This is a genomic window from Carboxylicivirga taeanensis (genome assembly GCF_051851475.1).
GTDB classification, from domain to species: Bacteria; Bacteroidota; Bacteroidia; order Bacteroidales; family Marinilabiliaceae; genus Carboxylicivirga; species Carboxylicivirga taeanensis.
Genome location: NZ_JBPUSJ010000006.1, coordinates 57672 through 115342, shown reverse-complemented (window position 1 = coordinate 115342; position 57671 = coordinate 57672). Strand labels below are relative to the sequence as shown.

The following is a 57671-nucleotide window of genomic DNA, read 5'->3' as shown; positions in this document are numbered from 1 at the left end:
CAAACAGGGCCGCAACTATTTTTATACAGGAGCTGCTGCCAAAACAATGGCTGACTTCATTCATGAACAAGGCGGCCATTTGAGCATGAAGGATTTGGCGAATCACCGATCTGAATGGGTAAAACCGGTATCCATCAATTATAGAGGCTACGATATTTGGGAACTTCCGCCAAATGGACAAGGTATTGCGGCTTTGCAAATGCTTAATATTATCAAAGCCTATAACTTTAAGCCAGATGAGTTTGCTTCAGCCAGACATCTCCATATTGTAACAGAGGCAAAAAAAATGGCATTTGAGGACAGAGCGCAATATTATGCCGATATGGATGCCCAAAACGTACCGGTTAAAGAGCTCATTTCTGAGGAATACGCCAATAAAAGAAGGGCCTTAATCGACTCCTTTAAAGCGGGAGCCTATTCAGCTGGTAAAATAAGCGAAGGCGAAACAATCTATCTGACCGTAGCGGATCAATGGGGAAACATGGTTTCACTTATTCAGAGCAATTACCGCGGAATGGGTTCCGGAATGGTCCCACCTAAATTGGGATTTATGCTTCAAAACAGAGGCGAGCTTTTTTCCTTAAACCCTGAACATGCAAATGCTCTAGCTCCCGGCAAAAGACCATTCCACACCATTATTCCTGCCTTTGTGACAAAAAACAACCAGCCTGTGATGAGTTTTGGCGTCATGGGCGGTGACTTTCAGCCTCAAGGACATGTTCAAATCCTCATGAACATTATTGATTTCGGAATGAACATTCAGGAAGCAGGTGATGCACCTCGTTTCAGTCATAGAGGCTCCTCAGATCCAACGGGCAACGAAGCCTTAAACAAAGGTCAAATCACGATAGAAAGTGGTATTCCAACCTCCACAATTATGCAACTAACAAAAATGGGACATTCTGTGGGCTATGCACCAGGCGTTTATGGTGGCTACCAAGCTATCTGGTTCGACCAGCAACGGAAAATATATATTGGCGCCTCTGAAAGTCGAAAAGACGGCATGGCAGCAGGCTATTAAGTCAACTGGAAACTAAAACATCGGATAACAGCCCTGGCTGATAGTTTTGGTTTTCAATTGTACTGTATCAAAGAAGCGGCCTTCAATAAACAAGCCATCAACACCTTTTCAGATTTACTATCAGCACTAATGCAGTAAGTTAAATCCAGCAAAATACTGTAACAACGAATTTAGGCATTACATAGCATCACAACCAACTAATGAAATGTAGAAACGAACCACAACTCATAAGGTGATTAATAAAATATCAATTTTGGAATAATTTAGTCATTCCTATGATTAATCATATTTCTTTTAATAAGCGATTTGAACATTTGCATTTATGGCGAATAAACTTACTTCAAACCATAAAAGTCAACCATTTATCAAAAAAAATTTAGCACCTGTTTCTTTTTAAGTAATTTAAATTTCCATTAACCGGAAAGTGGCATGAATTGGAGGAGACTATTCACTAGAAAAAGGTCGGTTTTAGATCGTTTTAAAAAGATTGAACCCACCATATACGACATCATTACGCCTGTCAATAGAAATATTGGCCACAAGTTTTTTGAGACACTTGCTCAGCAACTGAGTCAGCTCATTCGAGCAGATTACATCATTATTGGCAGGTACTCAGCACTGGATAACAGTGTGGAATCAATCATATTTTCCGATGGCGTAAAAAGCATGGCAAATGTAACCTACAGTCTCGAAAACACACCCTGCAATGATGTCATTGGAAAAACCACCTGTCGCATCAACTCAGGAGCATGGGAAAAATTCCCGCAAGACAGTTTTTTGGCTCATCAAAAAATTGAAGGGTATATAGGTATTCCCCTTTTCAACTCTGGCTACCAGCCCAATGGTATTTTTATTGCTCTATATAAGGAGCCCATCAAACAAGCTGAGCTTATCGAATCCTTAGTCTATTTATTCACGCCTCGAATGAGCAGTGAAATAGAACACCTCAAGGCAAAAGAAGAACTCAACCTCAGAAATAAAGAGCTGGAAATAACGCACCTTGAGCTAAGAAGAAAAAATGCCGAATTGGACATTTCGCTAAAAAGACTTCATGAGGCTCAAAAAAAATCTGCTGAGAACGACCAACTAAAATCCACATTTCTGGCGAACCTGAGTCACGAGATACGAACGCCCATGAATGTTATTCTTGGTTTCTCAGAACTACTAAGGATGGAATCACTGAATAAACAAGAAAGGGATGAGTACATTGGCATTATCAACCTAAACGGTTTACAGCTACTTAAGGTAATGGATAATCTGATCGATATCTCCAAACTACAAACACGCCTGATCCAGGAAGGGCCAAAAATTTTCAGCCTCAACCAGCTCATGGAAAATATGCTTAAACACTACATGCGTGAAGTAAAACTTATGCATAAACCTTTAAAGCTATATTTAGAAAAAGGACTTGAGGATAACAACGATGAGATAGTTACTGATCAGCAAGGCCTGGTTAAAGTTTTGAATCACCTGCTAGACAACGCTGTTAAATTCACTAAAGAGGGCTGGATAAAATTTGGTTATACCACTATTAATGAAGACCTCCACTTCTTTGTGAAGGATACAGGAATTGGCATTCCGGAGGGCAAAGAAGAAGTAATTTTCGATATGTTCCGACAAGTGTCCACCTCGCATAACCGCGAGTTTGGTGGCAATGGCTTAGGTTTAGCTATTTCTCAAAAATACATCGACACCTTGGGGGGTGAAATATGGTTGGATAAGTCCTACCGCAATGGTGCTAATTTTTGCTTTACCATACCCTTTCAAAAGACACAGCGGCTGACCAACGAAGTTCCTAAAACGAGCCTAATGTAAGTTAAAAAGCTGCCATCAGCAGTCCAATATCTTTGTAAGGCATATTGAAACGGCGCCCAATATAGCTATTGGTTAAAATGCCTTTGTACAAATACATGCCATGACTTAATCCCACATCTTCTTTGATCAGATGATGCACTCCTCCAGCTTCTCCTAAGCGCAAAATGATTGGTGCGAAAATATTACTGAGAGCAATAGAGGATGTTCGCGAAACCAATGAAGCAATATTTGGTACGCAGTGATGAACGACTCCATGTTTGGTGAAAACAGGGCTTTCGAGGTCTGTGCAGCGGCTGGACTCAAAGCATCCGCCCTGATCCATACTCAGGTCAATAATAATCGAACCAGGCTTCATTTGCTCAACCTGCTCGCGAGTAACCATGAAGGAGCGTCCGGCCTGCAGATACCGCAAACTGCCCATTACAGCATCGGCACTCTGCAAGGCTTTTGTTAAGGCCTGAGGATGCAATACCGATGTAAATATGCGCTGCCCAACGTTGCGCTCCAACTCGCGTAAGCTATGGTATGAATTATCAAACACCTTCACTGAGGCTCCTAATCCAATAGCGGCCTTGGCTGCATATTCACCGGCCGTTCCAGCTCCTAAAATAACCAACTCAGCAGGCGAAATACCAGTCACCCCACCAAGCAGAACGCCCTTTCCATTTTGTGCCTTACTAAGGTATTCGCTGGCAATCATCACCGAGGTTGTTCCTTCAATCTCACTCATACTACGGATTACCGGGTAACAACCATTGTCATCCTTAAGCAACTCGAATGAAATAGCATTAAGGCGTCTGTCGAGCATTTTCTGCAACGACGCCCTCGTTTGGTTATGTAGATTTAGTAAGGAAATTACCAGTTGGTTGGTGGCAAGCTGTTCAACCTCTTCACTTGTTAGTGCTGAAACTTTAAGTATTATATCAGCTTTGAGTACCTGTGCTTTCTCTTTCAGAATCTGCGCGCCACACTCAGCAAAGTCGTGATCAAAGTAGTGTGCTTTATCTCCTGCACCCGATTCAAACAAAACCGTATGACCATTGGCCACCAACAGTTCAACGCCTTGCGGTGTCAGGGCAATGCGATTCTCGAAGCGAGAGCTTTCTTTAGGTATGCCAATAGAAAGTTTCTTTTTTCGTCTGCCCACTTCAAGCATCTCTTCCTGGGGAAGCAAATTCCCTTGTCCCATTGGGAAATACGAGGTTTTATCGCCCATCATAGCCTTTAATTTTACCTTACTAACGAGCCATCAAGATAACAAAAAAAGACTAATATCGGAATGGGTTATACTTTCTGCACAGAGATCTTTCGTCGTCCGTCTGCTAACTCTTCCAGCCTTAGCTCCAGGCGCCCAGGAGGTAATAAGCTTGCTATTTTCTCCGGCCATTCAATCATACTATAGCATCCTGAATACAAGTAATCCTCATAGCCCATATCATAAGCTTCCTCTTCTTCTTTAAGCCGATAGAAATCAAAGTGATAAACCACCTCATCCTCCAGCGTGTGATACTCGTTTACAATTGCGAAGCTAGGGCTATTAACAGTATCTTCAACCTTTAACTCATCACATAATGCTTTAATAAAGGTTGTTTTTCCAACTCCCATAGGGCCATAAAAAGCAAGAACACGTTCGCTTTTATATTTTGATAAAAAATCGGTAGCAACCGCATTAATATTCTCCAGAGAATCAATGTAAAAAGTGTCCATCGTTGTTATAATTACTGTTTGGCAAAAATAATCGAAGTGTTTAAATAAGCAATAAAAGTAATACTTGTTTACACTGTAAAAATAGACTTAAAATTAACGCTTTTCATGCTCCAAGAAGTCAAGGGGACCAAATAATTTGAATCTATTTTTTAGCATATGGGCATATTAAGTTTACATTTCATCAAAAATTAACCACATTTATAATAGTAATATGCTCAATTATACCTGATTTACAAAAAGGTATAAAATGTTTGTCCGCTTTAGTTAAAGTAATATAACCATTAGAAAAAGACGAACCATAATTTCATATATTTGCTTTGTTCGCTGTACTATTTAAAACCGATATTACTCTATGAGCACATCATCTAATAAAAAAGGCTTTGGAACCGCACCTGTATTTTTCACAGCCATATCGACCATATTGGGGGCTATCCTGTTTTTACGTTTTGGCATGGCGGTTGGCAATCTGGGTTTCTATGGTGCATTAGGTATCATTATACTGGGCCATATGATAACGATACCAACAGCGCTGGCTATTTCTGAGATTGCCACAAACAAGCGGGTTGAAGGTGGTGGCGAATACTTTATCATTTCCCGTTCGTTTGGCTTAAACATTGGTGCGACCATTGGAATGGCCTTGTATTTTTCACAGGCAATAAGTGTAGCATTTTATGTGATTGCCTTTACTGAAGCTTTCGAACCCTTCTTCAACTGGATACTTTCAGCTTATGATATCGCTCTTCCCCGCCAGGTAATCAGTGTTCCAGCCATATTTATTTTGGCTTATATAGTTCTTCAAAAAGGCTCCGACATGGGAGTCAAAACGCTATATGTTGTGGTGGCTATTCTTTTTATTTCGCTCACCCTCTTTTTTTGGGGACAAACGTCCTTCTATGAAAGCGGCGATTATAGTCAGAATTTTGTATTTAACAATCACAACCAGTTTTTTATCTGGTTTGCCATTTGTTTTCCGGCTTTCACAGGCATGACAGCGGGAGTTGGCTTAAGTGGCGACTTGAAAAATCCCACAAAATCAATCCCCAGAGGAACCTTGTGGGGCACCATTTGTGGCATGCTCATCTATGTGTTTATCATCTATAAATTTTCGGTTTCTATGTCTCCGGAAGACATGAGCAGCAGTCAGCTCGCCATGGCTAACGTTGCTGTTTTTGGCGCTATAATTATTCCATTGGGCCTTGGTGCTTCCACCATTTCATCGGCCATTGGCTCTGTTTTAGTAGCTCCCCGCACTATTCAGGCACTGGCAGTAGATAAAAGCTTTCCCAGTAGCAAACTGAATAAATGGCTCGCCAAAGGGAAAGGAGCCGCCAACGAACCTTATAACGCCACACTGATAACAATCGCTATCGCCCTGATTTTTGTATTAATAGGCGAGGTAGATTTTGTGGCGCAAATCATTTCAATGTTTTTCATGATAACCTATGGTTCCTTGTGCCTTATTTCTTTTCTGAATCACTTTGGAGCCTCACCATCCTATCGGCCGCAGTTTAAATCGCACTGGGCCATATCGCTTATTGGTTTTCTTCTATCGATGTGGGTGATGTTCAAAATTGATGCTTTCTATACCATTCTGGCCTACATTGTGATTACGCTATTATATCTGTACTTAAATTATATCCACAAAGAACGTGGCGGCTTGCAAAAAATATTTCTTGGGGCACTTTTTCAATTAAGCAGACGCATACAGCTATACATGCAAAAGCACCGCAGTCATCAACCTGACGAAGAAGAATGGCGACCATCTGCCATTTGTATCTCAGCGAATTCTTTTAAGCACAGTAAGGTGTTTGACCTGATGAAGTGGATTTCCTATAAACATGGATTTGGCACCTACTTCCATTTCCTTAAGGGCTATTACTCCACTAACACCACCACTGAAGCCCGAAAGATTGTGGATCAGCTGATTGAGGAACACCACGACCAGGAAAGCAGCCTGTATGTCGACTGCATGATATCGCCCTCCTATACAACGGCTATTGCTCAGGCCATACAGAGTCCGAGTATCAGTGGCATGGAAAACAATATGATTGTTTTTGAATACCGCCGCACCGAAACAGAGGCAATCGAATCAATACTTGACAATATTAGTTTAACCAGAGCCGGTAATTACGACGTTTGTGTTTTTTCGGATGCCAACAAAAACACGCACTTTAAGAACGGTATTCACATCTGGATACGCCCAATAGATGTTTTAAATGCCAACCTGATGATCCTACTGGGCTTTATCATTTTATCGCATCCCGATTGGAAGAAGGGGTTTGTAAAGATATTCAGTATATGCGGCAAAGAAGATGCAGAAATAACCCGAAAGCAATTACAGGAACTGGTGCAGACCGGCCGACTTCCAATCACCCTATCCAACATTGAAATAATTGCTCAGGAGGAGAATACTTCTGTTAAAAGCCTGATTAAAGATAAATCATCCAATGCCGGACTGACCATCATTGGCTTCAGAGAAGAGCAGATAAAACACGCAGGTTCGGAGGTTTTCAAAGACTTTGAAAATATGGGAGATATATTGTTTGTAAATGCTAATCGCAAACAGACAATAGAATAGTCACCGGAGTATATATCTGAAAAAGAGCACCTCTGTTATTATGAACAGTGACTGGTTGCAAACAGTGACAAAGAAGTTTTAACGCTTTACAAGGCCGTTAAGTAATGCAAATGACCCTACTAGGCCATGCGGGCAGAAACATGACGACTGACTGGCATCCATAAAGTCGTCAGCAAAAAAAATGAGAAAGCACATTCGATTGTGCTTTCTCAGGTAAGCATTTATTTTTCGACAGCAATTACCTCTACGATCTGAGGCACTGATTTTTTAACAACCATCTCAACTCCTCCCTTAAGTGTTTGCACACTCAAAGGACAGCCGTCACACGAGCCTTCCAGTCGAACTTTAACGACCAAATCATCTGTAATCTCCACCAGGCTGATATCGCCACCATCTCCCTTTAAGTAGGGACGAATCTCTTCAAGTGCAGCTTCTACCTGTTGCGTGATCAATAATTTATCCTCTCCCATGCTAATCTATTATTTCTTCATTTCAACAATTTTCGTCTCCGGCATAGAGGCGTTTCTAATTTCCACGCGCTCCACCACTTTTCTGGCCAATTCAGCAAAAGCCAATCCCGTCATTGAGCTATCATCTAAGGCTGCCGGCTCTCCAGCATCTCCGCCCTCCCGGATACTTTGCACTAATGGGATCTGACCTAACAATGGAATCCCCATTTTATTGGCCAATTTACTTCCGCCATCTTTTCCAAAAATGTAATACTTATTATCAGGCAATTCGGCTGGTGTAAACCAAGCCATGTTTTCAACCAGGCCTAATACAGGCACCTGAATGTTCTTACTCTGAAACATGCTCACCCCTTTCACTGCATCTGCCAATGCCACATTTTGCGGCGTTGAAACAATTACTGCTCCCGTAATACTTATGGTTTGAACAATGGTCAGGTGTATATCACTGGTTCCTGGCGGCAAATCGATGAGTAAATAATCTAACTCCCCCCAGTTTCCGTCGTTAATGAGCTGGCGAATGGCATTTGTTGCCATGGCACCTCGCCAAATCAATGCGTCATCAGGATTAACAAAATAACCAATGCTAAGCATCTTTACGCCATACTTCTCTACGGGGATAATTCTATCCTTGCCATCAATTTTCTCTAATACCGGACGCGCCTCTTCGGTTTGAAACATAATGGGGACCGATGGACCAAAAATATCAGCATCCAATAAACCTACCGAATAACCGGCCTTTGCCAAAGCCACTGCCAGGTTAGAAGTAACCGTTGACTTACCAACACCGCCTTTACCCGATGCCACTGCCACTACATTCTTCACCTGCGGTAAGGCCTTTGTTTCTGCGGGCTTTTGACGTGGTTTTATTTTGACATAGATATTCCCTTCAATTTCAGCCGTCTCATCCACATAGGTTTTAATCGCCTGCACACACGCTTTCTTTAAGGACCCAACCATGGGATCGTTTGCTCTGTCAAACAGCAAACTAAAACTGATGCGTTTCCCGTCGATGCGTATATCATCTTCGACCATGCCTAACGACACAATATCTGTTCCCTTGCCCGGATGCACCACGTGTTTCAGTGCATCCATTATGAGATTAGGATAGTATTCCATCTTATCTTTATTTAAACCTTGTAAAAATTAGACTCAAAGGTATAAAAAAAAGAGAAACTCACTTTCTCTTCTCATTTGTATTATAGATGCTTTACAACAACTCTTTAAGCGGGTCCCAAAAAACAGCTGTGAAATTAACAATTTGACTATCCTCTACCACTACTCCCTCACTTTCCAATAGCTCCCTCATGGTTTCTCCGCCCGGAAAGTGGTGCTTCCCGGTTAGCAAACCCTGCCGGTTAACCACCCGATGAGCAGGTACAAAACGCGGCCAGCTGCTGCATTTATTCATCGCCCAACCAACCATACGAGCACTTCTTCTGCTTCCGAGATAGTTGGCGATGGCTCCATAAGTGGTAACTCTTCCGTAAGGTATTAGTTCAGCAACCTGGTAAACCCGTTCGAAAAAATCACCCTTGCTCATAACCTAATTTGAAATCAGTTACCTTTTCTTTTGGCGTCGGCATGTTTTATTAAGGACTCCTTAATTTTTACAACGCCCCGCCCACCACTGTGATACTCATCAAAGTCAATTTCAATTTCCGGTTCAACCCAGATTTCGCGGTCCTCCAAATGAAACTTCAAATATTTAATGGCTAATCCGTGATTCAGCCATTTAGACTCGTAGTGCGTCTGAATCGAAAGTATCTCATCATCGTAGCCCGAACCATATAAATCACATTCATCAACCTCCATCTTCAGCCTATTTTCCTTAACCATTTCAGCGGTATAGGTATATAGGAAATTGGAATCGGTTTTCAGATGAATCAGACCGCCAGGTTTTAAAAAGTGTTTGTACAACTGCAAAAAACGGGTCGATGACAGGCGCTTGTTCACTTTTTTCATTTGTGGATCGGGAAAGGTTAACCAAATTTCATCCACTTCATTGGCTGCAAAAAACGCAGTGATATATTCGATACGCGTTCGAAGAAAAGCTACATTTTTCAAGCCTTTATTTTTGGCATCAGTTGCTCCACGGTGCATACGCGCCCCTTTAATATCGATACCAATAAAATTTTTATTGGGAAACAGCTCGGCAAGCCCAACCGTATATTCACCTTTGCCACAACCAAGCTCCAAAACAATTGGGTTATCGTTCTTAAAGAAATTCTGGTTCCATTTTCCTTTGAGGTAAAACGATTCTCCTTTTAAGTCGCTATAATTGGCTTCAAACACATGATCATAAGTTGCCATTTCGGCAAACTTTTTCAACTTATTCTTTCCCACTCTTATTTATTCTTTAACAGCTTTGGCTTTTTCTATTCTCAATCCAATATTGTGTATTCCTTGTAAATCATCTTCCCGCATGCCTTGAACGACCCTGAACGTGTAAGGCCCAGTCTCGGCAAACTTAACCCCTAATTGATAAGGCACCTGCACATGGTACAAATCGCCCCATCCTGATCCTAACCAGCGACCGGCATCATCAGCCAGAATACAATCAAGACGGTTGTGCATAATTTGACCTGAGGGACTGGCTACTTCAACAAACAGCCACAGGTTACTATTGGGGTAGTTGGAGCGGTTACGGATGTTTACAAATACATTATAAGCTTGTTCAGTACTGGCAATATCCACTTTAAACACCGCCATCGAATCTACATTCCAGCCTCCCTCGGGGATAGTAACATACTGATCAAATACCGCAGTTCGATCACACGCCGTAAATGACATAAAGCCCAATATCAAAACCAATAAAAAATTACTCCTTTTTATTTTGCCCATTACCTCCTTGTTGCTTGCGTTGATTATTTGGTCTGAAACGTCGTTTCGATTTATTAAACGGCTTCTTGGCTCCTGCTGGTTGCGAGGCGCCTTGCTTATTGTCGCTTGTTTTTGCTTCCGGCTTTGCATCAGGTTTCTGCTGACCTCCGTTTTTCCGACGACTATTTCTTCTTCTCTTCTTCTTTTGCTCATCAAACCTGGTCAAACTTTCCTGACCGATCACATTGTCGTACGTTGGCTCAGCAACCAGCGGTTTCTGCACCTCATTGGCCAGGCGCTCAACCTTTTTCCCTTTGCGGTTCTGTCGAATCACTTCCTTCACCCGGTCGACCGACACGGTTACAATACCGGCCGGAATGTCCTTATCGGTACTGTACCACATGGTACGGGAGAAAATATCTGTTTTAAAATGGTAGTAATTGCCGTCAACAGTTTCCAGAACAATATTGGTTTTTGGAAAATCCTGCTGAGCATCAATATAGGCATCCAGCTCGTAATTAAGGCAACACTTAAGTTTACCACACTGGCCAGCTAATTTTTGTGGATTTAAAGAAATTTCCTGGTAGCGGGCCGCATTGGTAGTTACCGACACAAAATTGGTCATCCACGTCGAACAGCATAATTCCCTTCCACAAGGACCGATGCCACCGATTCGACCAGCCTCCTGACGGGCACCAATCTGGCGCATTTCAATGCGTACTCTAAAAGTTTCGGCCAGCACCTTAATGAGCTGACGAAAGTCAACCCGCTCATCTGCAATATAATAGAATATTGCCTTGGTTTTATCCCCTTGGTATTCTACATCGCCGATTTTCATATCCAGCTTAAGCCGCTCTGCAATGCGTCGCGACTCCAACATCGTTTCGTGCTCTAAAGCCCTTGCCTCATCCCACTTTTCAATATCAACTGGTTTGGCCTTACGGTAAACACGTTTGAATTCGAAAGTATCTAATTTGATGTTGTGCTTTTTCATCTGCAACAGCACCAATTCTCCTGTAAGGGTGACGGTGCCTATATCGTGACCTGGTGAAGCCTCCACAGCAACCACATCGCCTTTTTCGATTCGAAGCCCGTTACTATTTCTATAATAGCCTTTGCGTGTATTTTTAAATTGAATTTCAACAATATCAGTTGTATTCATATTGGCCGGCAGATCGTCCAACCAGTCATACACATTAAGTTTTCCGCAGCGGCTTGCACATCCGGAACACCCTTTTTTCTCTGTATCTTGTATAACTTCTTCCATAAAATAAATATAAAAGGCTCGCAGACCTTGTGAATTTGGGACCTATTGCTTTAACAGCATTATTACTTTTAGGCACAAATCCATTAATATAATACGTGCATTCCCATTTTGTTCAAGATGAGAATGTGCCAAACTAAATTCTTCGCTCAACTGAAGGATATTTCCATCGTTAATAAACGGGGAAAAACGCACGGAAAAATTCTCTTCTTCAGGTGATAAATATAACAACTCCTGTTCCTGGATATTCATCATGAAATTTTCCCTAATCAGGCGCAGAGCAAATTCGAAAAAATTCTTTTGTCGTTCTTTGGGCTGACGATTCATATCATCACACCAGTCAATCAAATCAAAAAGCTTGCGCCCATAGGCCAATCGCATCATACTTACAAACTTATCAAAAAAGTAAGTACGTTCGTCACTCTGCTCAATTATTTCCCGGGCAGCGACATAATTTCCCACCGACAGCTTAGCATAGCGCTCACACTCCTCGCGACTCAACTCATATTCTGACTCCAAAGCAGTAGCAATATCAGCGATGCTCAATGCAGGTATATTCAGCCGTTGCGCACGACTTTGAATGGTTCCCAAAACGTCGTTTGGGTTATCTGATACCAGAAGAAAAACAGTGCCAGCTGGTGGCTCTTCTAACAGTTTTAGCAGTTTGTTGGCCGCTGCCAAATGCATTTTCTCAGGCAGCCAGATAATCATCACCTTGTATTTTGCCTCAAAGGTTTTTAGGCTCAGTTTTTTTATAATTTCCTGACTTTCCTGGCTATAAATAAGCCCTTGCTTATCGGCATCCAAAAAGCTAAACCAATGATTTATATTGAAATAAGGCTGTGATAATACGAACTGACGCCATTCGGATATGTAAGAATCGCTGACCGGATTCTTGTGCTTTGCACTTTTGACGACCGGAAAAACAAAGTGTAAATCCGGATGAATGAGTTTGGCATATTTAATACATGATGCACATGTTCCACAAGAATCATCTTCCTGACGGTTTTGACAGTTTAGATACTGCGCAAAAGCCAGCGCCAAATTTAACTTTCCAACACCTTCGGGACCACAAAACAGTTGAGCATGACTAACACGATTTTCTTTCACCATGCTTAGCAAATGCTTTTTTATATGCTCGTGTCCAATAACCTGTTTAAACTTCATGAAGTTGTCTAAAATTCAAGTCTTCAAAGATAGCAATTTAGTTGGTTGTGAAAAACGCCTATACGCGCACCCATCAAATCAAAATAGTGAGTAATGCATGACTCAAATCATTCGAATTAGCCATGTAGTTTGAACTGAATGGAGTAAATTTGCAGAAAAAACAAGCATGTCGGTTTTTCTATTTGACAAAATTATTTTCGGCCCAGTAAAAAGTCGTCGACTGGGGGTTTCTTTAGGAGTGAACCTACTGCCCGTTAACCGTAAAGTCTGTTCTTTCGATTGCATTTACTGCGAATGTGGCCTAAACGGTCAATTAGGCGAACAGAGAGGACAACTCCCAACGCGCGAAACTGTTAAAACGGCACTCGACAAACAGCTAAAAAACATGCTTGATGAGCAAGTACTTCCAGATGTTATAACTTTTGCAGGCAATGGAGAGCCCACACTCCACCCTGAATTTAAAGGCGTTATTGAAGACACGATTGAATTGCGCAACACGTATTGTCCGGAAGCCAGAATAGCCGTTCTATCAAATGCGTCGAGACTGGATAAACCAGAGGTATTTGAGGCCTTACAGTTAGTTGATGATAATATCCAAAAGCTTGACTCAGGCCTGAAGGAGACCATCATAAAGTTGGATCAACCCAACTTTTCGTTCGACTTGGATGCCATAATTGAACAGCTCAGCAAATTCAATGGCAAGGTAATTATTCAAACCATGTTTCTGACCGGTGAAATTGACAACAAGAGCGTTGATAACACCAAAGAAGCTGACATTGAAGCCTGGCTGGATGCATTAGAAAAAATACAGCCCGGCAAAGTGATGATCTATACGATTGACCGGGATACACCCTACAGCTCATTGCGAAAAGTGTCGCTGGAAAAACTCAATCAGATTGCCCTTCGTGCGAAACAAAGAGGTTTTGAGGTATCCGTATCTGGCTAAAACTTAATAACTGCCAGTTGTTACTATATTTGTATAGTGACAAGCAAGAAACCATACCGTCGAATTTTAATCAGTCCTCTTAATTGGGGATTTGGACATGCTACCCGCCTCATACAGGTAGTAGATGCCCTGTTAAAAGAAGGACACTATGTATTGCTTGGTGGAGAGGCCCCGTCATTAGATATTTTAAGGCAAACATTTCCTGCACTTGAATGGATAGAATTACGAGGCTTTAATGTCCAATTATCTAAAGGCACACAACAGTGGTTTAAACTCTTGCAACAAATGCCTTCTTTTATTCATTCCATAAGGAACGAACATAAAGCAACGCAGGCGATTATTAAAAAGTACCACATTGATCTAATTATTTCAGACAACCGGTATGGCGTCTATTCCCGAAGCATTCCTTCAGTAATTATTACGCATCAAACAACTCCCTATTTAGGCAGGCACTTTGTTTTTTTAAGACCACTATCCAACCTATTGAGCAAGCTATGGTTAAAACGCTTTGACGAATGCTGGATACCCGACATCAAAGCAGACGTAAACCTATCGGGGCACCTTTCTCAAGTGGTCAAAGGACTGAGCACCCAATACCTTGGCTGGCTATCGCGTCTTGCACTGGTTAACGCTGGCGATTACCATGAAGAGGTTGATATCCTGGTGGTACTATCCGGTCCGGTTCAGCCGCGCAGCCAACTCGAACAACTACTGATCAGTCAACTCAAGAACAGTTCCCTCAAAACAGTTATTATAAGTGGCTGCCTACACAAAATGCCTTACTCTGCCGGCAACATTAGAATTTTGCCCCACTGCAGTGCTGAGCTGCAAAAGCATTTAATTATGCAAAGCAAATATATCGTTTGCCGCTCCGGGTATTCAACCTTGATGGATTTAGTGCATTGCCATCGAACAGCGCTGCTTATCCCTACCCCAGGTCAGTTTGAACAGGAGTACCTTGCTGAAAGAGCGTCGAAACACTGGGGATTTAGCTACACACCCCAACAAAAGCTTCAACAAGTATCAATTGAAGAATTATTATCCCTTCAAAAAATTACTAAAAAATCATTTACTGTTCACAACTTCGAACTCCCACTTTTACCTTCAGGCTGCAGCTAGTTGAACCAAGCTTTTAGTTCGTTCATCAGCGCTAATTAACATCTTGTCAATAAAAATGTAACTTTTCTTTTTGATGGGAGTATTATTAATCGAAAGCGACAGGAAAGATACTAGTACTGAAGAGTAAGGCACTAAATATCATTCTGCACTTTTACATAAACCCAGGTCTTTATTAGTTATATTGTTATTAAAGAAAGGCAACATGATAACGCTATTCATAATTATATTCGTACTTCTTGGTTTCGGACTATGGTTCTGGAAAAAAGGGATGACACTTTTAGCTGAGAGAAATGCTTCTAAAGAACTGGAAAAGGTGCTGTTTCCTGGGGGCAATACAGAAAAAGAAGCAACCCTATCATCGTTACAACAGATTACCAAAAATAAATACAGCAAGGAGCTCCTTTTAGACTACTTTTTAAAGATTAAGGGTCTTCAGGTTGTCAACATGTATGACCCTGTTAATTTTTGGATTCGCCGATTTTTGATGAGCCCAACCAAATTAAAGCTGAACTACTTCGAACAGGTCAAATTTTACCAAAGCTTTTTAAACTACCCGGAGAGCTCTACAAAAATATTTACAGGAACTGCAACAAAAAAATATATCACATCCGATACAAATGGGGGCTTCTACAAGAAGCGACAACTGGCTTAGCCAGTATCAATGAAGAGGTGTAAGTGGAAAATACTCATCACTTTGCCAGGAAAGAAAACGGGAAGCGACTGCTTCCCGTTTAATATTTAAAGCAAATGATGCTATTACTATTTTAATTCGAAAGACCCTGTGCCAATATTAAAGCCATCAACAAAAACATCGACCACATAAACGCCTTTAAGCAGTTCTCCGTCAGCTACCGGATAAAACACACAAACATACACATCCTCGCCACCATATTCAAACTCACGACTGGCTGAGAAATTAATTTCTTCTCCCTCATACTCAAAGAGATTATCAGCTGATGTCATCAACAAAGCCTCATCAGGACGAAGAATTCGGATGTAGACGGTTTTCATCCCAACCGTAGCAGTTACATTCTCTTCGATGGTACAGCACATCCTTATTTTCGAAATGCTTCTTATCTTTTTGGTATCATTTCCGCGAGAGTTCAAGCCGGTGAGCTCCATGTTTCGGGTTTCCAGCTGAGAAGCAATCTCCACCTTTTTATCTAGCTTTTCCTTTACCTTTTCGAGCTCTTTATACGATTGGGTAATTTTATCGTGTTCTTTTCTGTATTGAATATTTTCCTGCACCAACTCTTCATTACGTCTGTTTAAGGAGTCTATCTGAACCACAAAATTACGCATGACCCCACGAAGCGTGGACAATTCTTTTTTATACTCCCGTATCTTTTTGGCGTTGGTAGCCTTAATGGTTTTTATTTCCTCAATCAGATGGGTAATCTTTTCTCGTTCCTGTTCCAACTGCAAGTTTAAAGTATCATTATTGCTATGCAGCGAATCATAATCCAAAGCCAAAGACTGAAACTCTTCTGTTAATATTATTTTTTCCTCGGTCATTTCCTCAACCACAGCCTGATATTGTTGTTTATTTGAAATAAACAAATACAGCAACACGGCAATTACAAGCAGTGCCACGGCACCAATTACATACATCAACTTATTGGACGATGGTTTTTCTGTATTTTTCTCCATAACTAACAGTATTCTTTAAGCTCCAGGCACAAAGTTATTATTTTTTAACTGGTCTGCAATGAACCCTCTTAGCCTTAAACAATGTCAAAAACAGCGGGAGATGATCATTGTATAGCACATTAATGCATAATCTTTATAAATTTGTGACGAATAAAAAAGTATCTGTTTTGAAGAAAAGAATATTTCATCTGGCCATACTAGTTACTATCACCCAGCTATTTTGGTATTGTGCCAATGTCGGAATGCCTACAGGTGGTGCGAAAGACGAAACTCCACCAACAGTTGTTAGTTCAATACCTGAAGCAAATGCCCTTAATTATAAGAAGAAAACCATTTACGTTGAATTTGATGAGCTGATTCAACTTAAGGATTACCGCTCCAAATTTGTGGTATCGCCACCGGTGAACAAGCAACCCATTGTTGAAGCGCGTGGCAATCGTTTAATGGTTACTTTCGAAGAAGACTTGCAGCCAAACACTACTTATACGTTAGATTTTGCTGATGCAATTGTCGACAATAACGAAGGAAATATTCTGGAAAACTATTCATTCTCTTTTTCAACCGGTGAGTACATTGATTCGCTGCAGGTATCCGGAAATATTTACGATGCCGATGACCTATCGCCGTCGGAGGGCACGCTGGTATTTCTGCACAATAATCTCAACGATACGGCCATTCATAAGTTAGTGCCGGTACGCATGGCCAAAACCAACAAGCAAGGACGTTTCAGCATTCTCAATGTCAGCCCTGGCAGCTATCGTATTTATGCCCTTGACGATGCTAATCGCAACTATTTATTTGATCAACCGGGAGAAGCCATGGCTTGGTCGGACCTTATTGTAGAACCAGGTTTTGAGTACCGCCAGTTTGTAGACACCATTCGTATTGATTCGCTCGAAACTGATTCGTTGCATTATTACGAAAAACTGGTTTACACACCAGACAGCATCCAACTATTTAAGTTTCAGCACGACTATAAGGAACAATATCTTTTAAGTGAAGAACGCAAAGAACGCGCTAAACTAACCTATTATTTTAACCGTCCACTGGAAGAAAATGCACAGCTAGCATTAACCGGTCAGGACGAGTTGGATATCTTCATGATGGATCGCTCGCTCAATAATGACACCGTATCCTTCTGGCTGAAAGACAGTACCTATTACAATCAGGATTCTCTTTCGGTGGCACTCAGTTATCTGATGCGCGACTCCCTTGACCAGCCTTATACCAAAACAGATACCATTGCTATGTACTTTTTTGAGGTAAAGGAGAAGAAGAAAAAAAGAAAAAAGGATGCTGAACCCGAGCCAGTACCAACCATTAACCTGCGTAACATTAAAAACAGAATTGATGTATTTGGTCAGTTCCACTTTTCGTTGCCCGCTCCGGCCCTAAGGTTTAACACAAATGCCATCAAGCTCTACAATCATAAAGACACCATTCCTGAGCAGGAAACATTTGAACTCATCCAAAACAAACTGGCCATACTCGACTACACCATCAAAAACGATTGGGAGCCGGGCGTTAAATACGAAATGATTATCGACTCAGCAGCCATAGCCGATGTATACGGACTGGTGAATGACTCCATTAACCTCCAGTTTTCAGTAAAATCGCTGGACAGTTACGGGACCCTGTTTATTGACATTGCTAACCCACAAGAGAATTGGCTGGTACAGATACTCAACCGCAAAGAGATGGTTGTTCAGCAAACATACATCCGAAATAAAGCAGGAAAAATTGGCTTTCGCTACCTTAACCCAGGTGAGTACATGTTGCGCATTGTGGAAGACAGCAACATGAATGGACAATGGGACAGCGGCGACTACTACAACCGCATCCAGCCTGAACAACTGATGTATTTTCCAAAAAAACTAATTGTTAGAAAGAACTGGGAAGAATATTACGACAAATGGGACCCGACAGAATTTAACACCGATCAGTTCTCTCTTGAATTTCGTAAACCCAAGAAAAAAGAAGAATAATGTCAGTACTCCTTAACTTTGCCATGTTTCCAACCGACAAAGGCGACAGCGTTAGCCAGTACGTCAGTCAGATTATTAAGCACATCAAGCAAAGTGGCGTTAGCTATAAGTTAAACCCAATGGGCACAACCATTGAAACAGATACCATGGAGCAGGCTCTCAAAATTGTACAGGAAAGCTATGACTTACTTGAGCCTCTGTCTAAACGCGTGTACTGCTCCATTAACATTGATGCCCAAAAAGATAAAAGCAACCGCTTAGCCGGAAAGATCGCTTCCATTGAGGCAAAAATCGGAGAAGTTAACAAATAAGCACTGCCCCACTTTCGTAAAGGCACTGTTTTTGTTAATAGCCTGACTTTAATTTTATTTTATGCAGAAAATAGTTTCGGCAGTATTGCTGCTGCTCCTTAATGTCCAACTGAATGCCCAGTGCAATGATACTAACACAGCCTTTGGAGCGGGTGAATTAGTAAAATACCACGCCTATTACAATTGGGGCTTTATTTGGATTAATGCCGGACACGTTTCCTTTAGCGTCGACGCCACCTCTGTTAACTCATCACCCGCCTATCACCTAAAGGCCCATGGCGCCACCTATAGCTCCTACGACTTCCTGTTCAAGGTGCGCGACACCTTTGAAACCAAGGTGGATACACTGCACCTGGAACCTATAGAGTTTAAACGTATCACTAACGAAGGCAGCTATCATGCAAACTACCATTACACATTTGACAAACAACAACGCCTGATTAAAGCCTCAATACAAAAGGAAAAAGAACAACAGCGCGACACAGTGCTGCACTGGAAGAAATGCTCGTTCGACCTGCTGACCATGGTGTACAAAGCCCGCAACATCGATTATTCTAAATACCAGGTGAATGAAAAAATACCCATCAGCATGGTTGTTGATGGGGAGATACATGATATTTACATCCGCTACCTGGGGAAAGAAACTATTAAAAACAGAGATGGTAGAAAATTTAACTGTCTGAAGTTTTCACCACTACTGGTTGAAGGAACAATTTTCAAAAGCGGGGAAGACATGACGGTTTGGGTAACAGACGACGCGAACCGAATTCCCATTATTGTGGAAGCCAAAATTTTGATCGGTTCAGTAAAAGCCGTATTTGTGGATGCTATCAACACCCGCTATCCCTTGTCGGCTGAAGTCAAAAACTAAATCGCAACTTCCAATCATTAAGGGGCGCATTAACTACGGAGCACAGTTGCGTATACTGCTGCTTAAGCTCTTGTGGGGCATTAGCAACCACAAATGCATTCGCAAACCTATTGAGCATATCCAAATCATTATAATCATTCCCAACCACAGCCACCTTCGCCTCATCAATATTTTCCAATCGACAAACATCCAATATCCCATTGGCTTTTGACACTTCTTTATCAAAACACTCCATCCAAATGCTGCATCCATCAATGGGTGATGTAGCGCGCACCACCTTCACATCCTGCACCTGGGCTTCGATGGCTTGAAAAACCGACATATCAGGCATAAAGGCTAGTGTTTGTGTATAATCCATTTCAGGCACTAAGCCATTTATCAGCTCTGCATGCGCCTGATTAAATTGAAGGTAACGTTCAAAATCAGGATGTTTACCATCTCCTTCCGGGTGAAAAAACAGATGATTTTCCGGAATCGGATAATGCAGCGTATACTCAACATGGTGCTTTTGAAAAACAGCCACCAGCTGCTTCGCTCTTTGATAGCCCAAATGTCTGGTCTGCAATATTCGTTTTTCTTTCCAGCAATAGATACCCGCACCCGATGAAAACACTAGGTAGTCAATGGGAAAATCAGCCCACAGTACACTAAGGGCCGATTGTAAAGTACGTCCTGTAGCTACCACTCTAATAGCGCCTTCATCACCCAGCTGGTTGAGCACCTCTAAATCTGCTGAATTAAATGTGCCTTTATGCTCTAAAATGGTTCCATCCAAATCGGTGGCCAGTAAGTGTTTCATAGCTATTTTATTTGTTCAAGCTGAAATGGAGTTGCCTGATATACGTAGTAATTTAACCAGTTGGAATACAATAAACTGGCATGACTTCTCCATAATACCATGGGCTCTTTAGACGGGTCATCATCCGGAAAATAGTTATAAGGAACGTCAATATCCAGTCCCTTAGCTACATCGCGTTCATACTCTTCGCGAAGCGTTGTTGCATCGTATTCGGAGTGACCTGTCACAAATATTTGCCGCCGGTCTTTTGACATCACCATGTACACGCCGGCCTGCTCCGACTTTGACAGAATAAGTAAATCGGGATGCGCTGCTACCTCACTTTCCTTCACCTCGGTGTAACGCGAGTGCGGCGCATGGTATACATCATTAAATCCTCTCATTAAAGGCTCTTCGGGCTGCTCCACTGTATGTTCAAAAATACCAAACATCTTTTTTGCCAACGGAAACTTTTTAATGCCATAATGGTGAAATAATCCTGCCTGAGCCCCCCAACAAATATGGAAAGTACTGGTAACATTGGTTTTGCTCCAGTCCATTATCTCGGTTAGTTCAGACCAATAGTTTACCTCCTCAAAGTCAATCAGCTCCACGGGAGCTCCCGTTATAATCATCCCATCGTATTTTGATGAGCGCACCTCATCAAACACCTTATAAAAAGCAAATAAATGCTCACGGGGCGTATTTTTGGATACATGGCTCGATGTCATCAGAAAATCCACCTCAACCTGTAATGGACTATTAGAAAGTGCCCGTAGCAAATGAGTTTCCGTGGCAATTTTTAATGGCATTAAGTTAAGAATCAGTATTTTCAACGGCCTTATATCCTGATGAATCGCCCTTGTTTCTCCAATAACGAATACATTTTCGCTTTCCAGAACATGCCGCGCCGGCAATGCGTCTGGTATTTTAATTGGCATAATATGGTTGTATTGTGTGGTGGTTAATGTTTTGCCTGGTTCATCGTTTAACAATTCCAAAAAACAGAATATTCAAAATATTATCTATCTGCACTTTAAAATCATCAAAATTATCCATCGCCTGAAAAAGAGGACCTTCCAATCCTTTCAGTGCAATGGCAATGGCTACTGCAGCCATATGTACATTCTTCACCAAAAAGCTGTCATCTTTCTGTCCCTCTTCAAGCATTTTTGTCAGCAGGGCCGCTTCTTCCGCCTCACCTTTTCCTCTGAGTTTATCAAAGAAATCATAAACCCCCAAAGCATCATCTTTCAGAACCTTCATGTAATTCTCCAGCATATGAATGGTTTTCATCCTAGTAATTACATATTCTTTGAACTTATCTTTTGGGGGCAAATCCGAGTCAACTACTTTATTCAGTTCAGTAAAAAGTATATCCTTTTCCAACTCGATAACAGCCTGAAAGATTTCCTCCTTATTTTTAAAATAATAATAAAGAGAACTTTTACCCTTGCGCAGTGCATGGGCAATATCTTCCATAGTCGTTTTTTTGTAGCCAAACTTTGCAAACAGCTCTCTGGCCGCCTCAATTATTGCAACGCGCATTCCATCACTAGTCGTTTCAGATGGATAAGCAACTCCTATCGTCATCCCGTCTTATATTAATTAATTCTGGTTACAAAAATAAGAATACTTTTCCCTAATCAAAACACTAAAATACGCCATTCAAAAAGTTACACACCACAGATGACTATTATACAGCCTGTTATATTTACTCGAATTATTTAGTCGAATTGGCATCTGTTTCGGCCAATGCAAAATCAAGCTGTTTCTTTTCAAGATTGGCACTGGCAAGAACAACTTTTAGCTGATCGCCTAACTGGTAAGTTCGGTTATATTTTCTGCCTACCAGGCAATAGTTATCTTCATCAAAATGGTAGAAGTCATCATCCAAATCACGAATTGGAATCATGCCTTCGCACTTATTATCAATAATTTCGACATACAATCCCCACTCGGTTACACCTGAAATGACGCCATCGAATGCCTCACCAACATGGTCTTTCATAAACTCTACCTGCTTATACTTTATGGATGCCCTTTCAGCATCGGCGGCCCGTTGTTCCATGTCTGAACTATGCTCACATTTATCCTCATACTCCTCTTCGCTTACTGAACGACCGCCATCGAGGTAATGCTGAAGGAGGCGATGCACCATCATATCCGGATAGCGTCGAATAGGCGAAGTAAAGTGCGAATAAAATTTAAACGACAACCCGTAATGCCCAATATTATGGGTAGAGTAGATGGCCTTGGCCATTGTTCGGATAGCCAGTGTTTCAATCAGGTTCTGCTCCCCTTTTCCTTTTACCTCTTCCAGCAAACGATTAAGCGAAGCACTCACTGTTTCAATTCCTTTTGGCATGGCCTCATAACCAAAACGGCGCACAAAAGATGCGAAATTCTCAAACTTATCGGGATTTGGTACATCGTGAACCCTGTATACAAATGTTTTTGCCTTTGCTCTGTGTCCTTTATCCAACTCTTTGTTGCCAATCAATTGTGCTACTTTTTTATTGGCTAAAAGCATAAACTCTTCAATCAGCTTGTTGGCATCTTTTGATTCCTTAAAGAAAACACCTAAGGGCTTTCCTTTGTCATCCAGGTTAAACTTAACCTCTACTCTTTCAAAGTCCACCGACCCGTCCCTGAAACGCTGTTGACGCAAAGCTTTTGCCAGCTTATCGAGGGTCAGTACCTCATCAGCCAAGTCGCCTTTACCTGTTTCGATAATCTCCTGGGCTTCCTCGTAAGTAAAGCGGCGGTTGGAATAAATAACTGTTCGGCCAAACCAACTGTTTACAACGTTCGCCTGCTCGTCCATCTCAAACACAGCCGAGAAGCACAACTTTTCTTCATCGGGACGCAGTGAACAAATAAAGTTACTGAGTCGCTCAGGCAACATCGGTACCACCCTATCTACCAAATAAACAGAGGTGGCCCGCTCGTAGGCTTCCTTTTCGAGCAACGACTTTGTATCTACATAATGAGTTACATCGGCAATATGAACGCCCACTTCCCAGTTTCCATTATCGAGCTTTTGCAAAGAAAGGGCATCATCAAAATCTTTTGCATCAGCCGGGTCAATCGTAAACGTTGTCACCTCTCTAAAGTCGCGACGTTGTTTGATTTCTTCAGGACTTATTTCTGCGTTTATGGTTTCGGCCTCATCAATAACTTCCTGAGGGTAACGGTAAGGCAGATTAAACTCGGCCAAAATAGCGTGCATCTCCGTTTGGTTGTCACCCACATCTCCCAATACGTCCACCACTTCACCAATCGGGTTTTTGGCTCTTTGGGGCCATTCAACAATCCGCGCAATGGCTTTTTGCCCATCTTTAGCACCCTTCAATGCTTTTGGAGGAATAAAAATATCATGCGGCATCACCCGGTCGTCGACAACTAAGAAGGCATAACCTCTGGATATTTGCATGACCCCAACAAAGGTCTCACGCTTCCGTTTTAATATCTCAACAATCTCTCCTTCGGGCTGACGATTACGACGCCTCGCATGCATAAATACTTTTACATGATCGCCATGCAGCGCCTGGTTCATGTTATTGCGAGGAATAAAAATATCCCCGCCTTCATTTTCCTCATCAGGAACAACATAGGCCGAACCTGTAGCCGTCATGTCCACTTTACCAGTCAGTGTTGAACCTCTGCTGAGCAGCTTGTACTTCCCGGCTGCTACTTCCGTTAAATAACCTGACTCAAACAGTTCATTGAGGATGATTTGCACCTGTTGACGACCTGTTTTCTTTTTGACCTCCAGCAAGCCGGACACTTGCTTGTAATTAAATGTGCGTTTGGGATCATTAAAAAATAATCCTTGTATCAATTGTTTTAATTCTGTTTTTCTTGATGTCTTCTGTTTCTTCTTTCCCATAATTATTAATTTAAGTGTGGGGGGATAGTACCGGCAATATGTTAGGGATATACCGGCCTCGGGCTATTGTTAAACACCTTGTGGTAGTTTCAATCAAAGGTATGAAATTATTCGGTTTTCTATTTCTTTTGAACTTACGATAACCTTTTACTGTTTTTTCAGTATAAACAAAGGTCGATAATACGAATAAGTTTAACTACACAACACCCAATATAAAAACAAAATGCGACAAGCTATTACTATTATATGCTTGATTATAAGCAGCTCTGCCTTGACTCAAACCTACGAAGTATACAACGGAGATACCATCAACTACTCAGATATACAAAATCGCAAACAAGGCTTATGGATTCGATTTAACAATAATGGAGATAAACTACTCGAGCAAGGCAAATACATATCAGATCAGAAAGATGGCGCTTGGATTAGCTATTTTCCCAGTGGAAATATAAAACATAAAATCACCTATAAAAATGGCAAAGCCATCGGTCCTGCTCAATTTTACTACGACAATGGCATAATCTCAGAGGAAGGAGTTTGGCACATCGACCACTGGCAGGGGAATTATAAGTACTACAATAAAAATGGCCGCTTAGCCTACGATTGGCATTATGATAATGCAGGCAACCGAACCGGCACTCAAAAATACTATCATGAAAATGGCGTTCTGAAATACGATGGCGTATGGGCCAACGGAAAAGCAACTGGCACGCTAAAAATTTATGATGAAAAAGGAAAGCTGGTCACCGAACGTGTTTACCACAATGGTGAATTCATGGAAAACGTAGCTATTACCGAAAATATAACCACTGAAGAAGTAGCTCCACAACAATCTATAGAAATAAAAGAGTACAATACCTTTAATGGCACTGGCAACCATGTGGTGTACACGCGTCATGGCATGGTTGAAAAGCAAGGCTTCTTCCTGAACGGCAAAATTTTTACCGGCAAACACTGTTTTTACAACTCTGACAACCAACTAATAAAAGTTATCCATTATCAAAATGGCAAAGCGGTAAAGACGGAAGAGCGATAAAAGCACACATCTACTAATCATCTGCATCGCCATTCATCAGATTTTTGTAATTTAGCAGCTTGTTTAAACAATGATTAGGTTTCTGCAAGCATGGACAATAAATTAGTTATATACAACACTCTTTCGCGTAAAAAAGAAGAATTTAAGGCCATTAATCCCAAGCATGTTGGCTTGTACGTATGTGGTCCTACTGTATACGGCGACCCCCATTTAGGCCATACTCGCCCGGCAATTACTTTTGATATTTTATTCAGATACCTGAAGCACAGTGGCTACAAAGTTCGTTATGTACGTAACATTACAGATGTAGGCCATTTGGAAAGCGATGCCGATACTGGTGAGGATAAAATTGCCAAAAAAGCCCGATTGGAGGAGTTGGAGCCCATGGAAGTGGTTCAGTTTTATACCGACCGCTACCACTATTACATGGATCTGCTTAACGTGCAAAAGCCAAGCATTGAACCTCGGGCGTCCGGACATATTATCGAACAACTGCAGATAGTTGAGGATATTCTAAAAAAAGGGCTGGCCTACGAAAGCAATGGCTCGGTTTATTTCGATGTTGAAAAATACAACCAATCCAATCACTACGGACAACTTTCCGGCCGTAACATCGACGACCTGTTGAGTACAACGCGTGAGTTGGATGGGCAGACTGAAAAACGCAACAGCTTTGATTTTGCCCTCTGGAAAAAAGCCAGTCCCGAACACATAATGCGCTGGCCATCGCGCTTCAGCGACGGATTCCCAGGGTGGCACCTGGAGTGTTCTGCAATGAGTGCTAAATACCTGGGTACTGAATTTGATATTCACGGAGGTGGAATGGATTTATTGTTCCCTCATCACGAGTGCGAAATTGCCCAAAGTACCGTCACCAATGGCCACACACCAGCCCGTTATTGGATGCACAATAATATGATTACCATTGATGGCCAAAAAATGGGAAAATCGCTGGGTAACTTCATTACACTGGAACAAATGTTTTCAGGTGAGCATGAAAAACTGGCCCAGGCCTACAGTCCAATGACTGTTCGCTTTTTTATTTTACAAGCCCATTACCGCAGTACACTCGACTTTTCGAATGAAGCACTACAAGCATCCCAAAAAGGTTTAGAACGGCTGCTTGAAGCATGCGGCAAACTCGATAAGCTACAACCTTCAGATAGTTCATCGTTTCAGGTTGCTGAACTAAAAGACAAATGCTATGCTGCGCTGAACGATGACTTGAATACGCCTATCCTCATCGCGCATCTGTTCGATGCTGTAAAATACATCAACAGCATGCTGGCTGGAAAAGCAACACTCACCAGCGAAGATTTGGAAGTATTGAAGCAATTAATGAAGGAAATGGTGGTGAATATACTTGGATTGCCAGCAACTGCTGAAGGCGACAATCAGGCCAACGGTGAGCTACTGAGTGAAACCATCAATCTACTTCTCAATTTAAGGATAGATGCCAAAGCAAACAAAGATTGGGCAACAGCTGATAAAATCAGAAATGAATTACAAGCTTTAGGCGTTGAAATAAAGGACACCAAAGATGGCTTCGAGTGGAGCATAAAATAAATGCGAATGACACTAAAACATACAGCAGCAGGTTTGGCACTAATTTCCAGCCTGCTTTTTTTTAGCTGCAACAGCAAAAAAGACAAGAAGACAACAACTGTATCTGCAAGCACAACGCCACAAGTAGAAACACCCGTTTTCAACAGTGACTCGGCCTACCACTATGTGGCGCAACAGGTGGCGTTTGGTCCCCGTGTGCCAAACACAGCCGAACATGCAGCCTGTGCCAACTACCTGGCCAGTGAGCTAAAGCGCTTTGGTGCCGATGTCATCGTTCAGGAGGCGGATGTGATAGCGTTCGACAACACCGTACTCAAAGCAAAAAACATCATTGGGCAATACAACCCCGAAAAAAGCAATCGCATCCTGCTCTTTGCGCACTGGGACACTCGCCCGTTTGCCGACTACGATAAAGATGCAGCTAAGCGCAATACACCAATCGATGGCGCCAACGATGGAGGCAGCGGCGTTGGGGTACTTCTGGAAATAGCCCGTCAAATAGGACAGGCAGGACATCAGCTGGGGATCGATATCATCTTTTTCGATGCAGAAGACTACGGACGACCTGCCCACCTGGATGTACCTTACAAAGAAGACACTTGGTGCCTGGGCTCCCAATACTGGGGGAAAAATCCACACAAACAAAATTACACCGCCCGTTACGGCATACTGCTCGACATGGTGGGGGCACAAAATGCCCTTTTCTACAAAGAGCTCTATTCGCTCGATTTTGCGCCCGAAATCGTCGATCGCGTTTGGAATACAGCAGCCGATTTAGGGTATGGGCAATACTTTGTTTTCGAGCAGGGAGGCATGATAACTGATGATCATGTTTACGTCAACCAGCTAACCAATATTCCGTGCATAGATATCATACAGCACGATCCGACTTCACCAACCAGCTTTGGCAGCCACTGGCACACCCATGATGATAATATGGATAACATCGATAAAAATACCTTGAAAGCTGTTGGACAAACAGTACTGGAAGTGATTTACAACGAACGCTAGTTAGGAGGTAAAAGAAGAATAACTACTGACTTATCAAACATGGCAAATTTATTATCCTACCTTAATAAAGATGTAATTGAAGCAGGATGTGACGAAGCCGGACGGGGTTGTTTAGCGGGCCCTGTGGTCGCATCAGCCGTCATACTCCCCCAGGACTTTAAGCATGAATTGCTTAACGACTCTAAACAGCTGACCGAGAAACAGCGGGAAAAACTACGGCCAATTATCGAAAAGGAGGCGCTTGCCTGGGCTGTCGCATTTGTCGACCATCAGGAAATAGATGAAATAAATATTTTAAAAGCGTCGTATATGGCCATGCACCGCGCCATTGACCAATTAAAAATAAAACCACAACATTTACTGATTGATGGAAATCGCTTTATTCCTTATAAAGATATAAATCACAGCTGCATTGTTAAAGGTGATGGCAAATACCTGTCGATTGCTGCTGCCAGTGTGCTGGCTAAAACCCATCGCGATGAATACATGGAAGCAATGCACGAACAACACCCGCATTATGCCTGGAACAAAAATAAGGGCTACCCCACCAAGGCGCATCGGGCTGCCATTAAGGAGCATGGCATTTCATCCATCCACCGGCGCAGCTTCCGTTTGCTGGACGAGCAAATGCGGCTTTTTGAATAGCGCCCATTCTATTCTCAAACACAACCGCAGCTTATTGCTCTTTTGATAGAAGCATCTCAATTAAAGACGCGCCATGCATTTGTAACAAATAAAAACAACTCCTGTAAAGGAGATTAACAAAATAAAAAAAACCGGCACAAGGCCGGCTTTTTTATACATCATATAAAGTCAACTTAGAATACAATTGAAAAACCTCCGTTAAATACAACCCCACTTGCTTTAACCTTACTCTTATCATCCTCATCATCTGTCGCCGTAAGTGAAACATAACCTAAACCTAAATCAACTGAGATAAAATCATTAACAAAAATTGCAACTCCAGCCCCAAGATCCCAGGCTGAAAGCTTTTTTTTACTATCCCATCCATCGTCGTCCTCTTTATAGCTTCCGAACATAACATCACCTTGAATAAATGGTTTAATATTACTAGTCCCAAAATAGTAACGAACCATAGGACCAACCATGAACGAAGTCTCTTTATAGTCTTCAACTTTTTGACTTTCAAAATCAAGTGCAAGACCTAGAGATAAATTATCAATCACAAAGTAACTCACTGATGGTTTAATATTAAAGGTATTCATCTTCGAATCATCCCCCATATCTTCTCCATCATATTCTTGTTGATATTTCATCGAAGAAAATGATAAATCTGACGCACCACTGAAAACTACTTTACCCTTTTCTGTTTGAGCAAATGAAGCTGTTGCTAAAAAAGCCAACACAGCCATGACCATTAATTCTTTTTTCATATTCATTTAGTTAAGTGATTAAATATGAGTATGAAAATATGAATTTTCTTGATAACACAAACGTTTTGTTTATTATTTAACATTATTGATACTATTAATTGCTTTTTAGTGTTAATCTAATTTGCCAATTGAAGTCATCACCATCAACCAGGCAGATAGATTGAAAATCCAGCATTTCATTAAGCCTATTGACGACTACCTGCCCATAATTGCCAGAAAATTATATCTTTGGCTCCCAAAATTAGATGATAAATTAACGGACTCAATAAGTTGAAAAGGGTTTTATTGTTTATAAGTTTTTCATTTACAACTAATAGCAAGACTAAAAATCTGTAAGCAACTTAATGTCTTAAAAACACAATTTATGAGAAGAATAGCAGCGATTTGGCTTATTGCCTGTCTGGGTTTTGTGCAATTTGCAAAGGCAGATGAGGGAATGTGGTTACTGCCACTCATCAACAAGTTAAATATGGAAAAAATGCAGGAGATGGGCTTACAACTTTCTGCAGAAGAAATTTACAGCATCAATAACAGCAGTTTAAAAGATGCCATCGTTATTTTCGGGCGCGGATGTACTGGTGAGCTGATTTCCGATCAGGGACTCGTGCTGACCAACCACCACTGCGGGTATGGCAAAATTCAGGAGTTAAGCTCAGTGGAAAACAACTATTTAAAAGACGGTTTTTGGGCTAAAAGCTTCGATGAAGAGCTGCCAGCTCCGGGCTTATCAGTTACATTTTTAAAATACATGACTGACGTAACTGCCGATATAAACGCTGAACTAAAAGAGGGAATGACTGAAGCTGAGCGGGCCGCAAAAATTAAAGAAGTATCAGCTAAATTAATTGAAGAGGCACAAAAAGGCAACGCGTATCAAATTAGAGTACAGGACTATTTTGAAGGCAACCAGTTCTATCTGATTGCCTACGAAAAATTTGAGGATGTTCGTTTTGTTGGCGCACCACCATCATCAATTGGTAAGTTTGGTTTTGATACCGATAACTGGATGTGGCCGCGCCACACTGGCGACTTCAGCATGTTTAGAGTATACTGCGGACCAGATGGTAAACCTGCTAAATACTCAAAAAACAACAAACCATATAAGCCAGCTCATCACCTGCCTGTATCATTAAAAGGTGTACAAAAGGACGACTTCGCTATGACGGTTGGATTTCCGGGAAGCACAGAGCGTTACCTTACATCGTGGGGTATTACAGAGCGCATGGACATTATTAACCACGCCCGCATTAAACCTCGCGGCATTAAGCAAGACATTTGGCAAAAAGATATGCGCGCTAATGAAAAAGTTAATATTCAGTATGCGTCTAAATTTGCCGGCAGCTCTAACTACTGGAAAAACAGTATCGGCATGAACCGCGGTTTAGAAAACTTGAATGTACTCGGACAAAAGCGCGAGTTAGAAAAAGAGTTTACCAACTGGGTGAACGCCGATAAAGCCCGCCAAGCCAAATATGGCAATGTACTGAGTGAGCTTGAAAAAGCGTATGAACAACGCGCTCCATTTATGTCGGCTACCTCTTTCCTTGCCGAATGTCAATTACGAGGCGCTGAAGTTTTCTACTTTGCGCTTAATGCAAAAGGACTGGAGAAAGCTCTGGAAGAGGAAAATCAGGAGAAGATTAACGCAGCTGTTGAAGCCTTGAAAGAAGCCGGTAAAAGCTTCTACAAAAATTACTATGCTGAAACAGACCGCAAAGTAATTGGTGCCTTGCTAAAATTGTATAACGATGATATCGAAACAAAATACCATCCTTCATTTTACAACACCGTTAATAAGAAATTTAAAGGTGATTTCCAGAAGTTTGCAGACGAGCTGTACAACAAATCCATTTTTATGGATGAAGCCCGCTTCAATGCCTTCCTCGAAAAACCTTCGCTAAAGGTATTGCAAAAAGATCTCGCCTATCAGGCTGGTGTGTCCTCATTGGATAAGTACAAAGAGATTAAGCAAATGGAGCAAGAAAGTCTTATCAGCATCAATAAAAACAACCGCCTGTTTATTGCCGGCCTGATGGAGATGAAAGCCGATAAAGTATTTTATCCGGATGCTAACTTCACCATGCGTCTATCTTACGGAAAAGTGGGCGATTATGAACCCAAAGATGGGGTGGTTTACAAGCACTACACAACTGTTGAAGGCATTATGGAAAAGGAAGATCCAGATAACTTCGAATTTGTGGTACCGGCCAAACTGAAAGAGCTTTGGAAAAATAAAGACTATGGCCAGTATGCTGATGAAGCAGGCTACATGCCGGTTTGTTTCACAACAGACAATGACATTACCGGAGGAAATAGTGGAAGCCCGGTTATTAATGCAGAAGGTCACCTGTTTGGTCTGGCATTTGATGGCAACTGGGAAGCCATGAGTGGTGACATTGCCTTTGAAAACGAACTACAAAAATGTATCAATGTGGATATCCGCTACGTTTTATTTATCATTGATAAATATGCAGGTGCGACCAACCTCATTGATGAAATGACACTAATAAAATAACTCTCTGTAACTGAGAGACACAAAGGGCTGCCGAACCATAACGGCAGCCCTTTTTTGTTAAAATTATTTAAAACATAAGCAAGTCATAGTAATCCCACGTATAATCTTGTAGTTTCGTCCCACCCGAATAAAAAGCTAGCAAATTCAATGCGCATTACATTTATCACGATACTAACACTGCTGTTCTCATCTGCTCTTAAAGCTGATGAAGGCATGTGGCTTCCTTTCTTACTCAGCGACAATCAAATAGAAAACATGCAGCAAAAAGGGCTGCACATCCCATTTGAATCCGTTTACAGTCACTCACAACCATCATTAAAAGATGCCGTAGTTTCGTTGGATGATGGGGCCTGCACCGGCGAGTTTATTAGCTCCAAAGGCTTACTGCTTACCAACCACCACTGTGGCTATAACGAAATACAGCAGCACAGCAGCCTCGAACACAACTACCTGGAAGATGGTTTTTGGGCAAAATCATTATCGGAAGAGCTGCCAAACCCGGGAAAAACAGCTACTCTGCTGATTGAAGCGCACGATGTAAGCACTCGCATTGGCAAGGCTGTAGACACTCTCAATGGTTCTGAACGCCAACTGGCTGTTGACAGTCTAATTGAAGTCATTGAGCAAGAAGCTTATGAACGTACTAAGCTCAAGGCCCGGGTAAAGTCATTCTTTTATGGCAATACCTATATTTTGTTTCTGACTCAAACCTACAAAGATGTAAGACTCGTTGGGACTCCTCCCTCCTCTATTGGAAAATTTGGAGGCGACACAGATAACTGGATGTGGCCCAGACATACAGGAGATTTTAGTTTCTTTAGAGTATATTGTGCGCCCGATGGTTCGCCAGCTGAGTACTCCCCGAACAATATTCCCTTCACTCCCCGCAAGCATTTTCAAATAAGCACACAAGGTTATCAAAAAGGGGATTTCACGATGACCCTTGGCTACCCCGGACACACGCAACGTTACCTAAGCTCCTTTGGGGTTAAAGAGATTAAAGAAGTGGTTAATCCTGTTGTGGCCGAAGTAAGAGGCATCAAACAAGCAATATGGGACAAGGCCATGCAACGCTCCGAGGCAACAAATATCAAATACGCAGCAAAGTATTCATCCTCGAGCAATTACTGGAAGTATGCAATCGGACAAAATAAAGCCATGGAAAAGTTGGGTGTTATTGCCCAACGGAAAGATAAGGAGGCTTCCTTCAAGAACTGGATTGGGCAAGATTCGCTGCTTGAAGACAAATATGGTAAGCTACTGCCGGTGATTGAAGCCTCGTACATGCTTGGAAAAAAACTAACCCATGCCAAAACTGTTACCGAAGAAACCATGCTTCAGGGTACAGAGCTTGTAGGTTTTGCACTTGAAATCAGCACGCTCTTTATGGAGTTACAGGAACATCGGGAAAAGCCTACATTTAAACAACATAAAGCAGAAGTACTCAGTACTATTCATTCGCTCTATAAAGATTACGATGCCCATTTGGACCAACAAGTATTTGAAGTAATGTTGAAATATTACCTGAACAACATTCCGGAAAGCTTACGTCCTAACGCAGAATCTTTACTAGGTAAAAAATACATGGATGATCCCTCGGGCTATACCTCCGAATTATTTAAAACAACAGCATTCACCAATCCCCAAAAGGTACTCGCGCTATTTAAAACCAATGATGAAGAGACCCTTTTTGGCGATCCTGCAATTGCATTTTCCTACCAGGTACTGTCGCATGTTTACCAGATTATTGAGGTGCACGAGAAATTACTGATCCAATTTAAGGATTCGCAACGGCTATTGCTGCAAGGTTATATGTCGCAAGGCCATCAGCAATCCTTTTATCCAGATGCTAACAGTACCTTACGTCTATCCTATGGCTTTGTTGGTGATTATGAGCCTAAGGATGGGGTTAAGTACAAATACCTCACAACTCTTAAAGGCATTATTGAAAAGGAAAACAAGGAGCTTACTGACTTCAACGTACCAATACAGCTAAAAAGACTTTACCAAAACAAAGACTTTGGAGATTATCAGCTGCCCAATGGACAAATGCCTGTTTGCTTTCTTACCAATAATGATATTACAGGTGGGAACAGTGGCAGTCCGGTAATAAATGGCAAAGGGGAGCTGATTGGTCTTGCGTTTGATGGGAACTGGGAAGCCATGACGAGCGATCTGGCTTTTGAAACCGATCTGCAAAAATGTATTTGTGTCGATATCCGTTATGTGCTTTTGGTGGTCGATAAAATGGCACAAGCGCATAACCTAATAGAGGAAATGGACTTTGTTGAGCCCTAAGATACCAGTATATTTGCTGAGCAATAATTTTTAGTAACATGGCAAAAAACAAGTATTATGTGGTTTGGGTGGGCGCTCAACCAGGCATTTATAATAGCTGGCCCGATTGTCAGGCACAAATAAAAGGATACCCTGCCGCTAAATTTAAGGGATTTGCCAGTTTAAAGGAAGCACAAGAGGCCTTTAGCCGAAGTTACGGTGAATATATTAACAAACAGGCTGGAGCAAAACCGGTGAGCAAACCATCACTTCAAGCTACTAAATCAATCATCAAAAATAGTATTGCCGTAGATGCGGCCTGTAGTGGCAACCCCGGTGTAATGGAGTATCAAGGAGTTTACACCCACGATGGCAGGCAACTTTTTCATCAGAAATTCAGCCTGGGAACCAATAATATTGGTGAGTTTCTTGCCTTGGTGCATGGCATTTCCTACTTACAGAAGCACAATCTGAATCTACCTATCTACTCCGACTCCAAGATCGCTATTGGCTGGGTGATGAAAAAGCAGTGCAAATCAAAACTTGCCGAGACTCCTAAAACCAAAGACCTGTTTGAACTCGTCAGGCGAGCTGAAGAATGGTTGAAGAATAACCCAATTAAGGTGAAAATATTAAAATGGGATACTAAAAACTGGGGAGAAATACCTGCAGATTTTGGTCGTAAATAAACTACTACTCGCAGGGCATTATTAACTTCCAACCAATCTATAGTACGCTATTATATAGCAAACTATATCTTGATAAATGAAGATTCATTCACTAATCTTCTCAACAACTCTTCATCTTCCTTATTAGAGTAATTAATGTTGATTGTAAAAGAATAGTTGTCAAACAGCCTATCCCATATTTTTTGGGACAAAATTACCGTATCGCTTTCAAAGGCATATATATCTGTTTCCAGGGCCTTAAAAACCAAACCTCCAATGGTATCAACACCAACTTCGTAAGTAAATTTAATCTCCTGTGCTTTATATGTTTCAATAATTGCCTCAAACATATTATCCTGAACAACATTATAAGTCGGCCCACCTAAGGAACTATGCAACTGACGGGTTACAATTAACGAATTAAAATCATCCTTTTTAAGTAAGACTAAATTCTCATGACTTACCTCAACCTCCTCTTCTGTTAATTCATTGATAAGTTGTTGCCCTCTCTCTTCAATATTTTGGATTTCACCCATAGATACATATTCCCAGCCTCCAATAGAATCTATCTTCCACAAATAATGATCATCAACCTCGATTAGTCCGCTCTTGATTTGTCTTTGGCTACTTTTGCCGCCATTACATGCCGTAATAAAACCAATAATAAGAATTGTAATTAGGCCTCTCATAGTCCGACTAATTAATTTGCAAGAAATACTCGCTGATTTATAACGTGAATATTCTTTTTGCTTTTTGATTTAATTTTATAGGACCGCTGCACACCATTTGTAAATATCACCAAGCCCCAGCTATCATTGGTAAAAACTTTAACCAGTTCTTCATATTTACATTCAGCAGTATATCTAGCCTCCCACGCTCTATTATCAAATTCTTCGAATAATAGTTTATGATCAGTTAAACCAAAGCTAAAGTTTTCATTTTCCAGAAATAGGCTATCAATCTTACTACCACCTGAATCGGATAAAATTGAAAAGTTAATAGTTGCAAAACTATCTTTAACAAAAGTAATATCCATATTAACCTTCTCACTAAAACTTATTGGTTTTATAAAATAAAGCATACTTCCTTCCTCCCTTAAATAAGAGAGATAATACTTTCCTTTTGCCTGCCCACTTAACCCAATTGAAAGACAAAATAGCCCAATAAAGAGGCAAATAGACTTAGGTACATTTTTCATAAACAATATAATAATGAGTGAAGCTGTCCGTAAAGAATATCACATAACATTCTCTATTTGGACAGCTTCATTTAAATGTTATTCTCCTGTAACAATTGTTTCAAAAGTTTGGAATAGTCCCAATATATTAGTGTGCTTCTGATCTACAGTTGATACTTTGGTAACACCACCATTCTTGGCAGCTTTTCCGATACTTGCATCTTGTCCGAAATATAAACCTAAAACAACTGTTGCTTTAGAAACACCAACTTTTGAACCTGTTGGATTACTAGTTGTTGCAACTGGTAACGTCATAGTACAGCTTGCCAATAATGCCGTACAGGCTAAACAAGCAACATAATTCTTGATTTTTTTCATAATTAGATTAAAAATTTATCATCTTACTCGTAAGGTTTTTCAGTCCCACCCGTTTTTATTATGGTATCTGCTCCATAGTATAATACAAAATTGGCGCAAATATAATAAAGTTTTTTACTGTTCGACCATGTATAGTTCGCACTAAGATTAATTTTAAAAATTTGCTAAAATAATCCTCATTGATTAAGGAAATTAATAGACAATCAGCCATGATTACTTAATTATAGATACTAATCTAAATGTACTTATTAATAATCTGATAATTAACAAAAGAAAACACTCTACATAATGAAAAAACACTAAACTATTGTTCCCTAATTTAACGTCATAAATGGTACCTGAAATACCACTCTTGTTCCTTTTAGCCCATACTTTGAAAGATCTTCGATTTGCAGGGTTACATCCTCCCGCTGTTCCCGAGCATTTAGCAAGTTTAAGCGTTCTCGGGTCAAGCCCAGCGCCAAAGACTTATGTTTTCGTTTTTTTGCCCGACTAATTTCCAGTGCATTTCGAATGCCAATGCCATTATCTTCTATTGAAAATTCGAGTACATCCTGCTTTCGGGTTAAGCTAACATGTATATAGCTATCCTCGTGGTGCAGCTGGCCATGTTCGATGGCATTTTCCAGAAAAGGTTGTGTCAGCATTGGAGGAACCAGTACATTTTCAAGTTCAATGTGCTCATCGAAATTAATTTGATAGTTAATTTGATTATCAAAGCGACGATTTTGTAAACTCATATAACGGTCCAGAATCTCTTTCTCCTTTTTTAAAGTAATATGCTCTTCTTTTGCATATTGCAATACCATCCGCATCAATCCAGAGAAATCTGCAACAAAATCGACAGCATCTTCTTTATTATTTTCCAATATTATGCACTGCAAGGCTGATAATGAATTGAAAATAAAATGCGGATTCATCTGCGTCCTTAGTACTTTTTGCTCTAAGGATAAACGCCTTTGTTTCTCCTTAATTTTTAACACATACACCCAAATAAGAGCAATAACCGTTAACAGCAGAAAAAACAAAGAGAGTCCCCACATATATAGCCGTGTTCGTTCCTCTTTAGCTCGAAGAAGGATGAGTTCCTTCTGCCCTTTCTCGGCATGATACTTTTTCTCAAGTTCAATGAGCTTATCTATCTGTTGCTGATCATAAATAGAATCTTTAAGTGCGTAAGACTGCTCGAGCACCTGATTAGCTAGCTGATATTTACCAAGGCGTGTGTATACGGTATATAACTCATCTAAATTATCGCGCTGTATTTCCCGCAAACCAATCATACTGTTATAATGACCAGCTTTTTCGTAAGCCATAAGTGCATCTTCAATATCATCTTTCTTCAAGTACATTTCCCCAAGCATGCTATAGGTATGCACCAACCCAATCTTATCGTCTAAACGCTCAAAATCAGTCAATGCCACATTAAAATACTCTGCAGCCCGCTCATATTGATTCGTGTTTGAGAATAGCCGGCCGAGGTTGGATGCGACAGTAGCCATCCTGTTTTCATCCCCATTTTTTTTATAAGCATCGTAAGCCTGTTTGTAATGCGAAAAAGCTTTATCATAATCGCCCATTCTTACGGCAATCACAGCCACATTATTGGTTACATCAGCCAGAGCCGAATAGTTTCCCAATTCCTCATAAAGTTGGCGTGCGTTATTGTAATACTCATAAACCTGATCATACCGCTCCCATTTGCCATAGATTATTCCCAGGTTTTGATACGACTGGGCAATGCCCTCTTTGTTGCCTGTCATTAGTTCATGATTGAGCGAATGATTATAAGCGATTAACGCGCTATCATAATTTGCTTTCAGGTAGTGAATCAACCCAATGTTATTATAGAGGACGGCCTGGTAAGATGAATCCTCAATAGCCTTAAACGCCTCTAATGCTGTTTGGTAAGCTTTTAATGAACTGTCTAATTCTTGCGTGTAATAATAAACTTCAGCATTAAACAGGTTAGAATAAGCATGTGCCTCATTCTTGCTCAGAGGTGATTTTTTAAAATGCTGAAGCGCTAATTCCTGGATGCTGTCCACGTTTTCACCCACCATGCGGTTCAGTTCATTTAACCGGTCGATCCACTGCTGAGAAGCCAAGGAATCCGTTTGGGCAGAAATAGGCTGGTGCCAAATAAGCAGTAAGCCAAAAAAAAATAAATATTTGTTAAGCATGGTGTTGATTAAAAGTAACCAAAAATAACATATTTTCTCGACAGTAGGCTATTTATATTCATCCTTCTAATCTTTATTGTACCTGCAGCAACAAGCGCACGCATACCGTTTGAGCCATTGCCTGCTCAAACTATTTTTAATTACTTTGCTCAATAAATACCAATCAGTAAATTAAGATGCAGTGTTTCATTCCTCTCGCAGATCTCAAGGGTTCTGAACGACCTTTACTGTTCACTAATCCATTTGATTACGAAGCTCATCCGTTTTGCATTCAAGCCAAGATGCTGCTTGAAAAACACCTGCCTCAGCCCGAAGAAATGAAAAAGGGTAAAATGTTTGGTATTTTGGTAGCGCAAAACGCAAGAGGGGAAATTGGCTATTTATCCGCCTATTCGGGTAATGAACAATACCGTTGTGAAGGCGTCCGATTTGTACCTCAAGTATTCGACATTACCCAACCAGATGGCTTTTTCAGGAAAGAAGAAGAACAGCTGAACAAACTCAATGATGAAATTGAACAGCTGGAAAGAAGCCCTTTGTATAATAACTTAAAACAACAGTTAGAGAGGCACATCCAAAGCTCGGCTCAGCAATTACAGCATACCAAAACAGCCATTAAAAAAGCGAAAGAAGAAAGGGCCAAAACACGAATGGGCACCAACGACAAACTTCTTCTTGACTCGTTGATTAAAGAAAGTCAGACAGAAAAGAGCAACTTCACAAAGCTTAAGAAGCGACTCAAAAAAGAACAATTGGAAATAGAGTGTGCTCTTGCTGAAAAACAAGAGGAGATAGCCAAACTTAAGCGATTCCGAAAAAAACAATCAGCCAGAGTTCAAAAAGAGCTCTTCGATAGGTATCTCTTCCACAACTTTTTGGGCCAACACCAAAGTGCATCTCAGCTATTTGCCGAAACCGATGCAAAAGTACCACCTGCCGGAACAGGTGATTGCGCAGCGCCAAAGTTGCTGCAGTATGCCATTAACCATCAACTAACACCTCTTGCAATGGTTGAATTCTGGTGGGGACCATCGCCACAAAAAGCCATCCGAAAACACAACTACTTTTACCCGGCCTGTAAAAGCAAGTGTGAGCCCATCCTCAACTTCATGCTGCAGGGACTAAATATTGAAACAAGCAACGGCCAAACAAATCTGTCTCTTTCAGTTATTTTTGAAGACGAACATCTGGCAGTAATCAATAAACCCGCCGGCTTACTATCCGTTCCCGGGAAAGACCAAGGTGAGTCCGTTCAAATACAAGCACAACAACTTTTCCCAACAGCTGGCGGCCCCCTTATTGTCCATCGTTTGGACATGGCCACTTCAGGACTAATGTTGATCGCAAAAAGTAAAAAGGTGCACGAGCATCTTCAAAAACAGTTTTTAACACACACCATTAAAAAGGTATACATCGCCCTGTTGGATGGGATTGTTGAAAAAGATAAAGGCGAAATCAATCTGCCATTGCGTGTTGATATAGATGACCGGCCACGACAAGTGGTATGCTTCGATCATGGCAAATCGGGCTTAACATATTGGGAAGTTATCAACAGAGAAAACGGACGCACGAGAGTAAAATTTTATCCTGTAACCGGGCGCACGCATCAACTGCGTGTTCATGCGGCGCATCAGCTGGGACTGAACACACCTATTGTAGGCGATCCATTATATGGTCAAAAATCGGCCCGCTTGATGTTGCATGCTGAATCGATAACATTCATCCACCCGGCAACACTTGAAAAACTATCCTTTACAGCAAAAGCCGATTTTTAACTGACTACATATTACGCCGGTACTGTCCACCCACCTCGTACAAAGCCTGCGTTATCTGCCCCAATGAACAATGCTTCACTGTGTCCATCAGTTCTTCAAAGATGTTACCATCATTGAGTGCCACTTGCTTCAGTCTCTCAAGGTAGTGGCCTGCCTGCTCTTTATGATGTTGATGAAACTGATTAAGCGCACCCAGTTGCTGCTGCTTTTCCGCTTCGCTGCTACGTATCACTTCGCGAGGTAATATGGTTGGCGAGCCACTTTTCGACAAATAGGTGTTCACACCAATTAGCGGCAGTTCACCAGTATTTTTAACCCGTTCGTAATGCAAGGACTCTTCCTGTATTTTACTGCGCTGGTAATTGGTTTCCATCGCCCCCAACACGCCGCCGCGTGCATTGATGCGTTCAAACTCCAACAGAACGGCTTCTTCCACTAATTCGGTCAACTCCTCAATAATAAAAGAGCCCTGCAAGGAATTTTGGTTTTTGTTAAGCCCTAGCTCGTGGTTAATAATTAGTTGAATGGCCATGGCTCTGCGCACCGACTCCTCTGTTGGCGTGGTAATGGCCTCGTCGTAAGCATTGGTGTGCAATGAGTTGCAGTTATCGTAAATGGCATACAAGGCCTGTAAGGTCGTGCGGATATCGTTAAACTCAATCTCCTGCGCATGCAATGAGCGACCCGAAGTTTGAATATGGTACTTTAGTTTTTGCGACTTTTCATTGCCACCATACTTATACTTAATAGCTTTGGCCCATATCAAACGAGCCACCCGGCCAATGACTGAAAACTCAGGATCAATGCCATTGGAGAAGAAAAAAGACAGATTGGGGGCAAAGTCATTGATGTGCATGCCTCGCGACAAATAATACTCCACATAGGTAAAACCATTGGACAGCGTTAAAGCCAGTTGCGTCACGGGGTTGGCACCGGCTTCAGCGATGTGGTAGCCCGAAATAGACACCGAATAGAAATTACGCACCTGGTTTTTAATGAAGTATTCCTGCACATCGCCCATCATCTTCAGTGAAAAATCCACTGAGAAGATACAGGTATTCTGCGCCTGGTCCTCTTTTAGTATATCGGCCTGCACTGTACCACGAACAGCTCTCAGGGCTTTATTTTTTAGTTGCTCATACTCATGTGCTTCCAGTAACTGATTGCCCGACATGCCCAAAAGCTTCAGCCCAAGTCCATCATTACCCTCCGGCAAGGTGCCATTGTATTGCACATCGGCTTTATGTGGTGTTTGCAAGTCAGGCTGATGTGCCTCTAAGTATAGTTCACACTGCTGGTCGATGGCTGCATTTAAAAAGAAAGCCATCAGTACCGGAGCCGGTCCGTTAATCGTCATGCTTACCGACGTAAGAGGCGCACATAAATCAAAGCCCGAATAGAGCTTCTTCACATCATCCAGAGTGGCAATAGAAACACCTGAGTTCCCCACTTTGCCATAGATGTCGGGGCGCACATCGGGATTTTCACCGTAGAGCGTTACCGAATCAAAGGCGGTGGACAATCGTCGGGCCGGCTGAGCCGCCGACAGATAATGGAAGCGCTTATTGGTGCGCTCGGGACTTCCCTCCCCCGCAAACATGCGGGTTGGGTCTTCGTACTCGCGCCTGAATGGAAATACGCCCGCCGCAAATGGGAACAACCCGGGAAAATTCTCTTTGAGCTGCCATCTTAAAATATCGGCCCAGTTGCTATACTTCGGCACTGCAATTTTAGGAATCTTCAGGTGCGACAGAGATTGGGTAAATGTTTGAATACGTATCTCCTTATCCCGTGGTTTAAATACAAATTCCTCCTGTTTATACGACTGTATTAACTCATCCCAATGTTCTATCAAAGCTTTATTTTCGGGATGCAGCTTATTCTCCCAGTACTCAATGGTCTCACCTAAGTTTTGAACAGCATCACTTTCCTGCTTGATCAAACTAAGGCTTTGCTTTAATGCCCAAAGCTTACCGGCCACATCAGCCTGTTCTTCAGCCTCCTGGTTATAGTTTCGAACCGTTTCGCTAATCTCAGCCAAATAGCGTCGGCGATTGGAAGGAATTATGGTGTGTAAACCAGATTCCCGTCTGCTGAAATCCGTTGAGCTAATTTCCAATGATGGAAAATCTTTCACCAGTTGAGCTGTTAAAGCCCGGTAAAAGTGATTAACACCAGCATCAAAACAATGGGAAGCATTACTCAAAAACACTGGCATCTCATCAGTTGGCTGGTGCCATAGTTGTTTGTTACGTTGCACTTGTTTCTTCACATCACGCAAAGCATCATCCGCCCCCTGTTTGTCTGATTTATTGATCACTACGAAATCAGCAAAATCCAGCATGTCAATTTTCTCGAGCTGGGATGGCGCACCAAATTCGGGCGTCATCACATAAAGTGCCACATTACTGTAATCAATAATCTGTGAATCGCCCTGGCCAATGCCCGAAGTTTCTAATATGATTAGATCGGCCCCAGCGGCTTTGAGCAGCTCCACGCCTTCTTTCAGGTGGGCCGCAATAGCCTGTCCTGTTTGACGCGTCGCCATGGAGCGCATAAATACGTTCTCGTGGTGGATGCTATTCATGCGAATGCGATCACCCAACAAAGCGCCACCTGACTTCCGTTTGCTTGGGTCGATGGATACAATGGCTATTTGCATGGCGGGCGCATCAATCAGTAAACGACGCACCAGCTCATCAATCAACGATGATTTACCGGCGCCACCAGTTCCGGTGATACCAATAACAGGTATGGTTACATTATCAGCCACATCCGAAAGTAGCGATTGAATGATCTGCACATGGGCACCTCCCATCTCAAGCATGGTAAAACACCTGGCCAGACTCAGGGTATCACTGAAAGCAGGCAGGCGTTCTACTGCATTCATCTCGGTTAGATTAAAATCAGCTTTCTTTAGCAATTGATTCACCATGCCCTGCAAGCCCAAGGAACGACCATCATCCGGCGAATAGATACCGGCAATGCCATATTGATGCAGCTCCTCAATCTCGTGAGGGAGAATAACACCTCCACCACCACCAAACAGTTGGATATGGCCAGCTCCTTTCTCGTGTAAGAGGTCAAACATGTACTTGAAAAACTCCATATGGCCACCTTGGTAGGACGTGACCGCAATGGCCTGCGCATCTTCCTGTATGGCATAGTCTACAATCTCCAAAACAGAACGGTTATGACCCAGATGAATCACTTCAGCTCCTGATGCCTGCATGATACGACGCATGATGTTAATGGCCGCATCGTGCCCATCAAACAATGATGTAGCCGTTACAATCCTGATCTTATTTTTTGATTGGTAGATGGTTTCCATAGTCGCCTCCTCTTTTATTCCATGAGATTCTGAGCAATGAGCTCAGCAATATCCATATTAATTACTTCCGCTTCCCTATTGGCAAATTTGATCCCATCGCTTAGCATGGTCATGCAAAATGGACAGGCCGTAGCCACAATATTGGCGCCTGTAGCCATTACATCGGCCGTACGTTCTTCATACACTTCCTTTTGCCCCTTCTCGGCTTCTTTGAACATTTGCGCCCCGCCAGCCCCGCAGCACAGCGAAAAACTTCTGGCTCGTTTCATTTCCCGGTAATCGATATTAAACTGGTTAATCACTTTGCGCGGCGCTTCGTATATCCCATTTCCACGCCCGAGGTAACAAGGATCATGATAGGTAATACGTTTATTCTTCAAGCCTTCCTGATTCACCAGAATCTGACCACTGTCCACCAGCTGGTTAATAAACGCTGAATAATGGATGACTTCGTAGTCGCCACCCAGTTCGGGGTATTCGTTTTTAATGATGTTGAAACAGTGGGGACAAGTACAAATAACCTTTTTCACGCCATAGCCATTGAGCGTTTCAATGACCTGCATGGCCTGCATCTGAAAGAGCATTTCGTTACCAGCCCGTTTGGCCGGATCGCCTGTACAGGTTTCTTCGGTGCCTAAAACGGCATAATCCACCTTTGCCGCATTGAGTATTTGCGCAAAGGCGCGCGTCACCTTCTGGTAACGTTTATCAAAAGCACCGGCACAGCCCACCCAAAACAGGTATTCAGGCTGATGCCCTTGTGCACTTACTTCTGCCATTATTGGCACATCTATCTTTGTCATTTGTGAGATTTACGATTAAAAATGCTTTAGGCCTCCGTCCATTTCAGGCGGTCTTCGGCCGAATACTTCCAGGGTGCCCCGTTATTTTCGATATTGGCAAACATAGCGTTAAGCTCATCCGGTGCAGCGCCCTCTTCCAGCACCAGATAACGGCGCATATCCATTATCAGGTTCGGATGACTGATATTTAAAGGGCATTCCTGTGCACAGGCATTACAGGTGGTGCAAGCCCACAACTCTTCCTTAGAGATGTAATCGCCCAACAGGAATTTACCCGAGCCATTCTTACTTTTCTCGTCCATCCGGGCACGGATATCTACAAACAGTTTTCGGGGCGACAATAGTTTACCTGTAATATTTGCCGGGCACACCTCCGTGCAACGCCCACATTGGGTACATGTCAGTGCATCCATGTAATTTTTCCAGGTGATGTCCTCCACATCCTTCACCCCAAATCGCTGGGCTTGTTCCGGTGGTGCAGCATCATAAGCATTACTGCTTAGCATCAGCGCCACCTCTTTTTGTACTTCAGGCATCGAAGGCAGATAGGTCAACGGATTCAGGTTACTGAAAAACACGTTGGGCAAGGACATGAACACATGAAAATGCTTGGAGTAAGGCAGGTAGTTGGCAAAAATAAAGATGAGCAAAATGTGCGACCACCAATAAAACCTATACATCACTTCAGCATTAACTGTTGATAAATCGAAATAGGGCAACAACCAGGCAGATATCGGATAGGCGCCTGGCAACTCATTGCCATGCAAATACAAATCGGTCATATTGAGTCCAATCAAGGACAGCATCAGCAGCATGATAAAACCCAAGGCAATGGCGGCATCCGTTTTATTGGCTTTGGTCAGCTCAATGCCTTCGAACCGCCGGATATGCATCAACAGACGACGAGCCAGGAACAGAACAATGCCGGCCAGCACCACATAGGCAAAAACATCGCCGCTGGCAGCTATCAAGGTATATAAAGGTCCCAGAATACTTAGTGAGCGATGCCAGCCTGACACCCCGTCAATCACCATCTCAAGGCTTCCGATAGTAATCACAATAAAACCCCAGAACACAAGAGCATGCATCAGGCCAATGAAGGGCTTGCGCAGAATTTTGGTTTGTCCCAAAGCGACTTTTGCGGTTAAACGCAGACGTTTCATCACCTGTCCGTCGAACGCTACATCCCGGGTAAGAGCAAAATTTGCTCGTATCTGCCAGAATGAACGTAGCAAAACCGCCATGGCGGCAATGAGTATAATTGTAAAAACAAGTTGATTCATATACTAATAGTTTGTCAGTCGTTAGGCAGAAGGCAGAAGTTTACTTATTCTCGTGAATATGCTTCTTGAACAAGGTGTTCAGTTCCGGAACAATCTGAAAAGCATCGCCCACCATACCGTAGTCGGCCACCTCAAAAATGGGTGCTTCAGGGTCGGAGTTAATGCCCACAATGCACTTGGCACCGCTCACCCCGGCCACATGCTGTATAGCCCCGGATATGCCAATGGCAAAATAGATGTTTGGCGCAATAATCTTACCTGTTTGTCCCACATGTTCATCTGCCGGCCGCCAGCCATCATCGGCCACAGGTCGACTACAGGCAGTTGCGGCTCCCAGCGTGGCAGCCAGTTCCTCCAGCATGGCAAAATTCTCAGACGAGCGCATGCCCCGTCCCCCACTCACAACAATATCGGCATCTGCCAGCTGCACACCTTCTTCGCTCAACTGCTTACCAACCAGCTCCAATCGTGAGTCAGGCTCATCAATATGTGGTTCGAAGTTTTTTATCTCCAGCACCTGGATACTTTCCCGTAATCCAAAACTATTAAGCATGGGCATCAGAATAACCCGCTCAGTATGGGCTGTGACCGTTGCAATGGCCTTTCCGGTAAAGGCTCTCTTATTAACAGTGAAGGGTGCATAGGATGAAGGCAAGTCGAGTACCTGCGGAATAAAGCCGGCTTTTAAACGTACCGACAGGCGAGGTGCAATGGCTTTTCCCTGCGCATTATCGGGAAACAAAATGTATTTGGCATCCACCTCTTTGACTGCTTGCTCCACAATGCGTGCATAAACTCTGTTCACCCGCTGGTTGTACTTTTCATCGTCTGCTTTAAGTACACGGCTCATGCCATAATTGCCTAATTTATTCAATTCATCATTAGTGATGGTACCTATTACCAAACCTGTCACGTCAAGGTTTAAGGCATCGGCCATTGCTTTGGCATAAGCAGTTAGTTCAAGGCTTTGTTTTTTGAGTTGTCCCCCAACATTTCTGATATATACAAGTATCGACATCGTCCTGATTTAAGTTGTTAATAATGGTGTGATTGATTCTGGCGATTTCTTTTTAGATGTATTAGATGAGTTTTGCCTCGTCACTCAGGCTTCGCACTAACTCTTCCGGCGTATTAAGCATCTTCACCCGGCCTTTGGTTGGCGGAGCAGCATACTCAACAAACTCCACTAGAGGTTCAACTTCTATGGCCGAAATCACATCCAGTGGCTTGCTTCGGGCCGTCATAATCCCCCGCATATTGGGGATCTTAGGCACACGGGCGAAGCCTTTTTGCACAATCAAAACGGCCGGTCCATCTACTTTTACTTGCTCCTTACCATTGGCCACATCGCGCTGGTAAATTGGGGTTGTTCCATCAAACTGAAGAGAGGATATCGAAGACACCGAAGCATAATCCAACAGTTCGGCCAGCATACCGCCCACGGCCGCCTCGTTGTAATCGCCCGACTCAATTCCGCAGACAATAAACCCACAATCTTTCCCCTGCAAATAAGCGGCCAGCTGAGTGGCTGTCTGAAAGGCATCCAGCGGTTCCACATCAATCCGGGTGGCTTTATCAGCGCCAATAGCCAGTCCTTTGCGAAGGATAGGTTCGCAGCGCACACCACCTACCATCACTATCTCCACCTCATCCACAGGTATTGCCCCATCTTCCTTCAATTCAACAGCACGCGTTAAGGCCAACTCGTCCCATGGATTAATCACCCATTGAATGCTTGTATCATCGAGTTGGGTGTTATCCTCCCTGAAGCGTATTTTGGTTGTTGTATCAGGAATATAACTCATGCAAACGAATACTCTCATAGTTCTTGTTTTAGTTGATTAAATGTCGCCACTTTCAATAGCGCGGGACACCACTATCTTTTGAATCTCGGAAGTTCCCTCATAAATCTGTGTCAGCTTGGCATCGCGCATCAGCCGCTCCACATGGTACTCTTTTACATAACCGTATCCACCATGAATCTGCACCGCTTCGGTAGTGACGCGCATGGCCATATCGGCCGCATATTGTTTGGCCATGGCACTGGCAATACCATAAGGCTGTCCCTGGTCTTTGAGCCAGGCGGCTTTCAGACAGAGAAACCTGGCGGCTTCAATCTCTGTGGCCATATCAGCCAGTTTAAAAGCGATGGCCTGATGCCTGATAATCGGTTTACCGAAAGTTTTTCGTTCCATAGCATATTTACGCGCCAGCTCGTAAGCCCCGGAAGCAATACCCAAAGCTTGCGATGCAATACCTATCCGCCCGCCTTCCAGCGTTTTCATGGCGAACTTAAAGCCGAAGCCATCTTCACCAATACGGTTAGCTTTGGGTACCTTCACATCGGTAAACTGCACCGAATGTGTATCTGAACTACGCATCCCCATTTTGTTTTCATGTGGCCCCAGCGTAATGCCTTCGGCGTGCCGATCCACTATCAGCGCATTGATGCCATGATGCCCTTTAGCCGCATCGGTTTGTGCAATCAATAAATAAACCGAGGCTGTATGGCCATTGGTGATCCAGTTTTTAACGCCATTCACCAGGTAATGGTCACCCATATCGATGGCCTTGGTTTGCTGCGAAGTAGCATCAGAGCCAGCACCCGGCTCAGACAGCAGGAAGGCGCCTGTTACTTCCCCCCTGGCCAGCGGTTTGAGATATTTCTCTTTCTGCTCTTCAGTGCCGTACTTTTCCAGTCCGTAGCACACCAGTGAGTTATTAACCGATATGATCACGCCCACCGAAGAATCTACTTTGGAAAGCTCTTCCATGGCCAAGACATAGGACACCGTGTCCATGCCGCCACCATCGTATTTAGGATCGACCAGCATCCCCAGAAAACCCAGTTCGGCCAGGTTACGAATGTGTTCGGTGGGATAAATGGCTTTCTCATCCCGCTCAATCACATCCTGTATCAGCTCACGCTGCGCATAATCGCGGGCAGCCTGCTGAATCATTATTTGCTCTTCTGTTAATTGGAAATTCATTTGTCTTTAGTTATTTGATTAGGGAGAATTCTATTTACATTGCTTAAACACCATGCTGACCACCGTCTTATCATTGCCACCCATATTCACCGTCAGCCCATAAGGTTTATTATCCGGAATAGTAATCTGTGCCTTCCCTGCCTGACCAGTAAGCTGCTCCCAGATGGTGACCACCTGATGCACGCCGGTAGCTCCGGTTGGATGTCCCCAGGCAATTAGTCCGCCTGTGGTATTAAAAGGGATAGTGCCATTACGCGCCGTGTTGCCTTCGGCCACATAGGCTGCTCCTTGCCCCTTGGCTGCAAAACCAATGGCCTCTGTTGCCAATATGCCGGCAATGGTAAAGCAATCGTGCGTTTCCACCGTTGCCAGCTGTTCTTTCCTGATGCCAGCCATGCTTAACGCTCTGTTAACAGCCGCTTTGGTAGTGCTTAACTCCAAGGGATCAGCCGGATCTTCCATGATGTTATCCTCCGCCTGAGCAAAACCAACCAGCTCGATGGCTTCATTCAGCGGAATGCCGGTTCGTTTTAATCCTTCCTCTGAAACAACAACAATGGCCGAGGCGCCATCGGATACTTTTGAGCAATCGGTGTAATTAAGATGATCCACAAACCGGCTCCCATCGGGTGGCAGCAATCCCGTTTCCATCAGTTTATCACTCTTATTTTCATACTCCTGGGCTGTTTCACACAAGCGTGCATTCTCCACACAATTGACATACCACTGAGCCAGGCCTTTCCGCATGTATTCTTCGCCATAGGCATTGGCATAAGCCCCTGCCCGGTCGCTGAATTTTCCAGGAAAGAAGTAAGCATGTCCGTCTTTTCGTTTTGGATAATAATCGGCCTGAGCCAGAAAGTCGGCACCATACATGGCCTTCACTGTATTCTGAACTTCCACACCAACCACTAGGACCACCTCCGCTGTGCCAGCAAGAATGGACTTCACACCCGTCATCACAGCCAGCCCTCCTGAAGCACAGGCCCCTTCGACCCGAACGGCGGGTTTGTATTTTAATTTTTCATCAATAGAGGGAATAAAAGCCGCCAGGTGCGCCTGATTATTGAAGCGAGAAGCAATGAAGTTACCGATAACGCTTTCATCCACCTGCTCTGCCCCGTTAATGCGCTCCAATACCTTACGCCCGGCTTCCTGTATGTAATGCGCCAGTCCCGGGTTTTCTTTTTTAGGATTGAACTCCGAACGTCCGCTCCCGAGCGAGACCGTATTATATCCGGCTACTATAAAAACACGTTTTTGCATGGCTTAGAAATTATAATCGTTAACAGGTCCGTACAAGTGATAGAATCCATTCATCATCACGGCATTGACATAATCGGTTGATGCCGTGACACCATCCTCCTTCAGTTGAAGACCTAAGGTTTTCATGGCTGTCATGTAGGTTTTCAGAAGTTGAGTGCCACGACTGTCCTCCTGAGCCAGCTGCTCAAAGGTTTCTTTCAGATGTTGCTCCCGGTATTTCGAGCGATTCAGCTGATTCCAGGAATAGACTTTTGTCTGTACTGACAAATATTTATCAGCTTCCAAAGCAGGTGCTTCAATGGGAATATACTTATCGGCATCCAAATCATACAATTCAACGGGACGGCCTTTCTCGTAGCTGAACAAACCCGCTTTTTGAGAGCCATCATGATGTTGTCCACCTCTGACGCCTTTCTCCAAAAGACCGCTCAGTAAAGGACTGGCAATTTCTTCATCGAGGTAAGTATTCATCACTTTCATGATCAACACGCAGACGTCAATGCCCACATAGTCGACCAACTGAAAGATGCCCATGGGGCGCATCATCAACTCGTGACTGACCTTATCTGTAATCAGTAATGCCTGTTGCGCACCCAGTTCTTTGCGCAGATCATTATACATCCGCTCGGCAAATAAAATTTCACGCATAAAGAAGCCATTGCCAACAAAGCCTGCCACATCGAAAGAAGGCACGATGAGCTTATTCATGTGTCGCGCAAAACCATCTACTATTTTACTCAACTCCGGATGCCCGTCTTTCAATTCAACCACCTCAATTAGCTTTTGAACCGCCGGCGGATTGTAGAAATGACAGCCAATAATACGTCCGTCCAACTGCGCTTTCTGATTCAGCACCTCAATGGGAATAGCACTGGTGTTGGTCAGGAAAAATGGTTCATGCGGATTATTGTCATTGATTTGCTTCAAAACAGATGCCTTAATGGTCTCATCCTCAATAATGGCTTCAAACACCAGATTGGAATGATAGGCCGCCTCCATATTAATGGATGGTTTAACCATTGACAGCGCTTCGAACACAAAGGCCTCAATGATATCCTTATTATCAATCAGATGGGAACGATTGGCAAAGAGCTTTCTTAGCTCCACAATGTTTTTTTCTGCCCACTTTTGGAGCTGGCCTTTGAGGTAATTCATCAAGCCTTGCAGGCCTTCGAAATTTTGATCGATGGCATTGATTACAAATGTTTGCCCAATGTAAGGTCCATGGTGCATCAACTTAGCTGCATGCAAAACATTAAGAAGCAATATGCCACTGCCCATTTTACCGGCCGCACCAATGACACTGATGTTTTTAAATCTATCCAGGTGACTCATTGTATATTGTATAATTGGGTTACTTTACCAAAGCGGTTTGCGTTTTTCGAGGAAAGCCGTCATCCCTTCCTGAGCTTCGTTATCAAACAAAGAGCCAAACACTTGTTGTTCTTTTAGGCAGCCAGCTTCAAAGCCCTTCTCTAATCCAACATTCAAAACAGCTGCCAAGGACTGTATCGCCATTGGCCCCTTTGTGGCAATCATTCTTGCCAGTTCCAGTGCTTTATCCATCAATTCTTCATTGGCATAAACAGCCTGAACCAATCCCATTCGCAGGGCTTCTGTGGCATCAAACATATTGGCGGTGTACAGGTAATAGCGGGCATTATTAAGCCCAATAGCGCGTACCAAACGCTGTGAACCACCAAAGCCCGGAATCAGACCCAAATTGACTTCAGGGGCGCTAAACTTAGCCGTTTCGGCAGCCAACAGAAAGCTGCAAGACAAAGCGATTTCGAGGCCGCCTCCCAAAGTAAAGCCATTGAGGGCGCCGATAAATGGCAATGGTGATTGCTCAATGCGGTTCATCACATCATGTCCTAAGCGGGAAAAAGTTTCAGCCTCCTTTTCCGACTTCCCTTGCATCTCAGCAATGTCGGCACCAGCTATAAAGGCTTTGCCTTCGCCGGTAAGAATAACCGCACGAATGTGATCACTAACTTCTAATTTATCCAGGATGGCGTTTAATTCTTTAAGTACTTCGCTATTAATGGCGTTAAGAGCCTTTGGACGCGAAAAGGTGATAATGCCAACAGCATCGTGTTCTGTGAAGGTGAGGTGGTTCATAAAAAATCATCTTTAATAGAATCCCTTTCAAGTTATGGAAACTATTTTAAGATTTCAATGTCTTTTTTATGATTTCGGGTAAAAAAGTGTTCTTTTACTTACAATCCATAATAGCACATAACTAACACCAGAGCAGGCTATAGCGGATAGTTTCCTGTTTACATCCCGCAATACTGTAACAAATTAAAAGCACATTCACTAAGAGTCAGCAGGACTCCGTTGGCATGCGTTTCAACAAATATCAAGACCTGTGCAACAGTTACCATAAGCGTTTACACCGACACCGATTGAAATATTCCAAATAATGGTTTGATTGAAGAACCTAATGAAGAGGACCTGAAGAGTATTATGAGCCAGAGTGGCTGCTGAACAGCCGTCTACTTTCTGCAACAAAAACACCCAGGATAAAGAAGCTCATGTTTTTACTTCTTTATCCTGGGTGCATTATTCTAAAAACTAATACGTTTTTTTGGCTGTAGGATTTTCCTATCGCCGTGGTTTTTGCTTCAGTTTAGATGATCGCATGGTATATTGCGTCTTACCAGTTTCGGGTTCTTGAGTGACTGATGCCGGAAAATACTTATGAATATCTGGGTTATCCTTTATAATTTTCTCAAGGATACGCGCATAATTGTAATGGTTTTCAGCTTCTTTTCTCTCCGGGTCGTTATAGGCAATGTACTGAAGATATTTCACGCAGTACTGTTCCCATTCTTTATCCGCCTCTTTGTAAAAAATTCGGCGCCCGATGAATTTAATATCATTCATGACTACTTTTTGGTCGAATGATGAATTGGCAAACATTTCCATTACTAATGCATCCGCTGCAGCATACTCTTTTTGCTCAATTTTGCTGCGTAACTTATTGTAGGTTATAATGTAATCTTTGCCTTTAAAATCACCAACAGCATTTAGCTCCTGTTCATCATTGCACCAACGGTAGCTTTGGTATAACTTCTGGTCTACCCGCTCTTTTCCGTATTTCTTTTCCATTTTGGCCCGTTTAGCCACAAACTTTTTAAAAAGCGGATGGTTCCGATCGTTTATATGCTCAAAAAACAGTTCTCCCAGAACATCATCGGTAAGATCATCGCCTTTAATCGCAACAAGCTCATCAATGGCTTTGGCCAGGTTATTACGGTCGTAGCTCAATGCCATTCCGTCAATATAATCAAGCATGAATTCAGGATCTCTGTTTCCTTTTTCGTACTCGGTATATAAGTAGGTTGATCTTAATTTAGGCTCCATGGAATTGGCCACTATCTTGAGAAACTTATCAGCCTCGTGACGGCCACCTGAGCGGTGCAACACTTCTTTAGTGTTGGGATCGATAAAGTAATAGGTAGGAAATGACCTCACTTTATACTTTTTGGCAAAATCAACGCCTTCGCCGTGTTCGGCGTCTATCTTAACCGACACAAATTTTTCGTTCATAATCTCCCCAACCTTTGTCAGGGTAAACACTTCCTCGGCCATAGCAAGACAAGGCCCACACCATTGGGTGTAGACATCTACAAAAACGAGTTTATTTTGCTTTTTTGCCAAAGCACAAACCTCGTCGAACGATTTATCTTCGAATTTGATACCTGATTGTGCTGATGCCACAAATGCACCCATCAGGATTAAAACACTTAAAAGTATCTTCTTCATTATCATGTATTTTTTGAAACAACTCTATTTAGAAAACGATGAATTGAGAGCAAATGAGCCTCTTAAGCCAAGCCGTTTTTACTAGTTTAATAACTGCTCAATAGTTGACTCCAGCTGTTTGCCATGTATGCCTTTAGCAACGATATTTCCATTTTGATCAATGATTACATTGTATGGAATCCCCCGTACAAAATATTTTTTGGCAAAATCGCAATCCCACTTATTAAGAGCTGAATAATTGTGCCAGTTTAAGTTAAACTTTTCAATGGCGGTTAACCAGCTTTTTTCTTTGCTGTCCAGAGACACGCCGAGTACTTCAAACCCTTTATCATTATACTTTTCGTAGAGCTCCTTTACATGAGGAAGCTCCTTTACACACGGACCGCACCATGACGCCCAAAAATCAATCATCAGCACTTTCCCCTGGAAATAATCGAGGCTAATTTCTTCCCCATTCAGCGTGGTGAAATTAAAATCAACAGCTCTGTTACCCGGAGTAATCGCGTCCAAAGCCTTGATGTTTTGCCCTATTGTAGCATACAGTTTATAGTCCGTTGCCGGTTTTGGCAAGCTTGCATACAGCTGACTTACTTTTTTATAGTTATCCGGGTGTTTTGATAACTCAAACAATTCGTATAGACCTAAAATATTAGATGCATTAGCTGCAATAAACTTTTCTTTTAGCTCCTTTTCCTTTGCATACGCTAATCCTTTCTTACCTTCCCGCATGAGATTAACCCGCTCTTGTTCAAAAGCAAAGTATTGGGCATTAAGCCCCTCTCCTGCTAGCGCTTTAACCCGAAACAAATCTCTGAATATAAGCCCATCGATAGTGAGTTCTTTATCTTCTAAAAAGATCACCTTCCCGTACTTGAATTCATCCACACTTGTAATGTAGCCAACTTCAGCACCATCAACCTCATACGTAAAAGCAAAGGCTCCATCCACCACTTTAATCTCTTTTTTTCGCACAAACCCGCCGTCTTCAAAGACCCAGAAAAACAGGCTGGCTTCTTTAACGTTCTCTATTTTGCCCTTTACCCTTAACGTGGGTTTGGTACATGCAAAAAAAGACACTACCATTAACAGGCACACAGCACATTTAATCATCCTATTCATAACTATCATTTAATGTTTAATATAACAAAAGATGGAGCACGCGGCTCCACCTTCCATTACCCTCTATGGTTAATCCCAATTCCCCAGCTTCTTTATTCCCCTGGTTCTTACCTCGGTATTATTATAACCAGTGATTACATCCTTGCCTCCATCGACCGATCGACAGATAACATTGAGTCCATCTTCCCCTCTTCGGGATTCGGTTGATGACCAGTACAAGGCGCTTGTTGATATTGGTATATATCCTCTGGCCTCCAGCGTCAGGTTTACTTTTTCAACTACTTCGGGCTGTAATGCTTCCGCCAGTTCATTAATGGCAGGAAGGTAAAACCCTGCCCTGTATTGGTAGCTGTAACATTTTTCTGCAGCACACTGGCTTGCATCCAGATTATACACACTGCGGATAATGTCGGAGTTGGCTTGTCCATCACTAACCGATGTAGCCCCAATTTCCTCTCCTGTATCGCGATCAGCCCAAGGTGTTCCTGCATCATTCCCTGCAGCAGAAATTATTTTTGCTTTGTAGCGGTCGTATTTATCTACCCAATAAACTACGCCCCAAGGATCTCTCCATCTGTCGTTGGACACAATAAAGTCCCCAATGTTATAGCCATCGGTCTCCTTTCCTTCAACCGATATTATCTTGTCGGCAGTTCCGTCGGCATTAGTCAAAGTAAGAACTACATCACCGGAAGTTTCACCAACACCTTGGGCGGGCGCTGTAAATTGAATAAGCCCTGGTTCCATACTTACCAACCAACCTTGAGGATACGATTTAAGTGCCATGCTGGTATTCGGACTTAACTTGTATTCGACCACCCGTGTTGTGCCAAACATCACCCTCACAGGGGTCTCGGCTAGCGTTATATATGAGCTGCTGCTTCCATCCAGCGTGTGCGCCTCGAGAAACTCCCACATATACGGCATTACTTTACTCCAGTTAACCCCGTGGCCTTCTCCTTTAATTCCGTAAAGCTGAATATCGTTGGAACCATTGGCCCAGAAGGTTACGTCCACCATGTAATCATCAATAATTTCTGTTTTTACGCCAGTTGCTTCCTGCCAATAACCACCTACCTGCTCGGCCCAAACAGCGATGTTGTTTTCTACTGCACTATACAATACAATATCGTCGAGCATGCCATTAAAGGCTCTGATTGGCACTACTCTTGACGGTTGCACAAAATCTTCGCCACGAATGGCATACTGACCGGCAACAGGCGCAATGGCTGCCACCACCTCGCTCCGTTCCATTGCTAAGCGATATGAAAAAATGGCGCCGCTGGATTGTCCACAGGCATAGATTCTGTTAGGATCGATGGCTGGTTTTTTTGACTTAAAGTACTCAACCATTGCATCAAAAAACAAAACATTCTCATCGGCCGTCCAGTTAATGGTGTTGGTGCCTTCCTGAATAGACCCAAGTGGAAATACGACAATAATATTTTCCTTATTGGCAAGCTGGTTCATGTAGTGCGATTCACTAATCCCATCAATAGGATTGGATTCGGTGCTTCCATGAAAACGGAATAGCAATGATATTGGCTTCGTTAAATCGAGTGATTTGGGAAAATAGTATTTAAAAATACGCTCGGGATACGTTACATTTTCAAGCGTAATGGTATCCTTGTGAATGCCGGGGCTGAGGTCCAATCCCGTTTCATTCCCCGACCCTTGCTCCTTTTCAATTTCTTCCACTTCTACTATCTCTTTCAGCTGAGCCGCAAAACCATTCGACTCATCGTCTGAACAAGAAACAGCAAAAAGGGAACAAACCAGTAATATATACAGTAGATTTTTTATTTTTTTCATGATAAAAACTTTTTAATATTTGTCCTGCAATACACCAAACTTATCAATACCATCTCTGTAGAAGCTTTTATGCTTAATCATAACATCAACCGGATAGCCTGCTACCCCTTCGTTCTTCTCAATCAGCTGATAGCCTGCTTGATTTTCAATTATTAAAACATCACCTTTCAGCTCATCTGATTCACCATTAAAATCAGAACCATAGCGAGAAACGCCTAGAATGATACTTTTTTCGGTACGGGTAACGTGCATCGCTGTAATTTCGGCTTTATCATCGTAGCCGTATTGCGTGAGGTCAAGTACTTTGTGCCCAGCTGTTGGGGCACTTCCGGAAGCAATGTCTCTAAAGTTATACTTATGCAAGCCATTGCCCGAAGTAAAGTAGATATAGTTTCCGTAAGACTCGGCATAGAATTTAGATTTACTGTTAACTAAGCTGGCACTTACATTAACTTCTCCCAAAATCTGAAATGGCTTGGTCTCCTCTTCATTCCTGTCGCCAGGGGCCTGCATTAATATCATTTTGGCTGTAGATGCATTAGCAAGCACGGCCACACAATTATTGTACTGCGATGTATGTGTTCCATAGATTAAATCCAACCCGCTGTAGATATTCTCTTCTAAAGCAGCAATGGTGCGTGGCTGCCCACCCGAGTAACTATACATAAACTTACCAAAGCTCTTGTCAAACAGCAGAGTATATAACGACACTTTATATCCGGCAAACACCAGCGAGCCGGCATAATCAGGAGCTGGCAAATCCGGTTTTCTATAAGCACTAAATGTAACAGGTGACAATTGACCTCCCAGCTCACTTTCCATCGCTACATAAACGCTTTTGGTCCAGCCCGTCCAGTAACCATAGTAATATCTGCCACCCGAAACCATTGACATATAAGTTGCCCGATTGATACCACCGTAA

49 protein-coding genes (2 of these 49 cut by a window edge) are annotated in these 57671 nt (G+C 42.5%); 17 read left to right on the top strand and 32 right to left on the bottom strand.

Annotation, left to right across the window (positions count from 1 at the left end):
* Positions 1–1021, top strand: the 3' portion of a protein-coding gene (ggt, locus tag ACSX1H_RS10970; RefSeq protein WP_439183916.1) for a gamma-glutamyltransferase. The gene continues 668 nt to the left of window position 1, outside the view; only the last 1021 of its 1689 coding nucleotides appear in the window; its start codon lies off the left edge, out of view; the stop codon is at positions 1019–1021.
* Between the two features lie 429 nt (positions 1022–1450).
* Complete coding sequence (locus ACSX1H_RS10965) at positions 1451–2836, top strand: GAF domain-containing sensor histidine kinase (protein ID WP_439183915.1); 1386 nt, start codon at positions 1451–1453, stop codon at positions 2834–2836.
* Between the two features lies 1 nt (position 2837).
* Here ACSX1H_RS10965 and ACSX1H_RS10960 read toward each other — a convergent pair whose 3' ends face one another.
* Both ACSX1H_RS10960 and tsaE read right to left on the bottom strand, forming a co-directional pair.
* The gene (locus tag ACSX1H_RS10960) at positions 2838–4055 is read right to left on the bottom strand and encodes an alanine dehydrogenase (protein ID WP_439183914.1); all 1218 of its coding nucleotides are present in this window, start codon (positions 4053–4055) and stop codon (positions 2838–2840) included.
* A gap of 65 nt (positions 4056–4120) precedes the next feature.
* Positions 4121–4543, bottom strand: coding sequence for a tRNA (adenosine(37)-N6)-threonylcarbamoyltransferase complex ATPase subunit type 1 TsaE (gene tsaE, locus ACSX1H_RS10955; RefSeq protein WP_439183913.1), 423 nt, complete (start codon positions 4541–4543; stop codon positions 4121–4123).
* Positions 4544–4895: 352 nt separating this feature from the next.
* On the opposite strand from tsaE, the gene ACSX1H_RS10950 reads away from it, so the two are divergent.
* A complete protein-coding gene (locus ACSX1H_RS10950) occupies positions 4896–7121 on the top strand; it encodes an amino acid permease (protein ID WP_439183912.1) in 2226 nt (741 codons plus the stop codon).
* Positions 7122–7342: 221 nt separating this feature from the next.
* On the opposite strand, the gene ACSX1H_RS10945 is transcribed toward ACSX1H_RS10950, so the two are convergent.
* From ACSX1H_RS10945 to holB, 7 genes are all read right to left on the bottom strand, one after another.
* Positions 7343–7591: a NifU family protein gene (locus ACSX1H_RS10945; RefSeq protein WP_439183911.1), complete on the bottom strand. Its 249-nt coding sequence runs from the start codon at positions 7589–7591 to the stop codon at positions 7343–7345.
* Between the two features lie 9 nt (positions 7592–7600).
* On the bottom strand, positions 7601–8707 hold the full coding sequence (locus tag ACSX1H_RS10940) for an Mrp/NBP35 family ATP-binding protein (RefSeq protein WP_439183910.1): 1107 nt from the start codon (positions 8705–8707) through the stop codon (positions 7601–7603).
* A gap of 91 nt (positions 8708–8798) precedes the next feature.
* Entirely contained in the window at positions 8799–9131 is a 333-nt protein-coding gene (locus ACSX1H_RS10935) for an MGMT family protein (protein WP_439183909.1), read from the bottom strand.
* Between the two features lie 14 nt (positions 9132–9145).
* Positions 9146–9934, bottom strand: a complete 789-nt coding sequence (trmB, locus tag ACSX1H_RS10930; protein WP_439183908.1) for a tRNA (guanosine(46)-N7)-methyltransferase TrmB — start codon at positions 9932–9934, stop codon at positions 9146–9148.
* A 6-nt stretch (positions 9935–9940) separates the two neighbouring features.
* Positions 9941–10432 (bottom strand): gliding motility lipoprotein GldH, encoded by a 492-nt coding sequence (locus tag ACSX1H_RS10925; RefSeq protein WP_439183907.1) that lies wholly within the window; start codon positions 10430–10432, stop codon positions 9941–9943.
* Entirely contained in the window at positions 10410–11678 is a 1269-nt protein-coding gene (locus ACSX1H_RS10920) for a PSP1 domain-containing protein (RefSeq protein ID WP_439183906.1), read from the bottom strand. Before ACSX1H_RS10920 ends, ACSX1H_RS10925 begins: the two co-directional genes overlap by 23 nt.
* A 42-nt stretch (positions 11679–11720) precedes the next feature.
* Positions 11721–12842, bottom strand: a complete 1122-nt coding sequence (gene holB, locus ACSX1H_RS10915; protein ID WP_439183905.1) for a DNA polymerase III subunit delta' — start codon at positions 12840–12842, stop codon at positions 11721–11723.
* Positions 12843–13008: 166 nt separating this feature from the next.
* Here holB and ACSX1H_RS10910 point away from each other — a divergent pair, with 166 nt between their 5' ends.
* From ACSX1H_RS10910 to ACSX1H_RS10900, 3 genes are all read left to right on the top strand, one after another.
* Positions 13009–13788, top strand: a complete 780-nt coding sequence (locus ACSX1H_RS10910) for a radical SAM protein (RefSeq protein WP_439183904.1) — start codon at positions 13009–13011, stop codon at positions 13786–13788.
* A 36-nt stretch (positions 13789–13824) separates the two neighbouring features.
* Entirely contained in the window at positions 13825–14907 is a 1083-nt protein-coding gene (locus tag ACSX1H_RS10905; protein ID WP_439183903.1) for a glycosyltransferase, read from the top strand.
* Between the two features lie 202 nt (positions 14908–15109).
* The gene (locus ACSX1H_RS10900) at positions 15110–15559 is read left to right on the top strand and encodes a hypothetical protein (protein WP_439183902.1); all 450 of its coding nucleotides are present in this window, start codon (positions 15110–15112) and stop codon (positions 15557–15559) included.
* 107 nt (positions 15560–15666) lie between these two features.
* Here ACSX1H_RS10900 and ACSX1H_RS10895 read toward each other — a convergent pair whose 3' ends face one another.
* Positions 15667–16557 (bottom strand): DUF8429 coiled-coil domain-containing protein, encoded by an 891-nt coding sequence (locus ACSX1H_RS10895; protein WP_439183901.1) that lies wholly within the window; start codon positions 16555–16557, stop codon positions 15667–15669.
* A gap of 167 nt (positions 16558–16724) precedes the next feature.
* Between ACSX1H_RS10895 and ACSX1H_RS10890 the strand changes: the two genes are divergently transcribed.
* The 3 genes from ACSX1H_RS10890 to ACSX1H_RS10880 all read left to right on the top strand — a co-directional run bounded on the left by ACSX1H_RS10890 (position 16725) and on the right by ACSX1H_RS10880 (position 19724).
* On the top strand, positions 16725–18542 hold the full coding sequence (locus tag ACSX1H_RS10890; RefSeq protein WP_439183900.1) for an Ig-like domain-containing protein: 1818 nt from the start codon (positions 16725–16727) through the stop codon (positions 18540–18542).
* On the top strand, positions 18542–18853 hold the full coding sequence (locus ACSX1H_RS10885) for an MTH1187 family thiamine-binding protein (protein ID WP_439183899.1): 312 nt from the start codon (positions 18542–18544) through the stop codon (positions 18851–18853). The genes ACSX1H_RS10890 and ACSX1H_RS10885 overlap by 1 nt, the downstream gene beginning before the upstream one ends.
* Before the next feature lie 61 nt (positions 18854–18914).
* Entirely contained in the window at positions 18915–19724 is an 810-nt protein-coding gene (locus ACSX1H_RS10880) for a DUF3108 domain-containing protein (RefSeq protein WP_439183898.1), read from the top strand.
* Here ACSX1H_RS10880 and ACSX1H_RS10875 read toward each other — a convergent pair.
* From ACSX1H_RS10875 to rnr, 4 genes are all read right to left on the bottom strand, one after another.
* On the bottom strand, positions 19714–20523 hold the full coding sequence (locus tag ACSX1H_RS10875; protein ID WP_439183897.1) for an HAD family hydrolase: 810 nt from the start codon (positions 20521–20523) through the stop codon (positions 19714–19716). The two genes, ACSX1H_RS10880 and ACSX1H_RS10875, sit on opposite strands and share 11 nt — an antisense overlap.
* A gap of 2 nt (positions 20524–20525) precedes the next feature.
* A complete protein-coding gene (gene metA, locus ACSX1H_RS10870) occupies positions 20526–21443 on the bottom strand; it encodes a homoserine O-acetyltransferase MetA (RefSeq protein WP_439183896.1) in 918 nt (305 codons plus the stop codon).
* A gap of 40 nt (positions 21444–21483) precedes the next feature.
* Positions 21484–22095 (bottom strand): TetR/AcrR family transcriptional regulator, encoded by a 612-nt coding sequence (locus tag ACSX1H_RS10865; RefSeq protein ID WP_439183895.1) that lies wholly within the window; start codon positions 22093–22095, stop codon positions 21484–21486.
* A 130-nt stretch (positions 22096–22225) separates the two neighbouring features.
* Positions 22226–24394 (bottom strand): ribonuclease R, encoded by a 2169-nt coding sequence (gene rnr / locus ACSX1H_RS10860; protein ID WP_439183894.1) that lies wholly within the window; start codon positions 24392–24394, stop codon positions 22226–22228.
* A 223-nt stretch (positions 24395–24617) separates the two neighbouring features.
* Between rnr and ACSX1H_RS10855 the strand changes: the two genes are divergently transcribed.
* The 4 genes from ACSX1H_RS10855 to rnhB all read left to right on the top strand — a co-directional run bounded on the left by ACSX1H_RS10855 (position 24618) and on the right by rnhB (position 28652).
* Positions 24618–25430 (top strand): toxin-antitoxin system YwqK family antitoxin, encoded by an 813-nt coding sequence (locus ACSX1H_RS10855; RefSeq protein WP_439183893.1) that lies wholly within the window; start codon positions 24618–24620, stop codon positions 25428–25430.
* A 90-nt stretch (positions 25431–25520) separates the two neighbouring features.
* Positions 25521–26996, top strand: coding sequence for a cysteine--tRNA ligase (cysS, locus tag ACSX1H_RS10850; protein ID WP_439183892.1), 1476 nt, complete (start codon positions 25521–25523; stop codon positions 26994–26996).
* 6 nt (positions 26997–27002) lie between these two features.
* On the top strand, positions 27003–28007 hold the full coding sequence (locus ACSX1H_RS10845) for a M28 family peptidase (RefSeq protein ID WP_439183891.1): 1005 nt from the start codon (positions 27003–27005) through the stop codon (positions 28005–28007).
* A 39-nt stretch (positions 28008–28046) separates the two neighbouring features.
* On the top strand, positions 28047–28652 hold the full coding sequence (gene rnhB, locus ACSX1H_RS10840; RefSeq protein ID WP_439183890.1) for a ribonuclease HII: 606 nt from the start codon (positions 28047–28049) through the stop codon (positions 28650–28652).
* Between the two features lie 173 nt (positions 28653–28825).
* Here rnhB and ACSX1H_RS10835 read toward each other — a convergent pair whose 3' ends face one another.
* Positions 28826–29401 (bottom strand): outer membrane beta-barrel protein, encoded by a 576-nt coding sequence (locus ACSX1H_RS10835; RefSeq protein ID WP_439183889.1) that lies wholly within the window; start codon positions 29399–29401, stop codon positions 28826–28828.
* A gap of 364 nt (positions 29402–29765) precedes the next feature.
* On the opposite strand from ACSX1H_RS10835, the gene ACSX1H_RS10830 reads away from it, so the two are divergent.
* The 3 genes from ACSX1H_RS10830 to ACSX1H_RS10820 all read left to right on the top strand — a co-directional run bounded on the left by ACSX1H_RS10830 (position 29766) and on the right by ACSX1H_RS10820 (position 34882).
* Positions 29766–31916: a S46 family peptidase gene (locus ACSX1H_RS10830; RefSeq protein ID WP_439183888.1), complete on the top strand. Its 2151-nt coding sequence runs from the start codon at positions 29766–29768 to the stop codon at positions 31914–31916.
* A gap of 147 nt (positions 31917–32063) precedes the next feature.
* On the top strand, positions 32064–34214 hold the full coding sequence (locus ACSX1H_RS10825) for a S46 family peptidase (protein WP_439183887.1): 2151 nt from the start codon (positions 32064–32066) through the stop codon (positions 34212–34214).
* A gap of 38 nt (positions 34215–34252) precedes the next feature.
* Positions 34253–34882 (top strand): ribonuclease H1 domain-containing protein, encoded by a 630-nt coding sequence (locus ACSX1H_RS10820; RefSeq protein WP_439183886.1) that lies wholly within the window; start codon positions 34253–34255, stop codon positions 34880–34882.
* A gap of 62 nt (positions 34883–34944) precedes the next feature.
* On the opposite strand, the gene ACSX1H_RS10815 is transcribed toward ACSX1H_RS10820, so the two are convergent.
* The 4 genes from ACSX1H_RS10815 to ACSX1H_RS10800 form a co-directional block, all read right to left on the bottom strand.
* Positions 34945–35550 (bottom strand): hypothetical protein, encoded by a 606-nt coding sequence (locus tag ACSX1H_RS10815; protein WP_439183885.1) that lies wholly within the window; start codon positions 35548–35550, stop codon positions 34945–34947.
* An 11-nt stretch (positions 35551–35561) separates the two neighbouring features.
* Positions 35562–36059 carry a hypothetical protein gene (locus tag ACSX1H_RS10810; RefSeq protein WP_439183884.1) on the bottom strand — a complete coding sequence of 166 codons (498 nt, stop codon included), beginning with the start codon at positions 36057–36059 and terminating at the stop codon, positions 35562–35564.
* A gap of 78 nt (positions 36060–36137) precedes the next feature.
* Positions 36138–36416 carry a TRL-like family protein gene (locus ACSX1H_RS10805; RefSeq protein WP_439183883.1) on the bottom strand — a complete coding sequence of 93 codons (279 nt, stop codon included), beginning with the start codon at positions 36414–36416 and terminating at the stop codon, positions 36138–36140.
* A gap of 314 nt (positions 36417–36730) precedes the next feature.
* Positions 36731–38599 (bottom strand): tetratricopeptide repeat-containing sensor histidine kinase, encoded by a 1869-nt coding sequence (locus ACSX1H_RS10800; protein WP_439183882.1) that lies wholly within the window; start codon positions 38597–38599, stop codon positions 36731–36733.
* A gap of 176 nt (positions 38600–38775) precedes the next feature.
* On the opposite strand from ACSX1H_RS10800, the gene ACSX1H_RS10795 reads away from it, so the two are divergent.
* Positions 38776–40374, top strand: a complete 1599-nt coding sequence (locus tag ACSX1H_RS10795) for an RluA family pseudouridine synthase (RefSeq protein WP_439183881.1) — start codon at positions 38776–38778, stop codon at positions 40372–40374.
* 4 nt (positions 40375–40378) lie between these two features.
* Here ACSX1H_RS10795 and ACSX1H_RS10790 read toward each other — a convergent pair whose 3' ends face one another.
* From ACSX1H_RS10790 to ACSX1H_RS10730, 13 genes are all read right to left on the bottom strand, one after another.
* Entirely contained in the window at positions 40379–43705 is a 3327-nt protein-coding gene (locus ACSX1H_RS10790) for a methylmalonyl-CoA mutase family protein (RefSeq protein WP_439183880.1), read from the bottom strand.
* Between the two features lie 14 nt (positions 43706–43719).
* Entirely contained in the window at positions 43720–44508 is a 789-nt protein-coding gene (locus ACSX1H_RS10785; RefSeq protein WP_439183879.1) for a (Fe-S)-binding protein, read from the bottom strand.
* Positions 44509–44534: 26 nt separating this feature from the next.
* On the bottom strand, positions 44535–45791 hold the full coding sequence (locus tag ACSX1H_RS10780) for a 4Fe-4S dicluster domain-containing protein (RefSeq protein WP_439183878.1): 1257 nt from the start codon (positions 45789–45791) through the stop codon (positions 44535–44537).
* Positions 45792–45831: 40 nt separating this feature from the next.
* On the bottom strand, positions 45832–46809 hold the full coding sequence (locus ACSX1H_RS10775; RefSeq protein ID WP_439183877.1) for an electron transfer flavoprotein subunit alpha/FixB family protein: 978 nt from the start codon (positions 46807–46809) through the stop codon (positions 45832–45834).
* A 61-nt stretch (positions 46810–46870) separates the two neighbouring features.
* Positions 46871–47614: an electron transfer flavoprotein subunit beta/FixA family protein gene (locus ACSX1H_RS10770; protein ID WP_439183876.1), complete on the bottom strand. Its 744-nt coding sequence runs from the start codon at positions 47612–47614 to the stop codon at positions 46871–46873.
* Positions 47615–47632: 18 nt separating this feature from the next.
* Positions 47633–48781 (bottom strand): acyl-CoA dehydrogenase family protein, encoded by a 1149-nt coding sequence (locus tag ACSX1H_RS10765; protein ID WP_439183875.1) that lies wholly within the window; start codon positions 48779–48781, stop codon positions 47633–47635.
* Positions 48782–48811: 30 nt separating this feature from the next.
* A complete protein-coding gene (locus ACSX1H_RS10760) occupies positions 48812–50047 on the bottom strand; it encodes a thiolase C-terminal domain-containing protein (RefSeq protein WP_439183874.1) in 1236 nt (411 codons plus the stop codon).
* 3 nt (positions 50048–50050) lie between these two features.
* Positions 50051–51382: a 3-hydroxyacyl-CoA dehydrogenase family protein gene (locus ACSX1H_RS10755; RefSeq protein WP_439183873.1), complete on the bottom strand. Its 1332-nt coding sequence runs from the start codon at positions 51380–51382 to the stop codon at positions 50051–50053.
* A 24-nt stretch (positions 51383–51406) separates the two neighbouring features.
* On the bottom strand, positions 51407–52168 hold the full coding sequence (locus ACSX1H_RS10750) for an enoyl-CoA hydratase/isomerase family protein (protein WP_439183872.1): 762 nt from the start codon (positions 52166–52168) through the stop codon (positions 51407–51409).
* A gap of 486 nt (positions 52169–52654) precedes the next feature.
* On the bottom strand, positions 52655–53818 hold the full coding sequence (locus tag ACSX1H_RS10745) for a thioredoxin family protein (RefSeq protein WP_439183871.1): 1164 nt from the start codon (positions 53816–53818) through the stop codon (positions 52655–52657).
* A gap of 81 nt (positions 53819–53899) precedes the next feature.
* Positions 53900–54937, bottom strand: coding sequence for a redoxin domain-containing protein (locus tag ACSX1H_RS10740; RefSeq protein WP_439183870.1), 1038 nt, complete (start codon positions 54935–54937; stop codon positions 53900–53902).
* Between the two features lie 69 nt (positions 54938–55006).
* Positions 55007–56749: a CE1 family esterase gene (locus ACSX1H_RS10735; protein WP_439183869.1), complete on the bottom strand. Its 1743-nt coding sequence runs from the start codon at positions 56747–56749 to the stop codon at positions 55007–55009.
* Between the two features lie 12 nt (positions 56750–56761).
* Positions 56762–57671 carry the 3' portion of a PKD-like family lipoprotein gene (locus ACSX1H_RS10730; RefSeq protein ID WP_439183868.1) on the bottom strand. It continues 731 nt past the right edge of the window, so only the last 910 of its 1641 coding nucleotides appear in the window; its start codon lies off the right edge, out of view — the gene reads right to left on this strand; its stop codon occupies positions 56762–56764.

What these genes read in the sequence shown, in the direction of transcription:
- ACSX1H_RS10750 (WP_439183872.1), bottom strand. Translation starts at nt 52,168, where the DNA reads ATGAACCACCTCACCTTCACAGAACACGATGCTGTTGGCATTATCACC.
- ACSX1H_RS10960 (WP_439183914.1), bottom strand. Translation starts at nt 4,055, where the DNA reads ATGATGGGCGATAAAACCTCGTATTTCCCAATGGGACAAGGGAATTTG.
- ACSX1H_RS10825 (WP_439183887.1), top strand. Translation starts at nt 32,064, where the DNA reads ATGCGCATTACATTTATCACGATACTAACACTGCTGTTCTCATCTGCT.
- ACSX1H_RS10865 (WP_439183895.1), bottom strand. Translation starts at nt 22,095, where the DNA reads ATGACGATAGGAGTTGCTTATCCATCTGAAACGACTAGTGATGGAATG.
- ACSX1H_RS10920 (WP_439183906.1), bottom strand. Translation starts at nt 11,678, where the DNA reads ATGGAAGAAGTTATACAAGATACAGAGAAAAAAGGGTGTTCCGGATGT.
- rnhB (WP_439183890.1), top strand. Translation starts at nt 28,047, where the DNA reads ATGGCAAATTTATTATCCTACCTTAATAAAGATGTAATTGAAGCAGGA.
- ACSX1H_RS10790 (WP_439183880.1), bottom strand. Translation starts at nt 43,705, where the DNA reads ATGGAAACCATCTACCAATCAAAAAATAAGATCAGGATTGTAACGGCT.
- ACSX1H_RS10805 (WP_439183883.1), bottom strand. Translation starts at nt 36,416, where the DNA reads ATGAAAAAAATCAAGAATTATGTTGCTTGTTTAGCCTGTACGGCATTA.
- ACSX1H_RS10820 (WP_439183886.1), top strand. Translation starts at nt 34,253, where the DNA reads ATGGCAAAAAACAAGTATTATGTGGTTTGGGTGGGCGCTCAACCAGGC.
- ACSX1H_RS10770 (WP_439183876.1), bottom strand. Translation starts at nt 47,614, where the DNA reads ATGAGAGTATTCGTTTGCATGAGTTATATTCCTGATACAACAACCAAA.
- ACSX1H_RS10735 (WP_439183869.1), bottom strand. Translation starts at nt 56,749, where the DNA reads ATGAAAAAAATAAAAAATCTACTGTATATATTACTGGTTTGTTCCCTT.
- ACSX1H_RS10945 (WP_439183911.1), bottom strand. Translation starts at nt 7,591, where the DNA reads ATGGGAGAGGATAAATTATTGATCACGCAACAGGTAGAAGCTGCACTT.
- cysS (WP_439183892.1), top strand. Translation starts at nt 25,521, where the DNA reads ATGGACAATAAATTAGTTATATACAACACTCTTTCGCGTAAAAAAGAA.
- holB (WP_439183905.1), bottom strand. Translation starts at nt 12,842, where the DNA reads ATGAAGTTTAAACAGGTTATTGGACACGAGCATATAAAAAAGCATTTG.
- ACSX1H_RS10880 (WP_439183898.1), top strand. Translation starts at nt 18,915, where the DNA reads ATGCAGAAAATAGTTTCGGCAGTATTGCTGCTGCTCCTTAATGTCCAA.
- ACSX1H_RS10950 (WP_439183912.1), top strand. Translation starts at nt 4,896, where the DNA reads ATGAGCACATCATCTAATAAAAAAGGCTTTGGAACCGCACCTGTATTT.
- ACSX1H_RS10845 (WP_439183891.1), top strand. Translation starts at nt 27,003, where the DNA reads ATGACACTAAAACATACAGCAGCAGGTTTGGCACTAATTTCCAGCCTG.
- ACSX1H_RS10900 (WP_439183902.1), top strand. Translation starts at nt 15,110, where the DNA reads ATGATAACGCTATTCATAATTATATTCGTACTTCTTGGTTTCGGACTA.
- ACSX1H_RS10885 (WP_439183899.1), top strand. Translation starts at nt 18,542, where the DNA reads ATGTCAGTACTCCTTAACTTTGCCATGTTTCCAACCGACAAAGGCGAC.
- ACSX1H_RS10785 (WP_439183879.1), bottom strand. Translation starts at nt 44,508, where the DNA reads ATGACAAAGATAGATGTGCCAATAATGGCAGAAGTAAGTGCACAAGGG.
- ACSX1H_RS10755 (WP_439183873.1), bottom strand. Translation starts at nt 51,382, where the DNA reads ATGAGTCACCTGGATAGATTTAAAAACATCAGTGTCATTGGTGCGGCC.
- ACSX1H_RS10775 (WP_439183877.1), bottom strand. Translation starts at nt 46,809, where the DNA reads ATGTCGATACTTGTATATATCAGAAATGTTGGGGGACAACTCAAAAAA.
- ACSX1H_RS10835 (WP_439183889.1), bottom strand. Translation starts at nt 29,401, where the DNA reads ATGAAAAAAGAATTAATGGTCATGGCTGTGTTGGCTTTTTTAGCAACA.
- ACSX1H_RS10830 (WP_439183888.1), top strand. Translation starts at nt 29,766, where the DNA reads ATGAGAAGAATAGCAGCGATTTGGCTTATTGCCTGTCTGGGTTTTGTG.
- ACSX1H_RS10895 (WP_439183901.1), bottom strand. Translation starts at nt 16,557, where the DNA reads ATGGAGAAAAATACAGAAAAACCATCGTCCAATAAGTTGATGTATGTA.
- ACSX1H_RS10815 (WP_439183885.1), bottom strand. Translation starts at nt 35,550, where the DNA reads ATGAGAGGCCTAATTACAATTCTTATTATTGGTTTTATTACGGCATGT.
- ACSX1H_RS10810 (WP_439183884.1), bottom strand. Translation starts at nt 36,059, where the DNA reads ATGAAAAATGTACCTAAGTCTATTTGCCTCTTTATTGGGCTATTTTGT.
- tsaE (WP_439183913.1), bottom strand. Translation starts at nt 4,543, where the DNA reads ATGGACACTTTTTACATTGATTCTCTGGAGAATATTAATGCGGTTGCT.
- ACSX1H_RS10910 (WP_439183904.1), top strand. Translation starts at nt 13,009, where the DNA reads ATGTCGGTTTTTCTATTTGACAAAATTATTTTCGGCCCAGTAAAAAGT.
- ACSX1H_RS10740 (WP_439183870.1), bottom strand. Translation starts at nt 54,937, where the DNA reads ATGAATAGGATGATTAAATGTGCTGTGTGCCTGTTAATGGTAGTGTCT.
- ACSX1H_RS10940 (WP_439183910.1), bottom strand. Translation starts at nt 8,707, where the DNA reads ATGGAATACTATCCTAATCTCATAATGGATGCACTGAAACACGTGGTG.
- ACSX1H_RS10760 (WP_439183874.1), bottom strand. Translation starts at nt 50,047, where the DNA reads ATGCAAAAACGTGTTTTTATAGTAGCCGGATATAATACGGTCTCGCTC.
- metA (WP_439183896.1), bottom strand. Translation starts at nt 21,443, where the DNA reads ATGCCAATTAAAATACCAGACGCATTGCCGGCGCGGCATGTTCTGGAA.
- ACSX1H_RS10745 (WP_439183871.1), bottom strand. Translation starts at nt 53,818, where the DNA reads ATGAAGAAGATACTTTTAAGTGTTTTAATCCTGATGGGTGCATTTGTG.
- ACSX1H_RS10875 (WP_439183897.1), bottom strand. Translation starts at nt 20,523, where the DNA reads ATGAAACACTTACTGGCCACCGATTTGGATGGAACCATTTTAGAGCAT.
- ACSX1H_RS10765 (WP_439183875.1), bottom strand. Translation starts at nt 48,781, where the DNA reads ATGAATTTCCAATTAACAGAAGAGCAAATAATGATTCAGCAGGCTGCC.
- ACSX1H_RS10935 (WP_439183909.1), bottom strand. Translation starts at nt 9,131, where the DNA reads ATGAGCAAGGGTGATTTTTTCGAACGGGTTTACCAGGTTGCTGAACTA.
- ACSX1H_RS10795 (WP_439183881.1), top strand. Translation starts at nt 38,776, where the DNA reads ATGCAGTGTTTCATTCCTCTCGCAGATCTCAAGGGTTCTGAACGACCT.
- ACSX1H_RS10965 (WP_439183915.1), top strand. Translation starts at nt 1,451, where the DNA reads ATGAATTGGAGGAGACTATTCACTAGAAAAAGGTCGGTTTTAGATCGT.
- ACSX1H_RS10925 (WP_439183907.1), bottom strand. Translation starts at nt 10,432, where the DNA reads ATGGGCAAAATAAAAAGGAGTAATTTTTTATTGGTTTTGATATTGGGC.
- ACSX1H_RS10855 (WP_439183893.1), top strand. Translation starts at nt 24,618, where the DNA reads ATGCGACAAGCTATTACTATTATATGCTTGATTATAAGCAGCTCTGCC.
- rnr (WP_439183894.1), bottom strand. Translation starts at nt 24,394, where the DNA reads ATGGGAAAGAAGAAACAGAAGACATCAAGAAAAACAGAATTAAAACAA.
- ACSX1H_RS10800 (WP_439183882.1), bottom strand. Translation starts at nt 38,599, where the DNA reads ATGCTTAACAAATATTTATTTTTTTTTGGCTTACTGCTTATTTGGCAC.
- ACSX1H_RS10780 (WP_439183878.1), bottom strand. Translation starts at nt 45,791, where the DNA reads ATGAATCAACTTGTTTTTACAATTATACTCATTGCCGCCATGGCGGTT.